General features: G+C 72.3%; 55 protein-coding genes, 1 tRNA gene, 1 pseudogene and 1 riboswitch (1 of these 58 running past the window's edge). Of the genes and pseudogenes, 30 read left to right on the forward strand and 27 right to left on the reverse strand.

Features of this window, described 5'->3' with window-relative positions:
• Nucleotides 1-238: 238 nt before the first annotated feature.
• The 3 genes from serS to Mam01_RS36465 all read right to left on the reverse strand — a co-directional run bounded on the left by serS (nt 239) and on the right by Mam01_RS36465 (nt 4,101).
• Nucleotides 239-1,504, reverse strand: coding sequence for a serine--tRNA ligase (gene serS, locus Mam01_RS08665; protein WP_150933758.1), 1,266 nt, complete (start codon nt 1,502-1,504; stop codon nt 239-241).
• Between the two features lie 38 nt (nt 1,505-1,542).
• On the reverse strand, nt 1,543-2,463 hold the full coding sequence (pheA, locus tag Mam01_RS08670) for a prephenate dehydratase (RefSeq protein ID WP_150933757.1): 921 nt from the start codon (nt 2,461-2,463) through the stop codon (nt 1,543-1,545).
• Between the two features lie 150 nt (nt 2,464-2,613).
• Complete coding sequence (locus tag Mam01_RS36465; RefSeq protein ID WP_239101148.1) at nt 2,614-4,101, reverse strand: glycosyltransferase 87 family protein; 1,488 nt, start codon at nt 4,099-4,101, stop codon at nt 2,614-2,616.
• A 404-nt stretch (nt 4,102-4,505) separates the two neighbouring features.
• On the opposite strand from Mam01_RS36465, the gene Mam01_RS36470 reads away from it, so the two are divergent.
• Entirely contained in the window at nt 4,506-6,830 is a 2,325-nt protein-coding gene (locus tag Mam01_RS36470) for a hypothetical protein (RefSeq protein WP_239101149.1), read from the forward strand.
• A gap of 520 nt (nt 6,831-7,350) precedes the next feature.
• Here the strand turns inward: Mam01_RS36470 and mptB are convergent.
• The 3 genes and pseudogenes from mptB to Mam01_RS08690 all read right to left on the reverse strand — a co-directional run.
• Nucleotides 7,351-8,082: pseudogene (gene mptB / locus Mam01_RS36475) on the reverse strand (polyprenol phosphomannose-dependent alpha 1,6 mannosyltransferase MptB); the annotation flags it as partial.
• Between the two features lie 147 nt (nt 8,083-8,229).
• The gene (locus Mam01_RS08685) at nt 8,230-8,967 is read right to left on the reverse strand and encodes a glycosyltransferase family 2 protein (RefSeq protein WP_204284873.1); all 738 of its coding nucleotides are present in this window, start codon (nt 8,965-8,967) and stop codon (nt 8,230-8,232) included.
• Nucleotides 8,968-8,980: 13 nt separating this feature from the next.
• Entirely contained in the window at nt 8,981-9,331 is a 351-nt protein-coding gene (locus tag Mam01_RS08690; RefSeq protein WP_117409882.1) for an STAS domain-containing protein, read from the reverse strand.
• A gap of 277 nt (nt 9,332-9,608) precedes the next feature.
• Here Mam01_RS08690 and Mam01_RS08695 point away from each other — a divergent pair, with 277 nt between their 5' ends.
• From Mam01_RS08695 to Mam01_RS08715, 5 genes are all read left to right on the forward strand, one after another.
• The gene (locus tag Mam01_RS08695) at nt 9,609-10,055 is read left to right on the forward strand and encodes a hypothetical protein (RefSeq protein ID WP_239101150.1); all 447 of its coding nucleotides are present in this window, start codon (nt 9,609-9,611) and stop codon (nt 10,053-10,055) included.
• Nucleotides 10,056-10,295: 240 nt separating this feature from the next.
• Complete coding sequence (locus Mam01_RS08700) at nt 10,296-10,454, forward strand: hypothetical protein (protein ID WP_204284874.1); 159 nt, start codon at nt 10,296-10,298, stop codon at nt 10,452-10,454.
• 123 nt (nt 10,455-10,577) lie between these two features.
• The gene (locus tag Mam01_RS08705; protein WP_204284875.1) at nt 10,578-11,141 is read left to right on the forward strand and encodes a MauE/DoxX family redox-associated membrane protein; all 564 of its coding nucleotides are present in this window, start codon (nt 10,578-10,580) and stop codon (nt 11,139-11,141) included.
• 28 nt (nt 11,142-11,169) lie between these two features.
• Nucleotides 11,170-11,649, forward strand: a complete 480-nt coding sequence (locus Mam01_RS08710) for a S26 family signal peptidase (RefSeq protein ID WP_204284876.1) — start codon at nt 11,170-11,172, stop codon at nt 11,647-11,649.
• Between the two features lie 68 nt (nt 11,650-11,717).
• A complete protein-coding gene (locus Mam01_RS08715) occupies nt 11,718-12,245 on the forward strand; it encodes a TlpA family protein disulfide reductase (protein WP_204284877.1) in 528 nt (175 codons plus the stop codon).
• Nucleotides 12,246-12,281: 36 nt separating this feature from the next.
• Here Mam01_RS08715 and Mam01_RS08720 read toward each other — a convergent pair whose 3' ends face one another.
• Both Mam01_RS08720 and Mam01_RS08725 read right to left on the reverse strand, forming a co-directional pair.
• The gene (locus Mam01_RS08720; RefSeq protein ID WP_204284878.1) at nt 12,282-13,403 is read right to left on the reverse strand and encodes a sensor histidine kinase; all 1,122 of its coding nucleotides are present in this window, start codon (nt 13,401-13,403) and stop codon (nt 12,282-12,284) included.
• Nucleotides 13,400-14,101, reverse strand: coding sequence for a response regulator transcription factor (locus Mam01_RS08725; RefSeq protein WP_150933751.1), 702 nt, complete (start codon nt 14,099-14,101; stop codon nt 13,400-13,402). The genes Mam01_RS08720 and Mam01_RS08725 overlap by 4 nt, the downstream gene beginning before the upstream one ends.
• Nucleotides 14,102-14,347: 246 nt before the next feature.
• On the opposite strand from Mam01_RS08725, the gene Mam01_RS08730 reads away from it, so the two are divergent.
• The 4 genes from Mam01_RS08730 to Mam01_RS08745 all read left to right on the forward strand — a co-directional run bounded on the left by Mam01_RS08730 (nt 14,348) and on the right by Mam01_RS08745 (nt 16,150).
• Nucleotides 14,348-14,515, forward strand: coding sequence for a hypothetical protein (locus tag Mam01_RS08730; RefSeq protein WP_204284879.1), 168 nt, complete (start codon nt 14,348-14,350; stop codon nt 14,513-14,515).
• Between the two features lies 1 nt (nt 14,516).
• Nucleotides 14,517-14,810, forward strand: a complete 294-nt coding sequence (locus Mam01_RS08735; protein ID WP_204284880.1) for a DUF6412 domain-containing protein — start codon at nt 14,517-14,519, stop codon at nt 14,808-14,810.
• A 60-nt stretch (nt 14,811-14,870) separates the two neighbouring features.
• Nucleotides 14,871-15,533 (forward strand): YidC/Oxa1 family membrane protein insertase, encoded by a 663-nt coding sequence (locus Mam01_RS08740; RefSeq protein ID WP_239101151.1) that lies wholly within the window; start codon nt 14,871-14,873, stop codon nt 15,531-15,533.
• Between the two features lie 125 nt (nt 15,534-15,658).
• On the forward strand, nt 15,659-16,150 hold the full coding sequence (locus Mam01_RS08745; RefSeq protein WP_204284882.1) for a GNAT family N-acetyltransferase: 492 nt from the start codon (nt 15,659-15,661) through the stop codon (nt 16,148-16,150).
• A gap of 234 nt (nt 16,151-16,384) precedes the next feature.
• Here Mam01_RS08745 and Mam01_RS08750 read toward each other — a convergent pair whose 3' ends face one another.
• Nucleotides 16,385-16,816, reverse strand: a complete 432-nt coding sequence (locus tag Mam01_RS08750) for an ATP-binding protein (RefSeq protein WP_204284883.1) — start codon at nt 16,814-16,816, stop codon at nt 16,385-16,387.
• A gap of 331 nt (nt 16,817-17,147) precedes the next feature.
• On the opposite strand from Mam01_RS08750, the gene Mam01_RS08755 reads away from it, so the two are divergent.
• Entirely contained in the window at nt 17,148-17,711 is a 564-nt protein-coding gene (locus Mam01_RS08755; protein WP_204284884.1) for a methylated-DNA--[protein]-cysteine S-methyltransferase, read from the forward strand.
• 44 nt (nt 17,712-17,755) lie between these two features.
• On the opposite strand, the gene Mam01_RS08760 is transcribed toward Mam01_RS08755, so the two are convergent.
• A complete protein-coding gene (locus tag Mam01_RS08760; protein ID WP_204284885.1) occupies nt 17,756-19,093 on the reverse strand; it encodes a purine-cytosine permease family protein in 1,338 nt (445 codons plus the stop codon).
• A riboswitch (TPP riboswitch) is annotated at nt 19,084-19,200 on the reverse strand. (Overlaps the previous gene by 10 nt.)
• A 38-nt stretch (nt 19,201-19,238) precedes the next feature.
• The gene (locus Mam01_RS08765; RefSeq protein ID WP_150933746.1) at nt 19,239-19,562 is read right to left on the reverse strand and encodes a rhodanese-like domain-containing protein; all 324 of its coding nucleotides are present in this window, start codon (nt 19,560-19,562) and stop codon (nt 19,239-19,241) included.
• Between the two features lie 141 nt (nt 19,563-19,703).
• Between Mam01_RS08765 and Mam01_RS08770 the strand changes: the two genes are divergently transcribed.
• Nucleotides 19,704-20,546, forward strand: coding sequence for an alpha/beta fold hydrolase (locus Mam01_RS08770; RefSeq protein WP_204284886.1), 843 nt, complete (start codon nt 19,704-19,706; stop codon nt 20,544-20,546).
• 26 nt (nt 20,547-20,572) lie between these two features.
• Here the strand turns inward: Mam01_RS08770 and Mam01_RS08775 are convergent, their stop codons facing one another.
• Nucleotides 20,573-21,451, reverse strand: coding sequence for an Fpg/Nei family DNA glycosylase (locus Mam01_RS08775; RefSeq protein ID WP_204284887.1), 879 nt, complete (start codon nt 21,449-21,451; stop codon nt 20,573-20,575).
• A gap of 22 nt (nt 21,452-21,473) precedes the next feature.
• Nucleotides 21,474-22,079, reverse strand: a complete 606-nt coding sequence (locus Mam01_RS08780; protein WP_204284888.1) for a TenA family protein — start codon at nt 22,077-22,079, stop codon at nt 21,474-21,476.
• 43 nt (nt 22,080-22,122) lie between these two features.
• Between Mam01_RS08780 and Mam01_RS08785 the strand changes: the two genes are divergently transcribed.
• Entirely contained in the window at nt 22,123-22,779 is a 657-nt protein-coding gene (locus Mam01_RS08785) for a GOLPH3/VPS74 family protein (RefSeq protein WP_204284889.1), read from the forward strand.
• A gap of 150 nt (nt 22,780-22,929) precedes the next feature.
• On the opposite strand, the gene Mam01_RS08790 is transcribed toward Mam01_RS08785, so the two are convergent.
• Entirely contained in the window at nt 22,930-24,225 is a 1,296-nt protein-coding gene (locus tag Mam01_RS08790) for an LCP family protein (RefSeq protein ID WP_239101152.1), read from the reverse strand.
• Between the two features lie 257 nt (nt 24,226-24,482).
• Between Mam01_RS08790 and Mam01_RS08795 the strand changes: the two genes are divergently transcribed.
• Nucleotides 24,483-25,928, forward strand: a complete 1,446-nt coding sequence (locus Mam01_RS08795) for a hemolysin family protein (RefSeq protein ID WP_204284890.1) — start codon at nt 24,483-24,485, stop codon at nt 25,926-25,928.
• Nucleotides 25,925-26,929, forward strand: coding sequence for a hemolysin family protein (locus Mam01_RS08800; protein WP_204284891.1), 1,005 nt, complete (start codon nt 25,925-25,927; stop codon nt 26,927-26,929). The genes Mam01_RS08795 and Mam01_RS08800 overlap by 4 nt, the downstream gene beginning before the upstream one ends.
• 361 nt (nt 26,930-27,290) lie before the next feature.
• On the opposite strand, the gene Mam01_RS08805 is transcribed toward Mam01_RS08800, so the two are convergent.
• Nucleotides 27,291-27,373 (reverse strand) — tRNA-Leu (locus Mam01_RS08805).
• Between the two features lie 158 nt (nt 27,374-27,531).
• On the opposite strand from Mam01_RS08805, the gene Mam01_RS08810 reads away from it, so the two are divergent.
• From Mam01_RS08810 to pknB, 7 genes are all read left to right on the forward strand, one after another.
• Nucleotides 27,532-28,272 carry an FHA domain-containing protein gene (locus tag Mam01_RS08810; RefSeq protein ID WP_204284892.1) on the forward strand — a complete coding sequence of 247 codons (741 nt, stop codon included), beginning with the start codon at nt 27,532-27,534 and terminating at the stop codon, nt 28,270-28,272.
• A gap of 16 nt (nt 28,273-28,288) precedes the next feature.
• Nucleotides 28,289-28,753: an FHA domain-containing protein FhaB/FipA gene (locus tag Mam01_RS08815; RefSeq protein ID WP_150933738.1), complete on the forward strand. Its 465-nt coding sequence runs from the start codon at nt 28,289-28,291 to the stop codon at nt 28,751-28,753.
• Nucleotides 28,750-30,030 (forward strand): Stp1/IreP family PP2C-type Ser/Thr phosphatase, encoded by a 1,281-nt coding sequence (locus tag Mam01_RS08820; protein ID WP_204284893.1) that lies wholly within the window; start codon nt 28,750-28,752, stop codon nt 30,028-30,030. The genes Mam01_RS08815 and Mam01_RS08820 overlap by 4 nt, the downstream gene beginning before the upstream one ends.
• Before the next feature lie 26 nt (nt 30,031-30,056).
• A complete protein-coding gene (locus tag Mam01_RS08825; protein ID WP_204285033.1) occupies nt 30,057-31,400 on the forward strand; it encodes an FtsW/RodA/SpoVE family cell cycle protein in 1,344 nt (447 codons plus the stop codon).
• Nucleotides 31,397-32,854, forward strand: a complete 1,458-nt coding sequence (locus Mam01_RS08830; protein ID WP_204284894.1) for a peptidoglycan D,D-transpeptidase FtsI family protein — start codon at nt 31,397-31,399, stop codon at nt 32,852-32,854. Before Mam01_RS08825 ends, Mam01_RS08830 begins: the two co-directional genes overlap by 4 nt.
• The gene (locus tag Mam01_RS08835) at nt 32,851-34,419 is read left to right on the forward strand and encodes a serine/threonine-protein kinase (protein ID WP_239101153.1); all 1,569 of its coding nucleotides are present in this window, start codon (nt 32,851-32,853) and stop codon (nt 34,417-34,419) included. Before Mam01_RS08830 ends, Mam01_RS08835 begins: the two co-directional genes overlap by 4 nt.
• A gap of 67 nt (nt 34,420-34,486) precedes the next feature.
• Nucleotides 34,487-36,346, forward strand: a complete 1,860-nt coding sequence (gene pknB / locus Mam01_RS08840; protein ID WP_204284895.1) for a Stk1 family PASTA domain-containing Ser/Thr kinase — start codon at nt 34,487-34,489, stop codon at nt 36,344-36,346.
• Between the two features lie 85 nt (nt 36,347-36,431).
• On the opposite strand, the gene Mam01_RS08845 is transcribed toward pknB, so the two are convergent.
• On the reverse strand, nt 36,432-37,034 hold the full coding sequence (locus Mam01_RS08845; RefSeq protein ID WP_204284896.1) for an anthranilate synthase component II: 603 nt from the start codon (nt 37,032-37,034) through the stop codon (nt 36,432-36,434).
• A 224-nt stretch (nt 37,035-37,258) separates the two neighbouring features.
• Here Mam01_RS08845 and Mam01_RS08850 point away from each other — a divergent pair, with 224 nt between their 5' ends.
• A complete protein-coding gene (locus Mam01_RS08850) occupies nt 37,259-37,504 on the forward strand; it encodes a cell division protein CrgA (RefSeq protein WP_150933733.1) in 246 nt (81 codons plus the stop codon).
• Between the two features lie 111 nt (nt 37,505-37,615).
• On the opposite strand, the gene Mam01_RS08855 is transcribed toward Mam01_RS08850, so the two are convergent.
• Complete coding sequence (locus Mam01_RS08855; protein WP_204284897.1) at nt 37,616-38,482, reverse strand: rhomboid family intramembrane serine protease; 867 nt, start codon at nt 38,480-38,482, stop codon at nt 37,616-37,618.
• A 214-nt stretch (nt 38,483-38,696) separates the two neighbouring features.
• Nucleotides 38,697-39,227 (reverse strand): peptidylprolyl isomerase, encoded by a 531-nt coding sequence (locus Mam01_RS08860; RefSeq protein WP_204284898.1) that lies wholly within the window; start codon nt 39,225-39,227, stop codon nt 38,697-38,699.
• Nucleotides 39,228-39,378: 151 nt separating this feature from the next.
• On the opposite strand from Mam01_RS08860, the gene Mam01_RS08865 reads away from it, so the two are divergent.
• Entirely contained in the window at nt 39,379-39,867 is a 489-nt protein-coding gene (locus Mam01_RS08865) for a hypothetical protein (protein WP_150933730.1), read from the forward strand.
• Nucleotides 39,868-40,210: 343 nt separating this feature from the next.
• On the opposite strand, the gene Mam01_RS08870 is transcribed toward Mam01_RS08865, so the two are convergent.
• The 5 genes from Mam01_RS08870 to Mam01_RS08885 all read right to left on the reverse strand — a co-directional run bounded on the left by Mam01_RS08870 (nt 40,211) and on the right by Mam01_RS08885 (nt 46,762).
• The gene (locus tag Mam01_RS08870) at nt 40,211-42,553 is read right to left on the reverse strand and encodes a HelD family protein (RefSeq protein WP_204284899.1); all 2,343 of its coding nucleotides are present in this window, start codon (nt 42,551-42,553) and stop codon (nt 40,211-40,213) included.
• Between the two features lie 473 nt (nt 42,554-43,026).
• Nucleotides 43,027-44,202: a zinc-dependent alcohol dehydrogenase gene (locus Mam01_RS08875; protein ID WP_150933728.1), complete on the reverse strand. Its 1,176-nt coding sequence runs from the start codon at nt 44,200-44,202 to the stop codon at nt 43,027-43,029.
• Entirely contained in the window at nt 44,199-44,675 is a 477-nt protein-coding gene (locus tag Mam01_RS36480) for a hypothetical protein (RefSeq protein ID WP_239101154.1), read from the reverse strand. Before Mam01_RS36480 ends, Mam01_RS08875 begins: the two co-directional genes overlap by 4 nt.
• A 117-nt stretch (nt 44,676-44,792) precedes the next feature.
• Nucleotides 44,793-45,182, reverse strand: coding sequence for an STAS domain-containing protein (locus tag Mam01_RS08880; protein ID WP_204284901.1), 390 nt, complete (start codon nt 45,180-45,182; stop codon nt 44,793-44,795).
• Nucleotides 45,182-46,762 (reverse strand): PP2C family protein-serine/threonine phosphatase, encoded by a 1,581-nt coding sequence (locus Mam01_RS08885; RefSeq protein WP_204284902.1) that lies wholly within the window; start codon nt 46,760-46,762, stop codon nt 45,182-45,184. The genes Mam01_RS08880 and Mam01_RS08885 overlap by 1 nt, the downstream gene beginning before the upstream one ends.
• A gap of 312 nt (nt 46,763-47,074) precedes the next feature.
• On the opposite strand from Mam01_RS08885, the gene Mam01_RS08890 reads away from it, so the two are divergent.
• Together Mam01_RS08890 and Mam01_RS08895 are read left to right on the forward strand one after the other, a co-directional pair.
• Nucleotides 47,075-48,331, forward strand: a complete 1,257-nt coding sequence (locus tag Mam01_RS08890; RefSeq protein ID WP_204284903.1) for an MFS transporter — start codon at nt 47,075-47,077, stop codon at nt 48,329-48,331.
• 92 nt (nt 48,332-48,423) lie between these two features.
• Nucleotides 48,424-48,960 (forward strand): SRPBCC family protein, encoded by a 537-nt coding sequence (locus Mam01_RS08895; protein ID WP_204284904.1) that lies wholly within the window; start codon nt 48,424-48,426, stop codon nt 48,958-48,960.
• A gap of 84 nt (nt 48,961-49,044) precedes the next feature.
• Here Mam01_RS08895 and Mam01_RS08900 read toward each other — a convergent pair whose 3' ends face one another.
• Nucleotides 49,045-49,713, reverse strand: coding sequence for a class I SAM-dependent methyltransferase (locus Mam01_RS08900; RefSeq protein ID WP_204284905.1), 669 nt, complete (start codon nt 49,711-49,713; stop codon nt 49,045-49,047).
• A gap of 168 nt (nt 49,714-49,881) precedes the next feature.
• A complete protein-coding gene (locus Mam01_RS08905) occupies nt 49,882-50,529 on the reverse strand; it encodes a PadR family transcriptional regulator (RefSeq protein ID WP_204284906.1) in 648 nt (215 codons plus the stop codon).
• 139 nt (nt 50,530-50,668) lie between these two features.
• On the opposite strand from Mam01_RS08905, the gene Mam01_RS08910 reads away from it, so the two are divergent.
• The 4 genes from Mam01_RS08910 (at nt 50,669) to Mam01_RS08925 (ending at nt 53,733) form a co-directional block, all read left to right on the forward strand.
• Complete coding sequence (locus tag Mam01_RS08910) at nt 50,669-51,403, forward strand: CPBP family intramembrane glutamic endopeptidase (RefSeq protein WP_204284907.1); 735 nt, start codon at nt 50,669-50,671, stop codon at nt 51,401-51,403.
• 26 nt (nt 51,404-51,429) lie between these two features.
• A complete protein-coding gene (locus Mam01_RS08915) occupies nt 51,430-51,768 on the forward strand; it encodes a PadR family transcriptional regulator (protein WP_150933719.1) in 339 nt (112 codons plus the stop codon).
• Nucleotides 51,765-52,475, forward strand: a complete 711-nt coding sequence (locus Mam01_RS08920; protein WP_204284908.1) for a DUF2812 domain-containing protein — start codon at nt 51,765-51,767, stop codon at nt 52,473-52,475. The genes Mam01_RS08915 and Mam01_RS08920 overlap by 4 nt, the downstream gene beginning before the upstream one ends.
• Nucleotides 52,476-52,578: 103 nt before the next feature.
• Nucleotides 52,579-53,733, forward strand: coding sequence for a methyltransferase (locus Mam01_RS08925; protein WP_204284909.1), 1,155 nt, complete (start codon nt 52,579-52,581; stop codon nt 53,731-53,733).
• Between the two features lie 22 nt (nt 53,734-53,755).
• On the opposite strand, the gene Mam01_RS08930 is transcribed toward Mam01_RS08925, so the two are convergent.
• A complete protein-coding gene (locus Mam01_RS08930) occupies nt 53,756-54,631 on the reverse strand; it encodes a DUF72 domain-containing protein (protein WP_239101155.1) in 876 nt (291 codons plus the stop codon).
• 33 nt (nt 54,632-54,664) lie between these two features.
• A protein-coding gene (locus tag Mam01_RS08935) for a nucleoside deaminase (RefSeq protein WP_204284910.1) crosses the window boundary here: on the reverse strand, nt 54,665-54,971 show its 3' portion. 119 nt of this gene lie beyond the right edge of the window; the window shows 307 of its 426 coding nt (coding positions 120-426); the start codon falls outside the window, past its right edge — the gene reads right to left on this strand; it ends in the stop codon at nt 54,665-54,667.

Here is a 54,971-nt window from a genome sequence, read left to right on the forward strand (position 1 = left end):
CTCGCGCAAGCGAGCCCCGCCTTTCGTATATCCGGCCGATGACAGGGGTCAATCGCCGGCTCTGTCGTCGGGTGTGATACCGCTCACATGAGGAGGCCTCCGTGCGTGAAAGTTTCACGCACGGAGGCCTCTTTCGGGTCTGATCGCCGATCCGGCGAAGAGATTTACATCACTCCTGACGCCCGCCCTCACTCGCCCAATCACCGGGCGCTGAGAAGGGCCGCCCGGCGGCGCGTCCCTAACGCGACACCGGCTCCAGGACGTCGAGTCCGACGTACGGTCGCAGCGCCTTCGGCACCACGACAGATCCGTCCGCCTGCTGGTGGTTCTCCAGGATCGCCACGATCCACCGGGTGGTGGCGAGCGTGCCGTTGAGTGTGGCCACGTGCTGCGGCCGGCCGTCCTCGTCGCGGTAGCGCACCTTCAGGCGGCGGGCCTGGAAGTCGGTGCAGTTCGAGGTCGAGGTCAGCTCGCGGTAGCGGCCCTGGGTGGGCACCCAGCCCTCGCAGTCGTACTTGCGGGCCGCCGACGAGCCGAGGTCGCCGCCCGCCACATCGATCACGCGGTAGGGGATCTCGACCTTCTCCAGCATCTCCTTCTCCCACGCGAGGAGCCGCAGGTGCTCCTCGTGCGCGTCCTCCGGACGGCAGTAGGAGAACATCTCCACCTTGTCGAACTGGTGGACGCGGATGATCCCCCGGGTGTCCTTGCCGTACGACCCCGCCTCGCGGCGGAAGCAGGACGACCACCCGGCGTAGCGCATCGGCAGCGCCGCCCGGTCGAGGATCTCGTCGGAGTGGTAGGCCGCCAGCGGCACCTCGCTGGTGCCGACCAGATAGAGGTCGTCGGCCTCAAGCCGGTAGACCTCGCTCGCGTGGGCGCCGAGGAAGCCGGTGCCCTGCATCGACTCCGGCTTCACGAGCACAGGAGTGATCATCGGCGTGAAGCCGGCCTCGACCGCCTGCTGGATCGCCATGTTGAGCAGCCCGAGCTGGAGCCGCGCGCCGGCGCCCTTCAGGAAGAAGAACCGGGCGCCGGACACCTTGGCCCCGCGCTCGGTGTCGATCGCGCCGAGCAGCTCGCCCAGCTCGACGTGGTCGCGCGGCTCGAAGTCGAAGGCCGGCTTCTCGCCGATCTCCTCGATGACGACGTAGTCGTCCTCGCCGCCGGGAGGCGCGCCCTCCTCGACGATGTTCGGCACGGTCATGAGCAGCTCGTCGAGCTCGCCCGCCAGCGCGGCGGCCTCGGCCTCGGCCGTCTTCACCTGCGCGGCCAGCTCCTTCGCGCGGTCGAGCAGCGCCTGGCGCTCGTCTCCGGACGCGCGGGACACCGACTTGCCGATGCTCTTCTGCTCGGCGCGCAGCGACTCGAAGTTGTTGAGCGCGGCACGGCGGCGCTCGTCGAGCGACAGCAGGGTCTCCACGACCGAGTCGTCCTCGCCGCGGACGCGCTGCGACGCCCGGAGCCGGTCCGGGTCCTCACGAAGGGTTCGCAGGTCAATCACGGCTCACAGGCTACCGGAGCCGGTGCGGCTCCCGCCCGTCAAGCGAGCCCGGCGCGGATCTTTCCGAGCCACTGCGCGGCCTCGTCGAAGTCACCGTCCGCCGTACCCGGCTTGACCTGCGTGGCGACCCGGTCGGCGCGGGGGTAGCTGCCGAGGAAGCGCAGGTCGCCGCAGAGCCGGTGGAGGCCGGAGACGGCCTCGCCGACCCTGGCGTCCGCGACGTGACCCTCAAGGTCGAAGTGGAAGAAGTAGCGCCCGATGCCGTCACCGGTGGGGCGCGACTCGATCCGGGTCAGGTTCACCCCGCGCACCGCGAACTCGCTCAGCATCTCCAGCAGGGCGCCCGGATGGTCGTCACGCAGGAAGGCGACGAGCGAGGTGCGGTCGGCACCGGTCGGCTCGGGCAGCGGCCCCGGCCGGCTCACCTGGATGAAGCGCGTCACGGTGTCGGAGCGGTCGCCGATGTCCGAGGCGATGGCGTCGAGCCCGTAGTACTCCCCGGCGATGGCCGGGCTGATGGCCGCGTCGTACGGCGAGCCGGGAACGGAGACCTCCTGCGCGGCGGCGGCCGTGGAGGATCCGGCGATCACCACGGCGCCGGGCAGCTCACGCTCGATGTACCCGCGGCACTGTGTGTGCGCGGCGGGGTGCGTGATGATCCGCTTGATCTGTCCCAGCTCGGTGCCGGGCCGGACCAGCAGGGAGAACTCGACCGGGAGCAGCACCTCGCCGGTGATGTGCAGCGACCTGCCCTTGGCCAGCTCGTCGAGGGTCTGGGTGATCGCCCCCTCCACCGAGTTCTCCAGCGGGACGACCGCGCCGTCGGCGTCGCCGTCGCGGGCGGCGTCGAGCGCGGCTCCGACGTTGGCGCAGGGCAGGCGCTCGACGTCGGGCGCCAGGAGTCGCAGTGCCGCTTCACAGAAGGTGCCCTGCGGTCCCAGGTACGCGAGCTTCGACATGTCGTCCAGAGTATCCGCAGGTATCGGCGGTGAGGATGCCGAATCACGTTCTGTGGAAAACCATGAGCCGATCACGCCGCTCGCCCGGCCGCCGCGCACGCCCTCCACGCACGTCCACCGCGCGTGCCCTCTGCGCACGCGTTCTCCGGGTCAGGCCTTCGCGGCGGGGACCGCGGCGGCGGTGGCGGCGGCCCGCCGTCGCGGCAGCCAGGACCCGAGCAACCAGACCAGGCCGATCGCCCCGATCCCGAAGGCGTTCTGCAGGATCTTCCCGGCGACCGGGCTGAGGATCGGGATTTCCAGCGCCTTGATCGACACTCCCCACCAGGGGATGGGCAACACGTAGTACAGCCACACGCCGGCCGCGACCAGCAGCCGGACCGGGTCGCGCCCCGACCCGGCGACGGCCGCGACCACCACCACGATCCAGGCGATGTGGTGGATCCACGCCACCGGCGACAGCAGCACCGCCATCAGCCCGGTGAGCGCCACCGCCGTCATCGTGTCGCCGTCCAGGTGGGCCCGCCGGGCCTGGCGGAAGCCGTACCAGCCGATGGCCGCGACGGCGGCGAGCCAGACGGCCGAGGTCAGCGCGTCGGGCAGATAGAGCCTCAGCAGCATGCCCCGCAGCGACTGGTTGGTGGTGGCGGCGTTCGCGCCCAACCGCTCGGAGTCGAGCAGCGCCCTGAACCAGAAGTCCCGCGCGTCGTCAGTGATCACCAGGAACGGCAACAGCGTGAGCACGGCCGCCGTGAACACCGCCATGAACAACGCCCGCCGCTGCCCCGCGTCCCCGTGGCACTGCCCTGCGCTTCCGTAGCGCTGCCCCATACTCCCGTGGCGCTGCCCCATACTCCCGTGGCGCTGCCCCATGCTCCCGTGGCGCTGCCCCCCGTCCCCTGCGTCTTCATGGGGCCGCCGCAGTGCGTCTCTGAGGCGCCGCACAGTGCTCCCGAAGCCGGTGTCGCCGTGGCGCTGCGCTGTGCTTCCGCGACTGGGGTCGCTGGGGCTTGGGGCGGTGTCGCGAGGGGCGAACGCGGTGACGGCCAGGTAGACGAGGAAGACGCCGGGGGTCAGCTTCACCGCCGTCGCCAGCCCGATGAGCATCCCGCGCGGCCACCAGGGGCGGCGTACCACGCAGTCGAGCAGGCACAGCGCGAGGAGGAACAGGTCCACCTGGCCGAACCGGACCTGGTCCCTGATCGGCATGAGGTACATGCACGCGGCGCACAGCACGGCGAACAGCGCGGGCGCGGCCAGGGCGCCGCGTACGCCGTCCAGGAAGGCCCGGAACGCATGCCGTACCGTCACCGCGAGGACGGCGACGATCGCGATCGTCCACACCCACTGCGCGACCGGCCAGGACATCGCGGCGAGCGGCACCGCCAGCATCGCTGCGACCGGCGGGTAGGTGAAGGGCAGCAACTGCGGTGCCGGCGTGATCACGTCGTAGACGGGCAGGCCCCGCAGGAGCGCCCAGCCGCCCGTACGGTAGACGTCGAGGTCGACGAGACGCTGGTCTTCGGGATTGGTGAGCCAGTAGGCGATCAGCGGGGACGCGGCGGCGGCCACCGCCACCAGGGCCAGCGCCCATGCCCAGGCGGGCCGGCGGGCCCCGGCGATGCGGCCAGTCGTCACAACCAGGCAGGTTACCGTGGACCGTGGCCGCACCATTGTCGATCATGAGGGAGCCTGGAACAGTGCCATCCGCACCAGCACCGGCGCCGGGCCGGGGACGTTTCGCCGCCCCGCCGGGCGGCGGCAGCGTGCCGGTGAGCCCAGGCCCCCGCTCGGCGCCGATGGGGTCATGCCCCCGTTGGGTGCCGGTGGCGGCCCATAGTGGTCCGGGTCTTCGCGGGGAGCACGCGGCGGCTCGCAGTGGCTCGGGTGCTCGCGGGGAGCACGCGGCAGCTCGCGGCGGCTCGGATGCCCGCGAGAAGCACACGGCAGCTCGCGGCGGCTCGGATGCCCGCGAGAAGCACGCGGCGGCTCGCGGCGGCTCGGGTGTTCGTGGGGTGCGGGTGCTCCTGGCGGTTCTCCTCATGCTCCTCGTTGCGGCCCTCATCGTGCCCTTCTCTACCGGCCCGGCCTCGGCCGAGACCAGGCCGGCCGGGGGAACCGTGCCAGCGGGCGGAACCCTGCCGACGGGCGCGACCGGGCCGGTGGGGCGGGTGGTGGTGATCGGGGTGCCCGGGCTGCGCTGGGCGGACCTCGATCCGGAGCGGACGCCCACGTTGTGGGCCCTGGCGGACCGCGGTTCCACCGCGTCGCTGTCCACGCGGGCGGTGCCCCCGGAAGGCCTGCCCGTCACCTGCCCGGCCGCCGGATGGCTGACGGTCTCGGCAGGTCAGCGGGCGGCCTCTCCCGGCTCGGGTTGCGGCGCGATCCCCGCGCCGATCGCCGCCGCTGACGGGACGGCGTCGGTGCCCGGCTGGCCCGCGCTGGTCGCCGCGCAGCAGTCCAGTCCGTTCAGGGCACGGCTCGGGCTCCTCGCGGGCGCCGTCACCGCCGCCGGGGGGAAGGTCGCGGCGATCGGCCCGGGCGCCGCCCTCGCCGCCGCCGACGGATCCGGCAGGGTCGCGGCGTACGCCGCCACGCCCGCCGCGCTGCCCGACCTCGCGCCGTACGCACTGGTCGTCGCCGAGGCCGGGGAGATCACTCGGGCCTGGACCGAAAGCCGGGAGGCGGGCCCCCCGGATGCGCAATCCACAACCCCCACGACCCAGGCCGCATCGCAGGCCACGCCGTCCACAACCCAACCGGTGCCGGGAGCATCGGCGGCGCAATCCACAGTGTCCACAACCCGGGCCGCGCCGTCCACGACCTCGGCCGGGGGCGAGCGGGAGCCGGCCGATCTGGACGGGGAGGCGCGGCGGGCGGCCGTGAGCGCGGCCGACCGGACTGTGGGCGAGGTGCTGGCCAAGGTCCCCCAGGGCGCCACCGTCCTGGTGGCCGGGATCTCCGACTCCGGCTCCGTCGCTCATCTCCACGTGGCGATCGCCTCGGGCGGGCCGTACGGGCGCGGATGGCTCACCGCCGCCTCGACCCGGCAGCGGGCACTGGTCACGATCACCGACATCACGGCCACGGTCACCCACCTGCTCGGCATCCCTGCGCCCGAGGGCGTGGTCGGCAGGGCGTGGTCGGCGGGCGGCGCGGCTCCGAACGCGGCCGGGGCGGTCCGCGGGCTGGCCGACGCCGACCTGGCGAGCCAGGTGCTCAGAGAGGTCAGGGAGCCGTTCTTCATCGCGCTGGTCAGCGCGCAACTGCCGTTCTACGGCCTCGCCGCGATCGTGGTCAGGCGTCATCGTCGCATGCTCACCGCGACCCGCGTGGTCGCCACGGTCAGCGCCGCCCTCCCGGTGTCGATCTTCCTGGCCCAGCTCGTGCCGTGGTGGAGCTTCCGGCACCCGATGCCCGCCCTGCTCGGCACGATCGTGGCCTTCGCCGCCCTCGTGGCGGGGCTCGCGTACGCGGGGCCGTGGCGCGGCCGGGTGCTGGGGCCGCCCGCCGTGGTCGCCGGGGTCAGCTCGCTCGCGCTCCTCGCCGACGTGGTCACCGGCTCGCGGCTGCAGGTGAACGCCGTGGCCGGGTACGAGCCCGTGACCGGCGGCCGGTTCTACGGCTTCGGCAACATGGCCTTCGCCGTCTACTCGACCGGCACCATCCTGCTGCTGGCCGCCGTCGCCCACGGGCTGCGCCGCCGGCCGAGGCTCGCCGTGACCGTCTGCGTCGCGTACGGCCTGCTCGCGATCGCCGGGGACGGCTGGCCGACCTGGGGCGCGGACTTCGGCGGCGTGCCGTCGTTCGTCCTGGGCGTTGCGGTGTGCGTGCTGATGGCCGCGGGCAGACGGGTGTCGGTCCTCCGGCTTGGGGTGATCGGCCTGGCGGGCGCGGTGCTCATCTCACTGATCGCGGTGGCCGACTGGCTGCGCCCCGCCGATCAGCGCACTCATCTCGGGGCGTTCGTCCAGCAGGTCGTCGGCGGCGACGGCGGCTCGGTCGTCGGCCGCAAGCTCGGGGCGATGCTCCACACTCTGGGCAACCTGCCGCTGACGCTGCTGTCGGTGGTCGCGCTGGCGTTCCTGTTCCTCGTGCTGGCCCGGCCGTCGCGGTGGGGCGCGGCGGCGCTCAGCCTGGCGTACGCCCGGGCCCCCGAACTGCGGGCGGGGCTGATCGGCGCGCTGACCGCGGCCTTCGCCGGGTTCCTGCTCAACGACTCGGGGATCGCGATTCCGGCGATGGCCCTGACGGTCGCGGTGCCGCTGACGCTGGCGGCCTCCGTACACGCCCTGCAGCTCGCGCCGCCCACCACAGCAGCGCGATCGTCAGCGCCAGCAGAAGCGACGGCGCCACCCACTGCCTGATCACCTCCACGCTCCACCACAGGTCGCCGGGCTGGTGCGCCTGGCGCGCGGGGAGATAGGCCAGCGAGAGCACGGTGAGCCGGGCGACCAGGAACGCCTCCATGCCCGGCCAGGCGACCAGCGCGAGCAGCGCGAAGCCCAGCCCGTCATACCACGGCAGCGCGTACGGCGTGGCGAACAGCCAGGCCACCGCGACCGCGAGGGCGACGACCAGGCCCTCGCGCTCCGTCGCCGGACGGCCGCGCAGCAGCAGGACGGCGAGGACGGCCAGCAGGAGCAGCGACCCCGCCTGGATCCACGCGTGGTACGCCCCCGGCCCGAACACCGCCTGCAGCGCCTTCTTCCCGAGGGCCCACGGGGTGGCGAGCGAGACCGATTTGCTGGCGTTCAGCAACTGGTCGAGCGAGTGGGGCCCGGCCAGCAGGTACGCCACGAGGACGGTGAGCGTGGCGAGCCCGGCGACCAAGGCGAGCCGCCGCGGGTTGCCGCGCAGCTCCCACGCCGTGCCCAGGGCCACAACGCCCACGGTGGCCTTGACCGCGGCGCCGAGGCCGAGCGGCACGCCCCGGCGGGCGACGAGCCCGGCCACGACGAGCGCGACCGCGAGGGTGTCGAGGTGCATCCCGGCCACAAGCTGGTAGACGACCAGCGGGTTCGCCGTCCAGAGCAGGGCCGCCCGGCGCTGCCGTACGGAGTCGCCGGCCGTGGCCCGAGCAGTGGCAGGAGTGGGGACGCGACCGGTGGCACGGTGCAGCAGCAGACCGGTGGCGGCGAAGGCGGCGGCGTTGACCAGGGCCATCACGAAGACCGTCAGGCGGACCGAGTCGCCGCCCACGTGGCTCGCCAGGGCCTGTACGGCCGTCGCGACCGGGCCGTACACGCTGGGGGTCCTCGTCCACTCCTCCACGCGGCCGATCACCGGGTCGCCGGGCAGGTCGGCCGGCACGGTCAGGTAGGGGTCGTATCCGAGGGCCGCCATCCGGCCGTACGCCGCGTAGTTGAGGTGGTCGGCCGACCCGGAGGGCGGCAGGAACGCGAGCACCCCGGCGGCGGCGCAACCGGCGAGGACGAGCGTGCGCGCCTTCGGCAGCCGGTCGACGGACATCAACCCGGCGGCCAGGCCGATCGCCCCGAGCACGACGGCCGCGGCGGCCATGGCGATGACGAGGTGTCCGTCAGGAGCGAGGTCAAGGGACCAGGGGGGCTGCCACGACCCGGCCTGCCCGGGCGGCCCGGGCAGCTCCGGCACCATCGCGGACGGCCCGAGGACGCCGATCGCGATCGTGAGAAGGATCGACAGGCCGCCCGCCGCCACGGCCGCGGCCGGCCCGGCGACGGTCCGCGCTTCCACCCGAGAATTCCACCACACGGCCGGGCCGGTCACGCCCGTACGGGCGGACTACCGGCGCGAGGGCCGGACCGTGGAGATGGTCTGCCGCACCACGGGCTCGCGGGCGGCGAGGGCCAGGCCGACGTCGCGAAGCTGCCGCGCCCGGTGCACCTGGGAACGCCAGTCGGTGCCGGTGGCCCGGTGCGACATCTCGACCTCGACCTCGACCACCCGGAAGCCCTTCCTGAGGAGGTCGACGGTCATCCCGGTCTCGACACCGAAGCCGTGCGCGAGCGGGCGGGCCGCCTCGAAGGCGTCCCGGGTGAGGCACCGCTGCCCGTTGAGCGGCTGGGTCGCCTCCCAGCCGGTCAGCCGTTTGATCCCGTCACGCGCCAGCCTCACGACCATGCCGTGGCCGCCGAGCTTGACCCTGGTCGCGAACGTCGCGATGGTCATGTCGGCCTCGCCCGCCCGCACGGGCGCGATCAGCGGGAGGGCCGCCGCCGCCGTCTCGCCCAGGTCGGCGTCGAGGAACAGCAGGTGACGCGCCTGGTCCGCGTCCAGGAGGCCCGCGGCCTCGGCCCCACTCTCCATCGCCGCGGCCTTGCCCCGGTTGCGGCTGTGCCGTACGACCCGGGCGCCGGCCGCCCTGGCCACCCGGCCGGTCTCGTCGGACGAGCCGTCATCGACCACGACCACGAGATCCACGCCGGGCAGCTTCAGGGCGGCGCTCACGGTGGCGCCGATCCGTTCGGCCTCGTCCTTCGCCGGGATCACCACCGCGGTGTCCGGCTCGGGCACTGCCATGTCCCTCATACGCCTAGCCCTGGTGTTCGGCGGTGAGCAGATCGGCGGGCACCGCGTCGTACACGGTGAACACCGAGTCCAGGCCGGTGACCTGGAGAATCTTCCGTACCGCCGGTCTCGGCGCGGCCACCTCCAGCGTGCCGCCGCGTTCCCGCAGCCGCTTGAGCGCGGAGAGCAGCACGTTCATGCCCGTGGAGTCGCAGAACTCCACTCCGGACATGTCGATGACCACCCGGTCCGGCCCGGTGTCCAGCAGGCGGGTGAACTCCGTCTGCAACCGGGGCGCGGTATAGAGGTCGATTTCGCCGAATACGGCCATGACGGCCTGACCGGCGTGGGATTGCGTCGCGACTTTCAGCTCCACGACGCGCACACTAGCGTCGTCCCGGCCCCGGGTCACGTTCCACGGGTTTCGTCGAAGAGTCGTCCGCCCTTTGTCCCCGATTCCGGCCGCATGTAAACGCGGAGTGCGCGAAACTTGACGCTCAGCGACACCGGCGTCGCCGGATGGAGGGCCCCGGAACCTCCGCGTCCTGGTCGTCACTTCGCGGAAGGAGGACGGGCGCCTGGGAATGCCACGTGGATCTTCACCACTTGGGAGATCCACGGCCAGAACCCGGAACAGTGGGCCCGACAGCATCATGAACAGTGAGATTCCCGAGGATTTCCAGCGCCGCGTGCTGCGGGAGCACCTGGAGACGATCCAGGCGCACACCGAGAAGGCCTCGTCGTGGCGCGCCTCCGCCGAGCCGCTGCGCGGCCTGCTGAACCGCGAGGGGTACGTCCGGGTCAGCGCTCGCCTGGTCGGCGAGGACCTCGACTTCCTCGCCGAGGCCCGCGAGGAGCTGCTGTGTTTCTCCGAGCTCGGCATCCGGCTGCTCGACCTGCACCAGCCCAGGGACGCGGGCGGCATCTCCAGCGACCCGGCGAACCCGATCCTGCGGTGCAGGAGCTGCATGTGGCGCTGGCCCTGCCCCACGTTCCGCGCGATGGCGGAGGCGTTCACGCCGCGCCGCCGGGAGGCCGCCCCGGGCCTGCCCTCCTGGCGGGGACAGCTCGAACCTCAGCGAGCCCCCGAGCTCGGTTAGAGCCCCTTCCGCCGGTACGCGGCCCGAGGCCGCGTACCGTACGTGAACTTTTCACACCGGCCGACGTCACGTCAGCCGGTTCCGAAGCCATGCCCGGCGACGGTGCGCATGTCAGCGCCGGGAACCCCGGTGGATCGAGGCGGCCGGACCCCACCGCGCGATTTTGCCCGTTGATGTCTGCCGCAGCGGTGGGAACGTGAAGGCGACCGCTCCCTCGATCAGCCGACGAAAGGGGTCCCGATGATCCACACGATCCAATCCTGGGGCGACCGCCTGCTCGCCCGCCTCGTACCGAAGACCGAGGCGTCGGCCTCGGTGCCGTGCTGGTGCATGCAGCAGCAGTGGTGCTGCTACGGCGGCAACTACGGCTACTACTGCGGGCAGGTCGGAACCTGCTGAGAACCTGCCACGGTGGGCCGCGTGCGGGCGACGCCCCGCGTGGCCCGCACCGAATCGCGAGGCGGAGCGCCGCCGGGACGGACGGGATCCGTCCGGGCCGCGGAGAACCTCAGGGGGAGAACCGTGAACTACGTGCTGCTCGCCTGCCGGATGGCCGTCGGGCTGACGTTCCTGGTCTCACTCGCGTCGAAGCTGCGGGGACGGGACTCGTGGCTGCGGTTCGCCGAGGCGGCCGCGCTACTGCTCCCCGGCCGTACGACTGCTCGGCCCGGGGAGCGGCGGCACCTGCTCGCGGCCGCGGTGGCCCTCGTGGAGGGGGCCGTCGTCGTGCTGACGGCGCTCCCCGCCACGACACGTGCCGCCTTCACGGTCGCGCTGGCGGCGCTGGCGGCCTTCTCCTTCGTCATCCACGCCGCGATCCGCGGCGGGCGCGCCGTCCCCTGCCACTGCTTCGGCGGCGGCAGGAGGTCGCCCGTCGGGTCCGCCGACCTCGTCCGCAACGCCGTTCTCGGGCTGATCGCCCTCACCGGGCTGGCGCTGACGGTCCTCGTCCCCGTACGCGGGCCGGACGAGGTCGCCGGAGCGGCGGTCGCCTTCCTGGCCGCACTGCTGGTCACGGTCCTGGTCGTGCTGACGGGGGAGATCGCCGGGCTGTTCGGGCTCACCCGGGAGAGCGGGTGGCGGTGAGCGGCGGCTTCGCGAGGCGGCGCGAGCGGTGCTGACGATCCTCCTCCTGGTCGCGGCCGTGGCGCTCCCCTGCGCGGCCGTGGTCGCCGTGCTGCGGCGGCGGTACGTCGTCGTCGAGGTGCACGGCACCAGCATGCGGCCGAGCCTCCACGCCGGAGACCGCGTCCTGGTGCGGCGCGTCCCGCCACGGCGCGTCCGGGTCGGCGAGGTCGTGGTGGTCGAGGCGCCGGGTCTCCGCGTGCGTCACCCCGGGCTGCCACGGGAGATGCCCGGGCCGGACCGGAGATGGCACATCAAGCGGGTGGCGGCGGTCGGGGGCGATCCGGTGCCCGCGCGGGTCGCGGACACGCCCGCGCTCCGCGACGCGGCCTGTGTCCCGGCCGGCCATCTCGTCGTCCTGGGCGACAACCCCGATCAGAGCCTGGACTCGCGTCAGCGCGGCTTCGTGCCCGACGACCGGGTCCTCGGCGTGGTCCTGCGCCGGCTGCCGCCGGAGCGCCGCAGGTGATCCCGGCGCCTTCCCGGCCGCCTTTTCACCCACCGCCTTTTCACCCCGACACCGATCAGGGAGACAGCATGCAGTTCCTCATCGCGTTCGTCGCGATCGTCGGCGTCCTGTGCGCCGTGGATCTCGTCCTGTCCGTCGGCGTCATCCGGAGGCTCCGCGAGCATTCGGAGGCACTGGAGGCACTGCGCCGCGGGCCCTCGGTCATGGCCCCGGCGGGGTCGGCCGTCGGCCCGTTCACCGCCGTGACGACGGACGGGGAGACGGTGTCCGACGCGACCCTCCCCGAGACACCGACGCTCGTGGGCGTGTTCTCACCGGGCTGCCCCGCCTGCGCCGAGCGCCTTCCCTCGTTCGTCGACGCGGCCAAGAACCACGGCGGCGGCAGGCCGGCGGTCCTCGCCGTACTGGCCGGCCGGGAGGAGGACGTCGCGGCGGAGCGCACCGCGCTCGAACCCGTCGCCCGCGTGGTGATCGAAAGCGGTGGCGGCGACCTCACGAGGGCGTTGTCGGTGTCCGGATTTCCGGCGTTCGCGCTGGTCGACGCGTCCCGCAGGGTCCTCGCGAGCGGCACCGCCATGGAGGGCCTGCGGACGTGAGAGCCGTCCGGGCGCCGCGACGCAGGGCTTGGCCTGTCAGGCGCGACCCAGCGGCAGCGTGATCGTGAAGCGGCAGCCGGGGCCTTCGTTGGCCACGCCGATCTCCCCGTCGTGGGCCTCGACGATGCCGCGGGCGATCGCGAGGCCGAGCCCGGCGCCGCCGTCGGGACCGGGCGTACGCGCGGCCTCGCCGCGGAACGCGACGTCGAAGACCCGGGGGAGATCCTCCTCCGGGATGCCGCCGCAGCCGTCGAGCACCGACAGCCGGGCGGCCGTCCCGTCCGACGCCGCGCGCACGAGGACCGTCCCCGCGGCGGGCGTGTGCCGGATCGCGTTCACGACCAGGTTGCGTACGGCCCGGCCCAGCTGTCCGGCATCGGCGTAGACGGGGACGTGCGGGTCGGCCTCGCCGGACAGGCGCACCCCTTCGGCGCGGGCCAGCGGCTCGACGGCGGCCAGTGTGTCCGCCACGAGGTCGCCGAGCCCGGTGCGGGCGAGCGACAGCCGCAGCGAGCCGGCGTGGATCCGCGACAGTTCGAAGAGGTCCTCCACCATCCCGGTGAGCCGGTCGACCTCCACCCTGATCTGCACGTGGTAGCGCTTGACCGTCTCGGGGTCGTCGGCCACCCCGTCCTCCAGCGCCTCGACCATCGCCCGCATCCCGGCGAGGGGCGTGCGCAGGTCGTGACTGACCCAGGCGACGAGCTCGCGCCGCGCGCTCTCCAGCGCCCGCTCCCGCTCGCGGCCCAGCCGCAGCCGCTCGTACGCCTGCTCCAGGGCGGCGCCGATGGTGCGCAACTCGGCCGGAAGCGGGTTGGGCGGCGGGGTGAAGCGGCCCGACGGCGGCACGTTCTCCACCGCGGTCACCAGGCTCCTGCTGGCGCGCACCACCGTACGCGCGTTCACCAGCGCCACGCCGAGCCCGACGAGGCCCCCGATGGCCACGACGGTGAGCACGATGTTCTTCGGCCGTCCCTCGATGACCATGGCGAGCGTGATGGCGACCACCCCGGCCAGCGTCGCGGAGACCGTGACGGCCGCCACCACCGCGAGCATCACGCCGATCGACCGCCGGCGCAGCACCCGCAGCAGCGCCAGGCCGAGGGCCGCGATGACCAGGCCGAGGCCGGCGGCGACCGCGACGATCTGGACGATCACGACAGCGGCTCGTAGCGGTAGCCGACGCCCCAGACGGTGACGATCCGCCGCGGGTCGGTCGGGTCCGGCTCGATCTTCTCTCTGAGCCTCCGTACGTGGACCGTCACGGTCGAGGAGTCGCCGAAGGACCAGCCCCACACCTGGTCGAGCAGCGCCGCCCGGCTGAACGCCTGGCGCGGGTTGCGCAGCAGGTAGACGAGCAGGTCGAACTCGCGGGCGGTCAGGGTGATCTCCTGCCCGCCGAGGCGCACCTCGTGGGCGCCGACGTCCACCACGAGGTCGCCGTCCCGCAGGACGCCGGTTCCCGTCGGCACCAGCGCGCCCCGGGCCCGCCGCAGCACCGACTGGACGCGCAGGGCGAGCTCGCGCGGGCTGAACGGCTTGGTCACGTAGTCGTCCGCGCCGGTCTCCAGGCCGACCACCCGGTCCATCTCCTCGCCCAGGGCGGTCAGCATGATCACCGGAACCGGCCAGCGCTCCCGCAGCTTCCGGCAGACCTGGAGACCGTCGATCTTCGGCAACATGAGGTCGAGCACCAGCAGGTCGGGCGGGTCGGCCAGGGCCCGCCGCAGCGCCTCGGCGCCGTCGCCCACGCACTCGACCTCGTGGCCGTCCCGCTCCAGGTAGCGGGCGACCACCTCGGCGACGGTCGGGTCGTCGTCGACCACCAGGACTCGGGCGGCGGGGTTCGCGGACATCGGACTCCTCGGGGAGGGCACGCCTCAACGGTAAAGCCGCGGGACGACCGCGCCGAGCCCCGTCACCGCCCCGTAAGAACAACCCGCCGGGGTCCGCGGGCGCCGGGCTTCCAGGGCGAGTTCGCACAGGCCGGTGGAAAACGGCGCCGATCACGATGATTCACGTGAAACCTCGGCGGCAGCGGGTAGGGAAACTAGGTTTGGATCAAGCTCGCGCTTGTCGGTCGCACCGCGTAGCTTGTGGCTATGGCCCGTACCGTACTGACCGTTCTGGGGATCCTGCTGGCCCTGTGGCTGGTGTTCGCCCTCATCATCCCCGCGATTTTCGCGACGCTGAAGTTCCTGCTCATCATCGGGATCATCGCCGCCGTCGCCGTGCTCGCGGTCACCGTCGTGGGGAAGCTGTCCCGCTGACGTGAACGCTCTCCAGGCCGCCGCCACCTCACTCGTCTGGCTGCTCGCCGAACTGGCCACCGGGCTGGTCGGCGGCTCCGGCGTGCCCTCGGTGACGGCCTTCGCCGGTGTGGCCGGGGTGGCCGTGCTGGTGTTCGCCTGGATGCTCTCCCGGCTGACCGGGGCCCCCGCCGTCGTGCGGGGCCCGGGCAGGCGTTCGTACGACGGTGAGACGGCGATGGTCAGGCTGCGCGATCCCGGCGCGCCCGGCCGCCCCCGTCCCCGCGCACCATCAGGAAGCCCCGCGCTCGCCTGACCATCGATCCGGTCGCGAGCGCTTTTCGTCATGCCCCGAACTCCGACGAAAGGCTTCCCCATGTTCGACTTCGTGCTCGACCCCGCCTACCGGCTCATCGACGCCCTCAGCCACGTCACCGGCGCCGGACTCGCGATCGTCCTGGTCACCCTCGCCGTACGGCTGTCGCTCCTGCCGCTGAGCATCCGCGTCGCCCGCGCTCAGCGCGTACGCCTCCGGCTCGCTCCCCAGGTGGAGAAGCTCCGCAAGCGGTGGCAGAAGGACCCGGAGCGGCTCATGCGGGAGGTGAACGCCCTGTACGCGGCCGAGGGCACCAGCCAGTTCGCCGGATTCCTCCCGGGCTTCGCGCAGACGCCGTTCTTCATGGTCACCTACCGGCTGTTCACCACCGCGACGATCGCGGGGCATCCGAACCTGCTGCTCGCGCAGGGCCTGCTGGGAGTGCCGCTGGGGGAGCACCTCGGGGCGGTGGTCGCCGGCGCGGGCCTGTTCAGCCCGCCCGTCGTGGTCTTCGCCGTGCTGCTGGCGCTGCTCACGGCCGTGGCCGTGATCGCCGCCCGGCGGGTCGAGCCCACGGCTCCGATGCAGCGCCTGCAGGTCCTGCTGCCGTTCTGGACCGTCCTCGCGGCGGCCTTCCTGCCCCTCGCGGCGGGCGTCTACCTGCTTGTGAGCACCGCTTGGACGACCGCCGAGCGCGCGGTGCTCTACCCCCGGCCCGCCTGATCCGCCGGGGCCTGCGCCCGGGCGGTCACACGACGGCCGCGCGCCCCGGCGGCACCGCCCGATCACGGAACTCGTCGCGGCCGCTGTGCGGCTCGTCCGGGGCGTGGGATGGAATCCTGGGCCCTGTGACCGATGCGTACTCGATCAGCACCTGGGCGGGCGGGGACGGCCGGGAGGGGCTGCGCGCGCTCCTCGCGGCCTATCACCTGCGCACCGAGGAGGAGAAGGGCGTCCCGGTGCCCGGCGTGGCCGATCTGCCCGAGCGATACCGGGCGGAGGTGGAGGACCCCGGAGCGGCCTTCGAGCGGGACATCGTGCTGGTCGCGTGCCGCGACGGAAGCGCCGTCGGCTGCGTGGTGCTGACGGAGGCGGCCGACGGGCGAGCGGAGATCAAGCGGCTCTGGGTGGACCCGGACGAGCGCGGCAGGGGCGTGGCCGGCGCACTCGTCCGGGCCGCGCTGGCCCGGGCGCGGGAGGCCGGCCTGCGGTCCGTACGGCTGTCGGTCTGGAGGTGGCGAACGACGGCGATCGCGCTCTACGAGCGGCTCGGCTTCACGGTCACCCGGTCGTGGGACACGCGCGACGATCTGCTCTGCCTGGAGCACCCTCTCCGCTGACCCGCGATCACCGGCTTCGGACGGCCTGCGCGGCCACGGCCCTGCGCACAGAACAGCGCGGGAGCACGGCGCGGAGCCAGGATGCGGAGGCACGGCGCGGAGGCACGGCGCGGAGCCAGGATGCGGAGGCACAGAAGCACGGCGCGGTGACAGGGCGCGTAGGCACGGTGGCGGCAGGTGGCGCCTCTCGTCTGATGCGGGCCCGCGCGGGCCCGCGCCCACCCGGGAGGGTGCTCAGCCGACCTCGCGCAGAATGCGGGTTTCGGACAGACCCTGATGTCCGTTACGGTCCGGGGCCGCGACCAGGACGACGGCCCACACGGTGGTGATCTCCGCCTCGTGCCGGACCCCCCAGCGCTCGGCGAGATACTCCACGATGCCCAGCCCCCGGCCGCCCAGCGACGACAGTGTGGGACGGCCCGCCCGCGGCTCGGTGTAGGCGCCGCCGTCGCTCACCGCCACCTCGACCTGCCTGTCGGAGCAGTACCACGCCACCTTGAGCTGTCCGGACGGGAGAGGGTGGGCATGCCGCAGAGCGTTGCTGAGCAGTTCACTCAGGATGAGCACCACGTCGTCGACGGCGGTCGCGAGCAGTCCCGCCCCCTGTAGTTCGGCGCTGAGGCGCTGACGTGCGACGGCGACGCTCGACGGTGCGTAGGGCAGCATCACAACGCTCGACGCACTCACCTCCCCGATCCCCCGGATCCCCTTGTACAGCGTTTCCCCTTGCACAGCCCAGTACGACCGAAATGCCCCGTCGCATCAGCCGGGAAACCGTGCCCCGGATCACAGCTTGTGCACATTGGACAATAGATCAGTCGCCAAATCGCGACGCCACGCTCCGGGCCGTCCCGCCGGGATGAAGATCCGCCGGCCGCGTCCCGCACCACCCGCCCTGGTCAGCCCGGTGAGCCCGGCCGGCCCGGCGGCGTTCTCGGAGGCCTCACGAGCGCTCCGATACGCTGCCTCCACGCGATGAACAGAAAGTTGGGCGCCCATGTCCACCGAGGACCTCGAAGCCCTGCTCCGCGTGACCACGCCGGGCTACGTCGGCCTGGCCCCGCCCGAAGTGGCGTTTGGCACCATGGACACGCCGGTCGGCCGCCTGGTCCTCGCGGTGACCGCGCGCGGCGTGCTGGCCTGCACCTACGAGGACGAGCACGCGGTCTTCGCCCGGGTGACCCGCTCCGTCGGCTCGTTCATCGGGCCCGACCCGCGCCGCCTCGATCCCCTGCGCCGCGAGCTCGACGCGTACTTCGCCGGCCGGCTGCGCACCTTCTCGCTCTCCGTGGACCCGCGCCTGGTCACCGGCTTCTCCCGCACCGTGGTCCAGCTGATGCCGGGCGTGCCGTACGGAGGCGTGACCACCTACCAGGAGATGGCCGAGCGGATCGGGCGGCCGCAGGCGCCGCGCGCGGTGGCGAACGCGCTGGCCGGCAACCCGCTCTGCCTGCTCCTGCCCTGCCATCGGGCCGTGGAGGGCCCGGACTCGCTCGGCGGGTACGCGGGCGGCAGGGCGGCGAAGGAACACCTCCTCCGCCTGGAGGGCGCGCTGCCCTGACCGGCCGTACGTCCAGGCCCCCGTACGGTCAGGCCCCCGTACGGTCAGGCCCGGCGCCGGGCGAGACGGCCGGGCACGGACAGCGCCGCCGTCGCCAGCGCGGCGACGCAGAACGCGGCGAGCGCGGCGTTCATCCACGGCTGGTGGACGAACCCGACAGCATCGCGCACGTCGGCCCAGAGGCCGTCCCACCAGGCAACGGTCGGGGTGACCGCCACGATCCAGTACGCCGCGAACCCGAGGACCCACGGCGCGACCATGAGCCACCGCGAGGGGGCGTCCTCGGCCGTGTTCCACCGGGAGGCTCCGCCGAGCAGGAAGTAGTCGACCACGAGGACCGCGAACATCGGCACGAAGACCGCCCCGATCACGGTGAGGAACGCGCCGTAGGAGTTCACGTCGGCCAGCAGCGCGATCAACGTGGTGAGCACGCCGATCACGACCGAGATCACCCGGCGGTCCCAGCGCGGCGCGAGGTTCTGGATCGACACGGTCGTCGAGTAGACGTTCGCGAACGACTGGTCGGCCTCCCGCAGCACCAGGACGCCGAAGAACAGGACCCCGAGCGGGGCGGCCACGAACGGGTCCCACACCTTGTCGGGGTCGTTGCCGACCAGCGCGAGCGCGGCGATGCCGAGGGCCAGGCAGGCGACCTGCGCGATCGTGTAACCCGCCACCACCCCGGTGAACGCCGCGCCGCTCGACCGCGAGTGCCGGGCGTAGTCGGCGGCCATCGGCACCCACGACACCGACAGCGCGATCACGTAGTCGACGGCCGGGGCGAAGGCGTCCCAGGAGCCGCCGCCCACGGAGGGCCCGCGGGTGAAGAGGGCGACCGACAGCCAGATCATCGCGACCACGACGCCCGCGGTGACGTAGCGGCGCAGCAGGCGCAGCGCGCCGAGCGGCCGGATCGTCAGCGCGATCGTCAGCGCCCCGGCCGCGACCGCCCACACCGCGTACGGCACCGCCGTCCCCGACAGCGCCTGCGCGCCCTGCGCGATCACCCACAGCTCGAACGCGCCCCAGCCGAGCATCTGCACGATGTTCAGCACGGTCGGGACGTACGACAGGCGGGCCCCGAACAGGCCGCGCAGCAGCACCATCGCGGGCCGCCCGGTCCGCGCGCCGGGAATCGCCGCGAGGCCGACCATCGCGGTGCCGACGAGGCTGCCGACCACGGCGGCCAGCACCGCGGCGGTGAACGTCAGGGGCCTGCCGCCCAGAGGGTCGAGCAGGAACAGCGCCCCCGAGAAGCCCAGGAGGCTGACGCCGAGATTGGCCCAGAACGCCCCCTGGTCGAGCAGGCCGAGGGTTTTCGGGACCTCCTCGTCCAGGGTGAGCGGAACCTCCGCATGCACGTCGTCGACGACGGCGGCCATCACACGCTCCCTACGCCGGCATTATCCGGACAGGTTCATGCGGTCGGCGGCACGAGTTCGATCCGCCCTCTCAGCCCGGTCACGCCCGAGCTCCCGCGGGTATTGACGATGTCTTTGGGATTATGACACTACTTTGACCGTTTTCCTACGCGACGTAGGGGTCTCCTCCGAGCTCGCTCACCATCGGACGCCCGGCGGCGGCCCAGGACCGCATCCCGCCGTCCACGTTGACGGCCTCCCGCCCGATGTGGTTGAGCCACATGGCGGCGTGCGCCGACCTCCCGCCGACGCGGCAGACGACGTAGACCGGCCGGTCCAGCGGCACCTCGTCCACCCGCGCCTGCAACTCGCCGAGCGGGATGTGCACGGCGTCCGGGGCGTGCCCCGCCCGCCACTCCTCGTCCTCGCGGACGTCCAGCAGGTACGCGCCCTCGGGCAGGGCGTCGGGGGCGATTTCCGGCAATGTCATGCGCCCATTCTGGCGGCACACCACCGATGCGCGGGCCCGTGCCGGGAGCTGTGACCCACGGTGATCTCCGGGCCGCATCCACGAGAGTACTCTCACTCCCCAAACTTCCCTATATGGCTCCATATGACGTACGTTTGAGGAGTGATTGTCTACAAATCAGAAGCCGGTCGACGTGAGATCCTCGACCACTACCGGCGGGTGCTGGACGCCTGGCCGGTTCCCGCCGAGCACGTACGGGTGCCGACCCGCGAGGGCGAGACGTTCGTCCTCGTCTCCGGCCCCCCGGACGCGCCGCCTCTCGTGCTGCTGCACGGCTCGGGCGCCAACGCGTCCATGTGGCGGGGCGACGTCTCCACCTGGTCCCGGCACTTCCGCACGTACGCCGTCGACCTCGTCGGCGAGCCGGGCCTGAGCGCGCCCTCGCGCCCCGCCCTGGGCTCCGGCGCCGTGGCGCTCTGGCTGGACGACGTGCTGGACGGGCTCGGCGTCACCCGGGCCGCGCTCGTCGGCACCTCGCTCGGCGGCTGGACGGCTCTCGACTACGCCGTACGCCGTCCGGAACGGGTGACTCGGCTTGCCCTGATCTGCCCCGGCGGCGTGGGACGGCAGAAGGTCGGCTGGATCCTCAAGGCCCTGCTGACCCGTCCGTTCCGGGGGCGAGATGGCGGGCTGCGCGAGTCGGCGATGACCGTCGCGGGCCTGGACGGGGAGCGGGACCGGCAGGCGCTCGACGCCGTCGTCCTGACGTTCACGCACTTCAACCCGCGCAGGGAGAAGCTCCCGGTGTTCTCCGACGACGCGTTGCGCGGCCTCACCATGCCGGTGCTCGTCATCGCCGGCGAATGCGACGCGATGATCGACTCCCACCAGACCGCGCGACGGGTCCGGAAGTGCGTCCCGCACGCGACCGTGCGCCTGCTCCCAGGGGTCGGTCACGCCGTCTTCGGCCAGGCCGGGCCGATCGACGAGTTCCTCCGGGCCTGACGTCCACCCCTGCCAGGGTCGCGGACCTACTTCAGCAGGCGCGACAGCCGCCGGTCGGCCAGCGGCTTGCCGCCCGTCTGGCAGGTCGGGCAGTACTGCAGCGACGAGTCGGCGAACGCCACCTCCCGGATCGTGTCGCCGCACACCTCACAGGGCTCGCCGGTGCGGCCGTGCACGCGCAGGCCCGACTTCTTCTCCGACTTGAGGTCCTTGGCCGCCAGTCCGCGCGCCCGCTCGACCGCGTCCCGGAGGGTGTTCACGATCGCGTCGTGCAGGTCGGCGATCTGGCCGTCGGTCAGCGTCCCGGCGACCTTGAACGGGGACATCCGCGCGACGTGCAGCACCTCGTCGGAGTAGGCGTTGCCGATGCCCGCGATCACCTTCTGGTCGCGCAGCAGACCCTTGATCTGGGTCCGGCTCTCGCCCACGATCGTCTTGAGCAGGTCGGGCGTGAAGACCTCGGCGAGCGGGTCGGGCCCGAGCCCGGCCACCCCGGGAACGTCGCGGGGGTCCCGCACCACGTACACGGCGAGGCGCTTCTGCGTGCCCGCCTCGGTCAGCTCGAACCCGGGGGCACGGCCGTCCTCGCCGGGCGACAGCCGTACGCGGACCGCGAGCGGGCCCTTCCCGGGCCGCACCGGCCGCGCGCCCGTGAGGTCGTCGCGCCAGCGCAGCCAGCCGCCGCGCGCCAGGTGCGTCACGAGGTGCAGGCCGTCACAGTCGAGGTCCAGGAACTTGCCGTGCCTGGCCACGGCGGTGATCGGCAGTCCGCCGAGCGAGGTGACGGGCGGGTCGACGGTCTTGAGCGCCTGGAAGGCGGTCACGTCGACCCCGATGATCGCGTGGCCGACGGCGTGCTCGCGGAGGAACCCGGCGAGCGCCTCGACCTCGGGCAGCTCCGGCATGCCCCCACACTAATCGCAGCCGTCAGGGCACGTCCCAGAACGCGAGCTCGTGCTCCATCCCGCGGACGAACAGCTCCCGGGCGCGCGCCGGGTCCGGGGCCGCCTCGTCGATCATCTCGCCGATCCGGGCGGCGAGCGCGGCGAAGCCGGGGTCGGCGTAGGTGTCCACCCACGCGCGGTAACGCGGCTCGGCGGGCGGGTTCGCCGCGAGCAGCCGCCCGAGCGTCGAGTAACCCCACATGCAGGGGTAGAGCGCCGCCAGCCCCTCGCCGTAGCCGGCCGCCGCCTCCAGCAGGAACGACGTGTACGCCGCGCAGGCCGGGCCCTTCACCGCGCCGTCCAGGTCGGCGCCGAAGCCCGCGGCGAGCGACCGGTGCAGGTCGAGCTCCTCGTGCCAGGTCGCGTGGGCCAGGTCGACCAGGTCGCCGAGATGGCCGTCAGGCGCCTGCCAGGCCAGCCGGGAGAACACCCTGACGTAGTCGAGCAGGAACAGGTAGTCCTGCTCCAGCCACGACCGGAAGACCGGCTCGGGCAGGTCTCCCGCCGCGATGCCGCGTACGGTCGGATGGGCGAGCTGGGCGTCGAGCATCGGCCGTCCGATGACGTGCAGGTCCGCTGATATCCCCATAAGTTCTCATTCTTGCGGTAAGGGACGAGTTAGGCTCGATGCCGTGACACTGACGATCGCCGAGGAAGTGCTGCTACTGGCTTACCGGGAGGACACCGGGAAGCCGGTCATCGGGTCCGTGGAGCTCGACGCCGCCCTGGCGGGAGCCGTGGTCGCCGAACTCGCCGTGAGCCGGCGCGTCGATTTCGACGACAAGAAGCTCGTGGTCACGGACAACGCGCCGCTGGGGGACGAGGAGCTGGACCAGGCGCTGGCCCGCATCTCGGGCGAGTCCCGGCGGCACAAGGCCGACTGGTGGGTGGGCAAGCTCCGCATGGGCGGGCTGCGCAAGCGGCTGCTGACCCGCCTCGCCGTACGCGGCGTGTTGAGCGAACAGACCGGCAAGATCCTCGGGATCTTCCCCACCACCCGCTATCCGGAGCTCGATCCGAGCCACGAGCAGGCGGTGCGGGACCGCGTCCGGGACGTGCTGGCCGGGGCCCAGCCCGACGAGCGGACGGCGGCGCTGATCGCGGTCGTCCACGCGGCGAAGCTCGACCGCGAGGCCTTCCCGGACGCGCCGAAGGGCCGCGTCAAGGAGATCGCCCAGGGCGAGTGGGCCGGCGAGGCCGTACGCAAGACGATCGCGTCCGTGCACGCGGCCGTCATCGCGGCCACGACCGCGGCGACCACCGCCGCCACCACCGCGACCATCAACTGACGCTCCGCCCGGGCCTTCGCCCGATCCGGCCGGGGCCGGCGGGTGAAGGCCGCACCTCGGCCGCACCTCGGCCGCGTCGGGCCGGTGTGACGAACGGGGCCGACGGCCCGTCGCCGGCGCCGTGGCACGACGCCGGGGACGGGGGCGGGGTCACTTCGTGATGACGTCCTTGGGGACCTGCTTGTCGGCGGCGAGCGCCTCGAACAGGCGCAGCGCCTTCTGCGTGTCCCACTTCACGACGGCCTGACCGCCGATGGTCGGCAGCGAGCCGATCGGCACGGCCGTCGTGACGGGCCCGCCGCGCATGGCGAGGCCCACCGACAGCAGGTCGAACAGGCCGGTGCCGGGGTCGACGGCGACCGAGTCGGCCGCGTTCAGCGCCAGCGGCACCGACGTGAAGGGGTTGAGCAGCGTGCCGGGGCTCGCCGCCTTCTGGACCACGGCGGAGAAGAACTCCCGCTGCCGCTGGGTGCGGTCGAAGTCGGGGATCGCGCCGGTCTTCCTGGTGCGCACGTAGCCGAGCGCGGTGCCGCCGTCCATGTCCTGGCAGCCCTTCTTGAGGTTGATCCCGGCCTTGTGGTCGTTGATGTCCTGCTTCACGCAGATGTTGACCCCGCCGATCGCGTCCACGATGCCCACGAAGCCGCCGAAGCCGATCTCCATGTAGTGGTCGATCCGGATGCCGGTCACCCGCTCGACCGTCTTGGTCAGCAGCTTCGGCCCGCCGAAGGCGTAGGCCGCGTTCAGCTTGCCGCTGCCGTGCCCCTCGATGGGGACGTACGAGTCGCGGGGCAGGCTGACCAGCGTCGGACGGCCGTCCGAGGGGATGTGGAGCAGCATCATCGTGTCGGTGCGCTTGCCGACCGCCTTGCCGGTGGCCAGCTTCCTGCGCTGCGCGGCGGTAAGGCCCGCCCGGCTGTCGGAGCCGACCAGCAGCCAGTCCTCGCCCGGCGTCTCGGCGGACCGCTTGTCGTAGTCGGTCATCGCCTCGACCGAGTGGAGCCGGGCGCTGATCAGGAAATATCCGGCGATGGCGGCGACGAGCAGGAGCACGACCAGCACCACGACGATCCGGACGACGGTCCTGCCGGTCACCCGGGGACCACGCCTGCCGCCCGAGCCGCCGCCGCGTCCGCCACCGAACCCGCCGCCGAAGCCGCTTCCGGACCCGCCGCCGCGCGCGGTCGCCGACCCGCCGGCGTCCCGGTGCGGGGCGTCCTCAGGGCTCCCGGGCGTCCGCCCGGTCCCCCCTATCGGGCGGATCGGGGTGTTGCCCGAGCGCGGCTTGCCGTACACCTTGGAGCGGGCGCGGGGGACCGTGTCGTCCCTGCCGGACCCCCTCCCGGGCTGCTCCGCCCGGTGCTCGGACCCAGGCGCCCCGAGCGGGGCAGCCTGGGGCTCCCCCGGGCGGCGGATCGCCCGGGTCGCCTCGTTCTCGTCGGCCACGTGAAATCCCCAGCCCCTCAGCGTCCTGACCACCGCTTTGACCTCACCGGCGGAACTCTTTGCCGACGGGCCCCCTCCTTCACGGTACTCAGAAGGCTTCTAAGCAGCCAGTAAACGCCGCCGGGAAACACAGGAGAGATTCCAGCCGTTACGGTGGTATACGAACCACGCGAAAGGATCGACGTGTCCGTTCCGGACCCCTGGAGTACCGGCCCGTGCCTCGGCACGGGCTCCCATGATCATACGGCGGGCGCCCGATGAGCGCCGCCCTCGGTCTTCTTGCCGTTCTCCTCCTGACTCTCGCCACCGGCTTCTTCGTCGCGCAGGAGTTCGCCTACGTCGCCGCCGACCGCGGCGCGCTGCGCGAACAGGCGGCGGCCGGTGACGACGCCGCCCGCCGCGCCCTCGACGTCACCGGACGGCTGTCGTTCATGCTCTCCGGCGCGCAGCTGGGGATCACCGTCACCACCCTGCTGGTGGGCTTCATCGCCCAGCCCGCGATTGCGGGCGTGCTGCGCGGCCCCCTGGAGGCGGCCGGGCTGCCCGGCGCGGCCGTGCCCGGCGTCTCCGTGGCGCTCGGCGTCGTGATCGCCACCGTCGTCCAGATGATCATCGGCGAGCTCGCCCCCAAGAACCTCGGCATCGCGCGGCCCGAGGAGGTCGCCAAGGCCCTCGGCCGTCCGACGGAGATCTACCTGGCGGTCGCCGGGCCCCTCATCCGCCTGTTCGACACGGCGGCGGCCAGGCTGGTCCGCCTGTTCGGCATCGAGCCGGTCGAGGAGCTCGAACACGGCGCGACCCCCGAGGAGCTGTCGCGCATCGTGTCGGAGTCCGCCGCCGCCGGAGAGCTGCCGCCCCGGCTGGCCGAGACGCTGGAGCGGGCGCTGGAGTTCGGCGACCGCACCGCGGAGGACGTCATGGTCCCCCGTCCGCGCGTCGTCTCGCTGCGGGCCGTGTGGCCGGTGTCCGACCTTCTCGACGCCCTGCGCGCCCAGGGTCACTCCCGCTACCCCGTGCTCGGCACCGACGCCGACGACGTCGTCGGCGTGACCGGGCTGCCCGAGTATCTGAAGGCCGGCTCCCCGGCCGACGGGCTCGTCGGCGGCATCACCCGCGCGCCGGTCCTCGTCCCCGCGACGCTGCCGCTGCCCGAGCTGCTGCGCCGGATGACCTCCGCCGGCGAGACGTTCGCCTGTGTGATCGACGAGTACGGCGGGCTCGCCGGCGTGGTCACACTGGAGGACCTCGCCGAGGAGCTGGTCGGCGAACTCGTGGACGAGAACGACCCCGAGCCCCTCGGCGTCGTACGGCACGGCGACCACGTCTGGGACGTGCCGGGCACGCTCCGCCTCGACGAGGTCGAGCGCGCCACCCACATCCGGCTGCCCGAGAGCGAGGACTACGAGACCGTCGCCGGGCTCGTCCTCGCCGCCCTCGGCCGCATGGCGGAGCCGGGCGACGAGGTCGTCTCCCCCCTCGTGCCCGAGCCGCACCTCTTCGAGGACGAGGAGGAGGACACGCGGCACGCCGTGCTCACGGTCCAGAGCGTGCGCCGGCGGGTCCCCGAGTGGATCCGGCTGTCGACGGAGGCGGGGGAGCGGCGGGAGGCCGAGGACGCCCACGCGGCGGCCCGTGAGCCCTCCGGCGGCGTCTACTACGCCCCCGAGCTGTTCTCCGCGTTGTTCCAGGGCAGGCCCGCATGAGTCCGCTGACCGGAGTCCTGCTCGGAATCGTCCTGCTCGCCGCCAACGGCGTCTTCGTGGCCGCCGAGTTCGCCCTGGTGTCCGCCCGCAGGCATCGGCTGGAGGAGATCGCCGCGGGCGGCGGCCGGCTGGCCAAGATCACTGCTCGGGCGGCGGTGCGCGGCGGGCGCGAGCTGTCGCTCATGCTCGCCGGGGCGCAGCTCGGCATCACGCTGAGCTCCCTGGGCCTCGGCATGGTCGCGGAGCCCTCCATCGAGCATCTGCTGGAGCCGGTCCTCGCGCTGCTGCCGGAGTCGCTGCGCACCCCGGCCGCGTACGTCGTGGCGCTCGCCCTGGTGACGTTCCTGCACATGGTCGTGGGCGAGATGGCGCCCAAGTCGCTCGCGCTCACCCACCCCGAGCGCGCCGCGATGGGGCTGGCGCTGCCGTTCCGCGGCTTCGCCTGGATCGTCCGCCCGGTCCTGGCCACGCTGAACGGGCTGACCAACGGCATCCTGCGGCTGCTCGGGGTGCACGCGCGCGACGAGCTCGCCACCACCCGCACGCCCGGCCAGCTCGCCATGCTGGTCGCCGAGTCGGGCCGGATGGGCATGCTCGACCGCGACGAGCACGACCTGCTCACCCGCGCGCTGCGGGTCCACGCCCAGCCGGTGGAGCGCCTCATGGTGCCCGTGGGCGAGGCGCCGTCGGTGCCCGCCGGGGCCGACGCCCTGCTCGTACGGCGGACGGCGGCGCGCGTCGGGAGCCTGCGCATGCTGGTGGTCACCCCCGACGACGTGGTCGGGGTGTGCCACGTGCGCGACGCGATCGTGCGGCCCGACCACAGGGCCGGCGAGCTGGCGACGCCGGTCCCCCGCATGGCGAAGGGCACCACGATCTCCGACGCCGTGACCCTGCTCCAGGAGGCCCGCGCCCAGCTCGGGCTCGTCACGGACGCGGGCGGCACGCCCGTCGGTGTGATCGATCTCACTACGCTGCTGGGCGAGCTGCTGGTGGCCTGATCCGGACGGAGCCCGCAAGCGCGCGGAAAGTGGTTTGAAAGCCGATCTCCGGAGAATGTGCAGTGCGCGATCGAGGGGCCCCGACCGTCGGGGCCCCCGGTGCGTCACGACCTGTGAACCGGGGCCCGACGCCGTACGGGCCGGAAGGAGAGGCCCGACGTGCGTTCACTCCCGACCACGCGGGGCCGCGGCTCGCACGACACAAAGAGAAAGCCTCGCGGGAGGGAAGCTTTGCTTCCGACCATGCGAGGCTGCCGCTTGTCCGGCCGGGGGTTCCAGGGGGTTGTCCCCCTGGGTGACACAAAGAGAAAGCCTCGCGGGAGGGAAGCTTTGCTTCCGACCGTGCGAGGCTGCTTTCTCGTGGGCAAGGGGGGAGTTGAACCCCCACGTCCTTTCGGACACACGGACCTGAACCGTGCGCGTCTGCCATTCCGCCACTTGCCCTTGCGGTTGACCCCCATCTCTGGGTGCCTGGAAAGGTTAGCACGTATCCGCCCGTGCTACCGAACCCGGATACGATCCTTCTCAACGACGATGCGATGGAGCTCAGCGAAGCACCGGAGCGGTCGCGACCATAGACGTAAGTGGAAGGGAGGTATCCGGTGGGAGTCCTTCAGCGCTTCGAGCGAAGGCTCGAAGGGATGGTTGAAGGGGCCTTCGCGCGGGCGTTCAAGTCTGAACTCCAGCCGGTCGAGGTTGCCAGCGCCGTGCAGAGGGAGATGGACGAGCGCGCCGCGATCGTCGCTCAGGGTCGCACGCTCGTGCCGAACGACTTCGTGGTGGAGCTGTCGACGACCGACAGCGAGCGCCTGGAGGTGTACGCCGACAGCATCAGCCACGAACTCGCCACGCTGGCCCGGGAGTACGCCAAGGAGCAGGGGTACTCGTTCGTCGGGCCGGTGCGCGTGCGCTTCGAGACCGCCGACGACCTCGCGGTCGGGCTGTTCCGCATCCGGTCGGGCGTGATCCGTGGCGCCACGGTCGAGCAGGACGAGATCCGGCAACCCCCGAGCGACCTGCCCGCCAGCCGGCCCAACGCGTTCCAGGGCCGCCCCAGGCTGCTCGTCTCGACCCAGGACGACCCCCAGGGGCAGCGCTCGTACGAGCTGACCACCCCGGTGACGTTGCTGGGGCGCGGAACCGATTGTGATCTACGACTGGTGGATCCCGGCGTATCGCGGCATCATGCCGAGCTACGGGTGGAAGGCCCACAGGTCGTGCTCGTGGACCTGGGGTCGACCAACGGCACCTTCGTCAACGGCCAGCCGGTCCGCAGGGTCGAGATGCAGGACGGGACGAGGGTGACCCTCGGCCGCACGACACTGGTGTTCCGGCGCGATTAGAGGTAACAGACGGTCCATGTCCGAGCTAACGCTGCTGCTGATCCGGCTCGCCTTCCTGGCGGTGCTGTGGTTCTTCGTGATCGCCGCGGTCGGCGTCATCCGGACAGACCTGTTCGGTTCGCGCACGGCTCCCGCACCTCCACGGAAACCGGCCAAGCAACCCCGGCCGGTGTCCAAGCCCAAGAAGGGCGAACCACGTCAGCTCATCGTCACCGGTGGCCCCCTGCAAGGGACCATCATCAACCTCACGGAGACGCCAATCACCATCGGCCGGGCGAACGACGCCACGCTGGTACTCAGCGACGACTACGCTTCGAGTCGGCACGCCCGGCTCTTTCCGCAGGACGGCCAGTGGATCGTGGAAGATCTCGGTTCCACCAACGGCACGTACCTCGAACGTTCGAAAGTCACCCGCCCGACGCCGGTGCCCCTCGGAGTTCCGATCCGCATCGGCAAGACCGTCATCGAATTGCGCAAATGACCATCGCACTCCGCTACGCCGCTCGCTCGGACGTCGGGCTCCTCCGTGAAGGCAACGAGGACTCGGCGTACGCCAGCGGCCGCCTGCTGGCCGTCGCCGACGGCATGGGCGGGCATGCCCATGGCGAGGTGGCCAGCTCGGTCGCCATCGCCGCAATGTCGTCCCTCGACCGGGACGCCGCCACCGGCGGTGACCTGCTCGGCGCCATCGAGGCCGCGGTCCGGGACGCCAACCACCAGCTGCACGCGATGGTGGCCCGTGACCCGAGCCTCAAGGGCATGGGCACCACCCTCACCGCGATGCTCTGGAGCGGCCCGCGCTTCGCCCTGGTCCATGTGGGCGACTCCCGGGCCTACCTGCTCAGGAACGGCGAGCTGTACCAGATCACGCATGATCACACGCTGGTGCAGTCGCTGGTGGACGACGGGCGGATCACCCAGGAGGAGGCCGCCAACCATCCCCAGCGCTCGATCCTGCTGCGGGCGCTCGACGGCAGCGGCGAGGTCGATCCCGACCTGCAGGACCGGGAGGCCCAGGTGGGCGACCGGTACCTGCTGTGCTCGGACGGCCTGTCCACCGTCGTCAGCGCCGAGACCCTGCATCTCACCCTGACCACCGTCGACGATCCCGAGGACGTCGTCCGGCAGCTCATCGACCTCGCCAACCGGGGCGGCGGGCCGGACAACATCACCTGCGTGGTCGCCGACGTGATCGAGGTGGACGACGTGCAGCCGCCGGTCCTGGCCGCGGCGGTCGTGGGCGCGGCCGGCTCCGGCCGGGGGCGTTCCCCCGCGCCACCCGACACGCCCGCGGGCCGGGCCGCCACGGTCACCGCGCCGCAGCCCGTGATCACGGACGACGACCTCGGCGACGAGCCCGTACGGGAGGTCCAGTCGTCGGGGCGGCGGGCCCGCAAACGCCGCTCGGGCCCGAAGGTCGCCGCCGGCGTGCTGGTCGTCGCCGTCGCGCTCGGGCTCGGCGGCTACTTCGGCTACGAGTGGACCCAGAGCCAGTTCTACATAGGCGCCAGCGGGGACAAGCTCGTCGTCTTCCAGGGCGTCGACGCGGAGGTCGGGCCGGTGTCCCTCAAGAAGGTCGCCTACACCGACGACATCCGCGTCTCGGCGCTGCCCGCGGTCCAGCAGGACCAGGTCCGCACCGGCATCCCGGTCGACGACCTTCAGGCCGGGATAACCAGGATCAAGAACTTCGGCGCCTCGGCGACGTCCAAGACGGACACCGGGGCGACACCGACCCCCACGAGGTCCGCTAAGTGACTGCTGTCGAAGCCACGCCCGTACCGATGACCGCGAAGCGGCGCGGCGCCCAGCTGGGCATGCTCGCCTTCGCCGTACTGATCGTGATGGGCGCGTACGCCGGCGTCGGGCTCGGGATCAACGGCAAGGTCCCGTCCGGCATGCTCGGCTACGGCCTCGGCCTCGGCGGTCTGATGCTCGCGGCCTACCTGGTGCTGGCCAAGTTCGCGCCGTGGGCCGACCCTCTCCTGCTTCCCCTCGTGACGCTGGTCAACGGCATCGGCCTGGTGATGATCTACCGGCTGGAGGAGGGCGGCATCAAGGACGCCTCGGCCTCCAACCAGCTCATGTGGACGGCGCTCGGTGTGGTGATGTTCTCCGCGACGCTGATCGTGTTGAGGGACCACCGCGCCTTGCAGCGCTTCACCTACACCGCCGGCTTCGTCGGGATCGTGCTGCTCGTCCTGCCCGTGCTCCCGGTGGTCGGCTCCGAGCACTACGGCGCCCGGATCTGGATGAACCTCGGGCCGTTCTCCCTGCAGCCGGGCGAGTTCGCCAAGCTGGCCCTGGTCGTCTTCTTCGCCGGCTATCTCGTCGCCAAGCGCGACGTGCTGGCCCTGGCCGGCCGCCGGCTGCTGTTCATCGACCTGCCGCGCGCCCGCGACCTCGGCCCGGTGCTGATCACCTGGGGCGTCAGCATCGCGGTCCTGGTCGCCGAGAAGGACCTCGGCACCTCGTTGCTGCTGTTCGGCGCGTTCATCGCGATGCTCTACATCGCCACCCAGCGCACCTCCTGGGTGCTCATCGGCCTGCTGCTCTTCGTGGGCGGCGCCGTCCTCGCCGGGCAGGTCTTCAGCCACGTCCAGGCCCGCTTCGAGGGGTGGTTGCACGCCAGCTCCACGGCGGTCTACGACTCGGGCACGAGCTACCAGCTGATGCAGGGCCTGTTCTCGCTCGGCTCGGGCGGCATCCTCGGCACCGGGCTCGGCCAGGGCTATCCCGGCCTCACCCCGTTCTCGTTCTCCGACTTCATCTTCGACGCCGTGGGCGAGGAGCTGGGCCTCACCGGCCTGATGGCCATCCTCATGGTGTACGCGCTGATCGTCGAGCGTGGCCTGCGGATGTCCCTGGCGTCCCGCGACCCCTTCTCGAAGCTGCTCGGGGGCGGGCTGTCGTTCATCCTCGCCTGGCAGGTGTTCATCATCGTCGGCGGGGTGACCCGGCTGATCCCGCTGACCGGTCTCGTGACGCCGTTCATGTCCGCGGGAGGCTCGGCCCTGCTCGCCAACTGGATGCTCATCGCCCTGCTCGTACGCATGTCAGACGCGGCCCGCCGGCCGCCGCCACAGGCGATCCAGGACGAGGGGATGACCCAGGTGATGCAGCGATGAACAGCACGCTCAAGCGCGTCGCCGTGGCCTGTCTGATCATGTTCGGCCTGCTCATGGCCAACGTGACCTATCTGGGCACGGTGAAGGCGGAGAGCCTGCGCAACGACTCGCGCAACGTCCGGATGCTGTACGCCAGGTACAAGATCGACCGGGGATGGATCACCGCGGACAACACGAAGACCACCCTGGCCAAGACCGTCGACACCGGCGACCCGAAGTTCCGGTTCGAGCGGGAGTATCCGCTGGGCAAGCCGTTCACGCACGTGGTCGGCTGGTTCGCGCCGGAGAGCGCCGCGGGCATCGAGAGCGCGATGGGCCGCTACCTCGACGGCTCGCACCCCGACATGGTGGTCCGCCGGGCCATCGACATGATCAGCGGCAAGCCCGCCAAGGGCGCGAGCGTCGACCTCACGCTGAACACCAAGGCCCAGGAGATCGCGTACAAGGACCTGGCGAGCACCGGCAAGCGCGGCGCGGTCGTGGCGATCGAGCCCAAGACCGGCAAGATCCTGACGATGGTGTCGGTGCCGTCGTACGACCCGAACCCGCTGGCCACGGCCAGTAAGGACAAGGTCAACAAGGCGTACAACAAGCTCGACAAGGACGGCGACAAGCCGCTGCTGAACCGGGCGATCGACCTGACGTACGCCCCGGGGTCCACGTTCAAGACGGTCACCTCGGCGGCCTACCTCAGCGACGACTCCTCCCGCGACGAGAACACGCAGGTCGACGCGCCCGACTCGCTGCCGCTGCCGGGCACGAGCATCTCGCTGCCGAACTACCACGGTGAGTCCTGCGGCGGCCGGGCGACGCTGGTCGAGGCGCTGACCATCTCCTGCAACACGCCGTTCGCGAAGATGGGCATGGAGCTCGGCTGGGACAAGCTCAAGGAGCAGGCCGAGAAGTTCGGCGTCGGCAAGCCGCTGGCGATCCCAATGTCGGTCGCGGGCAGCAGCATCGGCAAGGAGGAGGGCAAGGCCGAGCTCGCCAAGACCGCGATCGGCCAGCAGAGCAACCAGATGACCCCGCTGCAGATGGCGATGGTCGCGGCCGGCATCGCCAACCAGGGCACGGTGATGAAGCCGTACCTGGTCAACAAGGTCCTCGGGCCCGACGGCGCGGAGATCGACGGAACCGACCCGGAGGCGCTGAGCGAGGCCGTCACCCCCGAGGTCGCCGGAGAGCTGACCAAGATGATGATCAGCGTGGTCGAGAACGGCACGGGTGGCGCGGCCAAGCTCCCCGGCATAACCGTGGCGGGCAAGACGGGCACGGCGGAGACCGCGCCGGGCAAGCCGTCGCACGCGTGGTTCATCTCCTTCGCCCCGGTCGACGACCCGCAGGTCGCCGTGGCGGTCTTCGTGGAGTCGGGCAGCGCGGGCAACGACGCCACCGGCGGCGCGGTGGCCGCGCCGATCGCGCACGACGTCATGCAGGCGGTGCTCGGACAGTGACCGAGACGGTGCTCGGCGGCCGGTACCGGCTGACCTCCCCCATCGCCGCGGGCGGGATGGGCGAGGTCTGGCGGGCCGATGACGAGTTGCTGGGCCGGAAGGTGGCGATCAAGCTCCTCGGCCGCCACGTGGCGGGCGACTCGACCTTCCGCGACCGGTTCCGCTCCGAGGCCCGGATCACCGCCGCCCTGACCGATCACGGCATCGCCCAGGTCTTCGACTACGGCGAGACCGACGACGTGGCCTACCTGGTGATGGAGCTGGTGAAGGGTGAGCCGCTGTCGGCGGTCATCGCCCGCAACGGCGCGCTCGGGCCCGAGGTCACGCTCGACGTCGTGGAGCAGACGGCCCGGGGCCTGCACGCGGCCCACCGGGCCGGGGTGATCCACCGCGACGTCAAGCCCGGGAACCTGCTCGTCACCGAGACCGGCCAAATCAAGATCACCGACTTCGGCATCGCCCGCGCGCTGGAGGCCGCGCCGCTGACCGCGACCGGCCTCGTGCTCGGCACCGCCCAGTACGTGAGCCCGGAGCAGGCGTCCGGCGACACGCTCACGCCCGCGAGCGACATCTACTCCCTCGGCGTGGTGGCGTACGAGTGCCTGGCGGGCCGTCCGCCGTTCACGGCGGAGACCCCGGTGGCGCTCGCGCTGCGGCACCTCAACGACACGCCCCCGCCGCTGCCCGGCAACGTGCCCGCACCGGTGGCGGCGCTGGTGATGTCCATGCTGGCCAAGGATCCGGCCGCGCGGCCGGAGACCGGCCAGCCGCTGGTCGACCTGGTGCGCGGCCTGCGTGGCACCCTCGCGGGCACGGCCGCCTCGACGGCGGTGCTCGGCTCGCTCACCGATCCCCAGGGGTTCCCCGCTGCCGGAGGCCACACTCTCGGAGGCGGAATCGGAGGCGGAATCGGCGGAGACGCCGGCGGGACCAGGCCGCTGGGCGCGGCGCCGAATCCCGGTTCTCCGCACCTCGCACCGGGAGCCGGGTATCCCGGCGTCACCTCCCCGTTCGGCCAGGCGGGCCCGGAGTCCGCGCTGCCCACACGTCCGGGCGGGGCGCCCGCGGGCGTCCCCGGAGCCGGAGCCGGAGCCGGGGTCCGGCGGCCGGGCGGCGCCGGCGGGCACGCGGCGGGCGGGCGCAGGCGACGGCCGGCGGCCCTGATCCTCGCCACGGCCGGCTGCGCGGCCGCGGTCGGCATCGGGGTGCTGGCGTTCACCGCCGCGCGCACCGGCGACACACCGCCCGACACGGGGGAGACCACCGCGCCCGCGACCTCGCCGTCCGCCTCGCCGACGCCGTCCGAGGCGCCGGCGCGGGAGTCCAGGCCGGCGGCGCCGCCGTCGCACCGGCCCACGGCCCGCAGGACGTCGGCTGAGCCGACCGCCGTTCCGTCGGCTACCGTAAGCAGGTCGGCACCATCCACCCGGACGCCCGAACCGGAACCGTCCCCGACCTCTTCCTCGACCTCGGAACCGACGTCCACCCCGGCCAAGGACACCACCGAGACTCCGCGCCCCACGGAACCCCCGCCCGACACGAACCCTCCGGCTGAGGGGGAGTGATGAGGAAAAAGGTCGATGATGGACACCGGCGGCACCCCACGATGAACGGCAAGGGACTGTGCAGGAAATGACTCAGCCACGACTACTCGGCGGACGCTACGAGCTCGACGGCGTCGTGGGGCGTGGCGGCATGGCCGAGGTCTACCGCGCCCGGGACATCCGGCTGGACCGTGTCGTCGCCATCAAGACGCTCCGCTCCGATCTCGCCAGGGACCACACGTTCCAGGCGCGCTTCCGGCGCGAGGCGCAGTCGGCCGCCTCGCTGAACCACCCGTCGATCATCGCCGTGTACGACACCGGCGAGGACATGATGGACAACACGCCCGTGCCGTACATCGTCATGGAGTTCGTCGACGGGCGGACGCTGCGTGACGTGCTGCGCGCCGACCGGCGGCTGATGCCCGAGCGGGCCGCGGAGCTCGTCGACGGCATCCTGCGGGCACTCGACTACAGCCACCGGGGCGGCATCGTCCACCGGGACATCAAACCGGCCAACATCATGTTGACGCTCAACGGCGAGGTCAAGGTCATGGACTTCGGCATCGCCCGGGCCATGGCCGACTCCGCGGCCACGATGACCCAGACCGCGCAGGTGATCGGCACCGCGCAGTACCTCTCCCCCGAGCAGGCCCGCGGCGAGCGCGTCGACGCCCGCAGCGACATCTACTCGACCGGCTGCGTGCTGTACGAGCTGCTCACCGGCCAGCCGCCCTTCACCGGCGACTCCCCCGTCGCCATCGCCTACCAGCACGTGCGGGAGGACCCGATCCCGCCGTCGCGGATCGACCCCGAGATCCCGCAGTGGGCCGACGCGATCGTGCTGAAGGCCATGGCCAAGGACCCGGTCCACCGCTACCAGAGCGCCACCGAGATGCGCGGCGACATCCAGCGGGCCCTCTCCGGCATGCCCGTCGACCCGCAGACCATGGCGATGGCCAACCAGCAGTACAACTCGTACGGCGCGCCGGACCGCACCCGGACCATGACCACGGCGGGCGCCGCCGCCCAGGGCACCCGCGCGATCCCCCAGTACGACTACGGCCCCGAGGAACGCGGCGGACGGTACGACGGACGGCGGCGCGGGGGCGGCGGCAACACCGCGCTGAAGACGGCCGCGTGGATCCTGATCCCCCTCCTGGTCATCGGCGCGATGATCGCGGTCGGCTACACCTTCCTGGGCGGCGGCGGCTCGTCCACGGCCGACAAGGTCGCCATCCCGCAGGTGACCAACCAGACGAAGGCCGCGGCCAAGCAGGCGCTGGAGGCGAAGGGCTTCAAGGTCCAGTTCGCGCCCGAGGAGTTCAACGCCGACGTGCCCAAGGGCTCCGTCATCAGCACCGAGCCCGCCGAGGGCGAGGAGGCCGACCCCGGCTCCACGGTCACCGTCGTCGTGTCGAAGGGCGAGGAGAAGATCTCCATCCCCGACGTGACCGGCCTGGCGCCGGACGAGGCCCGGGCGAAGCTCGTGGAGATGGGCCTCAAGGCCAGCGTCGTGGCGAAGGTCTCCAGGCAGCCGCAGGGCAAGGTGTTCGAGACCGACCCGAAGGCGGGCGAGGAGGTCGAGAAGGGCTCCCTCGTCAAGCTGTACGTGCCCAAGGAGATGACGGAGGTGCCGAGCGTCGTCGGCCTCACGCTGGCGGACGCCACGAAGGCGATCAAGGGCGCCGGCTTCAGGGTCAAGACGACGGAGCGGCCGAGCGACGTGGTGCCGCAGGGCAACGTGATCGACCAGTCGCCGCAGGCGGGCACCAAGCTGAACCCCGACACCACGATCACGCTGACGGTCTCCAGCGGGCCGGAGCAGACGCAGGAGCCGCCCCCGCCGCCCGTGGACGACACACCGACGGGCGATCCGACCGGCGGCGGTGACGGCGGCGACGGCGGCGTCGACCTCGGGGACGGCGGCGACCCCTTCGGCAACGGCTGAGCCCGGAGACGCGAGAAGGGCTTCCGCCACTCGGGGGCAATGGCGGAAGCCCTCACTTTGGTAGTCGTAACAAGAGCGGAAAGCGTTACACGATCCGCGCGAGCCAGTTTCCGAGCAGCCGGTGGCCGTGTTCGGACACGACCGACTCGGGATGGAACTGGACGCCCTCGACGGGGGCGGCACGGTGGCGCAGGCCCATGATGACGCCGTCGGGGGTGGTGGCGGTGACCTCCAGCACGTCCGGCACGGTCCCCGGGACCACGGCGAGCGAGTGATAACGCGTCATCGTCACCGGTGAGGGGATCTCCGCGAAGACCCCCCGCCCGTCGTGCCGGACCGGGCTGGTCCTGCCGTGCATCAACTCGGGTGCGCGGCTGACCACCGCGCCGTACGCGACGGCGATGGCCTGGTGGCCGAGGCAGACGCCCAGCAGCGGCAGGCCGCGTCCGGCGCAGTGCCGTACGAGGGGGACGGACACGCCGGCCTCCTCGGGCGTGCCGGGGCCCGGCGACACGAGCACCCCGTCGAAGCCGTCGGCGTCGCCCACCACGACCCGGTCGCGCGGCCGCACGTCGCAGTCCGCGCCGAGACCGCGCAGGTACTGCACGATCGTGTGGACGAAGCTGTCGTGGTTGTCGACGACCAGCACCCGCGGCGGCGCCCTGTGCTGTGTTTCCCTCTGCACCATGTTTCCCGCTGCGCCATGTTCCCCGCTGTTTCCGGCCGCGCCATCGGCTCGTTCGGCGTTCCCGGGTGTGGAGAAATCGGACTTTCAGCGTAAGGCAATACCGTACGGGGATCGCCCCGGCGGGCCCGCGCCGACTATCCTTGCTCGGGACTTCGCCGCCACGGCGGCTACGCTATTGACACCAGCCCGCACGACCGCGCGGGTACCCACCAGGAGACGCTCCCGTGCCCAAGTCGAAGATTCGCAAGAAGCCCGTCTACACGCCGCCGCAGAAGACGCAGACGGTGAAGGTCAGCCCCCGCTGGCTCGCCCCTCTGATGGTGGCCTGCTGGATCGTCGGCATCGTCTGGATCGCGGTCTACTACATCGCGCCGACCGTTCCCGGTATCTCCGCGCTGGCCAACTGGAACCTGCTGATCGGGTTCGGGCTCATCATCCTGGGTGTCGTGCTGTCCACCAAGTGGCGTTAGCCGTTTGAGATTTTTTCCACAGTCTTTGTCCACAGGCTGTGGGTAAAGTGCGACGCGCGGTCGATCCGCCGGGCCCGCCTCCGTACGGCGAGGCCCGGCCGGCCGCTTGAATCAGGTGCGGATGCCTACGGGAGGAAACCCGTACGGCGGAAGCGTCGTGACCAGCAGGACCAGCGCCACCAGCACGACGGCGGCGACGCCGACCTGGACGAGGACACGGTTGCCGCGGGGCGCGTAGACGAAGCCCGCCGCGACCAGGGCGCCGATCACCAGCCCGCCGAGGTGCCCCTGCCAGCTGATGCCGGGCACGACGAACGTGAGCACCACGTTGATCCCGATCAGCCACAGGACGCCCCGGGCGTCGTACCCGAGCTTGCGGGAGACCACGAACAGCGCGGCGAACAGGCCGTAGATGGCTCCGGACGCGCCGACCGCCACGGTGCCGAAGAGATAGATGGCGACCGAGCCGCCGAGCGCCGACAGCAGGTAGAGCGCCGCGAAGCGGGCCGAGCCGAGCCTGCGCTCCAGTTCGGGGCCGATGACGTACAGCGCCCACATGTTGAACAGGATGTGCCAGAAGGACGGCGGCGGCGAGTGCAGGAAGGCGCCGGTGATCAGGCGCCACCAGTCGCCCCGGTAGACGCCCAGCGAGTACATGGCGAACCGCTGGAGGACCTCGTCCTGGTTCACGACCTCGGCCGCGTACGCGAGCACGTTGAGGGCGAGCAGCGCCCAGGTGACGCGGGGCGCGGCGACGACGGCACCGCCGAAGGTCGTGCGGGCCTGCCGCACCTCGCGGTTGCCCTCCTGGACGCATTCGGGGCACTGGTGGCCGACCGCCGCCTCACGCATGCAGTCGGGGCAGATCGGGCGCGCGCAGCGCTGGCAGCGGACGTAGGTCTCGCGCTCGGGGTGCCGGTAGCAGGTGGGTACGGCTTGCGCCCCCGGCTGCGGGGGCGGCGGAGGCTGGGAGGTCATGGAATCCTTCCTGGGCGGGGCCCGGTGCGGGCACATCCACGACAGCCAGCCTATAAGCCGGAAACGCCCCGGCCGCGCGCGTTCGCGCGGCCGGGGCGCCGTGATCGCCGGGCGCTGTGATCACCAAGCTTGATCACCAGCTGCGGTCACCAGTTGTGGTCACCAGTTGTGGTCACCAGTTGTGGTCACCAAGCGCCGTACGCGCCGGAGGGCGTCAGGACCGCTCGATGGTGACCTCTTCGAGGACCACGTCGTTGACGGGCCGGTCGCCCCGGGCGGTGGGGGTCTTGGCGATCGCGTCGACCACCTCGGTGCCCTCGATCACCTCGCCGAAGATCGTGTGCCCCTGGTTGAGGTGCGGCGTCGGCGAGACGGTGATGAAGAACTGCGACCCGTTGGTGCCCTTGCCGAACCGCTTGCCGGCGTTCGCCATGGCGAGCAGGTAGGGCCGGTTGAACTGGTTCTCCGGGTGGATCTCGTCGTCGAAGCTGTATCCCGGGCCGCCGACGCCCTGCCCGAGCGGGTCGCCGCCCTGGATCATGAAGCCGTTGATCACCCGGTGGAAGATGGTGCCGTCGTACAGCTTGGCGGTCGTCTTCTCGCCGGTCTCGGGGTGGGTCCACTCACGGGAGCCCTCGGCGAGTTCGACGAAGTTGCGCACCGTCTTCGGCGCCTTGTTGGGGAAGAGCCGGACCCGGATCGTGCCGTGGTTCGTGCGCAGGTTCGCGATGAGGTTGTCAGCCACGAGGGCCGCCCCCTTTGGTTGCTCGTGTTAGTTGTCCGGATCACAGGGTATCGAGCATGCCTTCAAGCACCGCCCGTGATTGAGCCCCGGCCATCCGGGAAGGGGACGTTCCGGGGCCCTGTCGATTGGGGAGGTTGATGTGTCCCTGTCAATGAGAAAGCGCCGTGCCGAAGTGGTCATCCCGCAGACGTGGCTGAACAGGGTGAGAGAGCAGGCCATGAAAGCCGGTGGCCGGGTGAGCCCGATGGCGGAGAACGCCAGGGATCTCGCCACGCACCGGATCGAGGACGCCAGAGTCTGGGCGGCGCCGAAGCTCGACCAGGCCGCGCAGTCGGTCGAGGAGCAGATCGCTCCGATCGTCAGCGCGTTCCTGAGCGAGTTGGCCCGCCGGATCGAGGTGTCGACCGGCACCCGGCGCACCCGGCGGCGCTGGCCCGTCGTCGCGCTGCTCAGCGGTGTCGCGATCGGCGCGGCCGGTGTGGCGATGTACCGCAACAACGCCCAGAAGTGGGCCGAGACGATGCGGGACAGTGTGCGGCACACGGGTGCCGACGCCGGCAGGTGGGTCGGGGACAAGGCCGAGGAGGTCGGGGAGAAGGCCGACAAGGCCGCCGACGAGATCTCGGGAAAGATGTCCTGAATCCACCAGGCATCGCGCGGCCTCGGCGCCGCGCACGGCCCGCCCGGGTACGCGTCGAGCGACGGGTCGGGCCAGGCCACTCGATACGGCCGGCGTCCTCCACGCCGGCCGTTCGCGTGTCCGGGCCACTGTCCGAAGCCCCGCCGGGCCGCTTCCGTCGCCGGTGGCGGCCCGACGGGCTGTCCATCAACGTCCACCGGGGTGGAGGGAGCGGAGCGGAAGGGAGCGAGGACCGCAGCGAAGGCCCAGCGAAGCGGGCTTCGCGAGGACCGGAGGTTCCTTCCGGCGCAGTGACCGACTAGGCCAAAGAAGGACCGGAGGTTCCTTCCGGCGCAGTGACCGACTAGGCCAAAGAAGGACCGGGGGTTCCTTCCGGCGCAGTGACCGGCCCGGCCAAGGTTCGTGGACATTCCATTAGCAGGCGGTGCAGCATGGCGGGCAGTGTGTCCTCGTGGACCACGGTCAGCCGCCGCGTCGCCCGCGTGGTCGCGACGTACAGATCCTGGCCCCCCTTCGGTGACTGACGCAGGATGGCCTCGGGGTCGACCACGACCACGGCGTCGAACTCCAGGCCCTTGGAGCCGCGCACGGTCAGGACGGCCACCCGGCTGTCCAGCGGATCGACGGCCTCGGGAAACAACGCGGCGATCTCGGCGTGCCGGGCGTCCGGTGTGACGACGCCCACCCGTCCCTCACCGATCTCCCCCTCCCCGATCTCACGCAGCTCCGCCTCCACCAGCCGCCGCAGGTCGGTCCCGGCGGCCGGCACGGCGCGGGGGCGGGCGCCGCCCTGCCTGACCGACTCGGGCGGCTCCTGCCCGGGCTCCACCGCCCGCAGCACGTCCGCCGCCACCTCCATGATCTCCGCTGGGGTCCGGTAGTTGACCAGCAGGCGCTCCTCCCGCCAGCGCCCCTTCACGTACGGGTCGAGCATCTCGCCCCAGGACCGGGCGCCGGCGGCCGCGCCGGTCTGCGCGATGTCGCCCACGACCGTCAGGGAGCGGGCCGGGACCCGCCGCATCACCGTCCGCCACGCCATCGCCGACAGCTCCTGCGCCTCGTCCACGATCACGTGCCCGTACGCCCAGGTGCGGTCGTGCGCGGCGCGGTCGGCGGTCGTGACGTACGGCCCGTCGTCGCGGTTCCGGCCGGCCAGCGATGCGGCGTCCAGCGCAGAGGCGGCATCGGTGATGGTCAGGACCTCCCTGGCGTACAGCTCCTCCTCGCGCCGTTCCTCCTCCGCGCGGCGGCGTCTCGCCCCCGCCCCGTGGTCGTACGCACCGAGCAGTTCGGCGGCCTCGTCGAGCAGCGGCACGTCGCCGATGGTCCAGGGCGCCTCCCGTGGCCGCAGCAGCGCCGCGCGCTCGTCCTCCGTCAGGTGCGGCCCGGCGGCGGCGCGCAGCCGCTCCTCGTCGGACAGCAGCTCGCGGACGAGCCGCTCCGGGGTGATCTCGGGCCACAGGGCGTCGAGCGCGTCGCGCACCGGCCGGTGCTCCCACAGGGCCGTGGCGGCGTACCGCAGGTCTCCGTCCTCCAGCGGCCGGTCGAGCTGTCCGGCCTCGTCGCGCGCCAGCGCCGGCAGGATCCGGCGCACGAAGGCCCAGCGGGCGATGTTGTGCTGCCGCCGCAGGCCGCGGGCGTGGTCCCGGGCCCGCAGGCAGGTGGCGTGGTCCACCCGCAGCGTCACCTCCTCGACCACCACCTCCACGCCGCCGCGCAGGGACGTGCGGACGGGGATCCGCACCTCCAGGTCGCCCTCCGGCACGCGCTCGCGGTCCCGTACGGCTTCCTCGATCACGCGGGCCATGCGCGGGTCGCCCTTCACGACGGCGGTGGCCGGCTCGTCCTCGGCCTCGGCCCGCACCCCCGGGTGGAGCCCGCCCAGGCTGGTGAGCACCACCTGGGTCTCGCCCAGCGCCGGGAGCACCTGGCCGATGTAGCGCGAGAAGGTCGCGTTGGGCGCGACGACGAGGATGCCGCGCCGTTCCAGCGTGTCGCGGTGCGTGTAGAGCAGGTACGCCGCGCGGTGCAGCGCGGCGACGGTCTTGCCGGTGCCCGGCCCGCCCTGCACGACCAGCGCCCCCGCCAGGCCCGAACGGATCACCCGGTCCTGCTCCCGCTGGATCGTCGCGACGACCTCGCCCATGCGGCCGGTGCGCCCCCGCCGCAGCGCCGCGAGCAGGGCGGCCTCGCCGACGAGCGTACGGCGGTCGGCGTCGGCCATCCGGTCGAGGTCGAAGACCTCGTCGTCGATCCCCACGACCCTGCGGTCCCGGGTGTGCAGGTGACGGCGGCGTACGAGACCCTCGGGGTCGCCGGGGGTCGCGACGTAGAAGGGGCGTGCGGCCGGGGCCCGCCAGTCCACGAGCACGGACGTGTGGTCGTCGTCGCGGAGGCCGACGCGCCCGATGTAGAGGGTCTGGCCCTTCCCGTCGTCGACGCGGCCGAAGCAGAGGCCGCGTTCGACGGCCGACAACCGCGCGTGGTGGCGGGCGTGCTCGGCCGCCGCCACCTCCCGCTCCACGAGCGCCTGCCGGGTTCCCGAGGCGCCCCGGGCGAGTACGGCGCGCATTCCGCGGCCCGCCCGGTCGCGGGCGATGTCGAGGCGTTCGTACAGCATGGAGACGTACTCCTGCTCACGCCGCAGTGCTTCGGCGCGAGCGGCGTCTGTTTGACGGTCACCCATTCTTGTGATAAACTCCTATCGAGGAGATCTGTTTTGCAGATGACTTCGAACCTCTCACTATAGGCCACAGTCGGCCGTTTCCCGTATGCCTTGCGGCTCTTCTCCGCCTCTTCTTCGCGGCCGTCCCTGGGACCTCAGTCAATTCGTGTGACGGATGTGAGTGAGGACGGGTCTGTCCTGGGTAGCCGTCCTCCAGCGGAGGAGTCGCCTGCGTCCCGTCCCGGATTCGTTCGGGCACCCGGTGAACCACCGCGCGCCGCGGGACGTCTTGGAAACAAGGAGGCCCGGATGGACGTCCTCGACAGCCTCGTGGACGAGGAGCTCCGGCTGGAGTTCGTCCTCATCGAGGCGCTGCACCAGGAGGCGGAACGGCTGGCCGCCCCAGCCGTACGCTGAGATCGCGCGCCCGCCGTCCCCTCGCGGGGCGGCGGGCCGCTTTCACGCCCGCTCGCGCCCGCCTCAGGTCGGGAGTCTCAGATCCAGGGGCGGAACACGGCCCGTACGCAGCCGTCCTTCTTGTTCCTGAACAGGTCGTAGCCCCTGGGCCCCTCGTCGAGCGTCATCGTGTGCGTCGCGAGGTGGGACGGTCTGAGCTCTCCCCGGCCGATCAGTTCGAGCAGCTTCGGGATGTACCGCTGGCCGTGCTGCTGCGCGCCCCGCAGCGTGAGGCCCTTGTTCATCAGCGCGCCGAGCGGGAACTTGTCCACGAACCCGGCGAAGACGCCGAGCACGAACACCGAGCCGCCCGTGCGGCAGGCGTGGATCGCCTCCCGTACGGCGGCCGGGCGGTCCTGCTCCAGGCGGAGCCGCTGCTTGACCCCGTCGTACACGCGCTGCAGGCCGGTGCTGTCCGCCTCCATGCCGACGGCCTCTATGCAGACGTCCGGGCCCCGCCCGCCGGTGCGCTCGCGCAGTTCGGAGACGACGTCGGTGGTCGTGTAGTCGACCACCTCGCAGCCGACGTGGCGGCTGGTCATGGCCAGCCGTTCGGGGTAGCGGTCGATCGCGACGACCCGTTCGGCGCCGAGGAGCATCGCGGCTTTGGCGGCCATCTGGCCGACACCGCCGCAGCCCCACACCGCGACCACGTCGCCCGGCCGTACGCCGCCGAGGTCGGCGCCCATCCATCCCGTCGGGACGGCGTCGGAGGCGAACACGGCGTCCATGTCGGAGACGCCCTCGGGCACGGCGAACGCGTTGTGGTCGACGAAGGGCACCCGGACGTACTCGGCGTGGCTGCCCCGGAAGCCCCCCATGGCGTGGGAGTAGCCGAAGATCCCGGCCGTCGACCCGCCCCACATCAGGTCCGTGATGCCCGGGTTGGGGTTGCTGTTCTCGCACAGGGACCAGTCGCCGTGCCGGCACGACCAGCAGCGGCCGCAGCCGATGATCGAGCAGACCACCACCCGGTCGCCCGGCCGGTGCCGGGTCACCTCCGGGCCGGTCTCCACGATCTCGCCGAGGAACTCGTGCCCGATGACGTCGCCCGCCCGCATCGCCGGAATGTGGCCGCCGAGCAGGTGCAGGTCGGAGCCGCAGGTGGTGCTGGCCGTCACCTTCACGATCGCGTCCTGGGCGTTGAGGATCGCCGGGTCGGGCACCCGCTCGACCGACAGCTCGTTCACACCCTGCCAGCACACCGCCTTCACAGCCGTCCCCCTTCCGAGGCCCGGCCGAGCGCCAGGTCGAGGACCTTTCCCGGCAGGGTGGGCCGGGTGGTGGCGACCTCCTCGTCCGACCGCAGCACGTCGCCCGTCTCCAGCAGCGACTTCGCCTCGCGCAGCGCCGTGCGGACCGCCGTACGCGAGTCCTCGCCGCGCAGCCGGGTCAGGGCGCCTTCGGAGCGCGCCGTGCGCTCCAGTGGGCGGGCGTAGAGCTCCGTGCCCCGGCCGCCCGGCGCCGGGTTCATCCGCACCTCCGCGTCCACGCGGGTCAGCGGCTCGGGCAGCCTCTCGCCGGGAGCGACCTCCTCGGGCGGCCGGTTGATCGTGACGCCGAGCCAGCGGCCGGCCGCGAGAGGGTCCTTCGCCGGGACGGGCGTCCGGCCGCGCGCCGCGGCCCATCGCGCCACTCCGAGGCCCGCGGCCGCGAGCGCCGCCGCGCCTGCGATGAGACGTTTCATGGCCTCACCCCCTCCAGGCCCCCGGCCCGGCCGTCCTGTCGGGGTGCTACCCGTGCCCTGCGGCTCTATCCCGCCCGTGGCGGCACGTGAGGAGGAGTTGGGGCTATCGGGGGGCGGCTATTGGGGGGCGCGCGGCGGAGCGGCGGCGAGGGCGGCCTCGACGGTGGGGAAGACCGGGACGTGGGACGCCAGGCCCGTGATCCACAGGGCGCGTGCCGCGCCCTTCTCCAGCGCGACGAGAGCCAGCCAGCCCCCTTCGTCGAGTGCGCGCTTCCAGCAGCTCACCAGCAGGCCGGTCGCCCTGGAGTCCAGGAAGTCGAGCCCCAGGAGGTCCATCACCAGGTGCGGCCCGTACTGCGCGAAGGCCTTGTCGAAGAGCTCGGAGGCCGCCTCGTGGGTGATGAAGTCGAGCGTGCCCCGCACCGTCACCACTCCGAGGCTTCCGCTGCTCCCGCCGTCTCCGGCGTCGGGGGTGATCGGCTCTGTCGAGATATGGAGTTCGGACATCAGGACACTTCCAAAGCGTTCGGCATGATGCGCGCGACGAGGATGCAGGTGTCGTCGCCGGTGTTGCTCGGGGCGAGGACCTCCATGACGGCCGACACCCTCTCGTCCGGAGGCACTTTCGGCACGACCTCCGATATGGCCGCGCTGAGGATGTCCAAACCCTCGAACAGGTCCCGGCCCGGTCGTTCGATGAGGCCGTCGGTGAACATCAGGAGCAGGTCGTCCGGCTCCAGCCGGACCTGCGCGCACGTGTAGGTCACGCTCTCGAAGACTCCGAGGAGGACGCCGGGATGCAGCAGCCGGTGCACCTTGTCACCCCGCACCAGCAGCATCGGGGGGTGGCCCGCGTGGGTCCACGTGAGCGTGCGGTCCTCGACCCGGTAGCGCGCGAGCACCGCCGTGGCGAGCACGTCGGGCCGCATCCGCCGCAGCAGCCGGTTCAGCGCGACGAGGATCTGCGCCGGGTCGTGGTCGGCGAAGGCCAGCCCGGTGATCGCGTGCCGCAGCTTCGCCATGGCGGAGGCCGCGGCGAGGCCGTGCCCGGCGACGTCGCCGACGGCCAGCAGCGCCTCCTCGTTGTCGAGGTGGATGGCCTGGTACCAGTCGCCGCCCAGCGGGGCCGTCTCGGCGGGGAAGTACCGCACGCCGAGCTGCAGCCCGGGCACGGCGTCCTGCACCGGCAGGATGATGCTCTGCAGGCGCGCGGTGAGCTGCGACTCCTCCTCCAGCCGCTGGCTGACCTCCGCCAGTTCGTCGGCGGTCCTGCGCCAGTCGGTGACGTCCTGGACCACGCCGTGGATCTCGACGGGCCGCCCCGCGGCGTCCCTGGTGACCTCGGCCGTGGTCCTGATGTGCCGGTACTCCCGGCCGACGCGGATGCGCAGCTCGAACTCGTGCGGCCCGCCGCTCTCGACGAGCGTGGAGAGCGCGTGGTCGACGACGGGCACGTCGTCGGGGTGGGCGATCTCGCGGTAGTGCTCCAGAGGGAACGGGCCGTCGGCCACGTCACGCCCGTGGATCACGTAGAGCTGGTCGGACCACTCGACCTCGCCGGTCACCAGGCTCCAGTGACCCCATCCCAGGTGACCGAGGCGCTCGGTGTGCAGCAGCCGGGTGGACAGCCGCTCCTCCCTGTCGTGGCGCACCCAGGACAGGAAGACGCCGCCCTGCAACGCGGCCACGCGGACGCTGTAGGTGGAGAGGTAGGGGACGCCGTCGTCGTCCTCCGTGTGGACGTAGGGAGAGACGTCCTCGGCCTCCCCGGTCGTCAGGACCCGCAGGCAGGCCTCCCACAGCGGCGAGCCGGCGACGCTCGGGTATCCCTCCAGCATGCGCAGGCCGACGAGTTCCTTGCCGACGCGGTCCTTGATGTCGCGGGCCTCCGGGCTCGCCGCGAGCACCTCGAAGTCGACGACGGCGCCGGCCGGGTCGCGGATCGGCAGCTGCCAGACACCCTGGGTCGGCATCGCGTCGAGCGTGGCCTGCAGGAGGGAGACGACGGCTTCCCGCGCGAGTTCGCCGGAACCCTCGGGCGAACTGTTCACAGGGGTCAGCCGCAGGATGCGATCACCTCCACCCATGAACCCGCCGTCCACCTTCCTCGGAACGCTCAAGAGCGGACTGCCGGAAGGATCGCTCTTGTCTTCCCGCCGAGACTACCCGTCCCTCCCAAGGATAGGCGCTGGACCCCACTTGGTCTCCCTGGGAAGTGCTCCGCAGATCAACCGAGGTGGACAGGGCGAATCCCCGGCGGCCTCCGGCGGCGCCGCGGCGATAAATGAAGTGACGGACGGGTGCCGGAGCGGCACGATGGACTGTCGCCTCTTCTCCTCGTTCGCCCTTCTCCATGTTCCCCCTTCTCCACGTCCACCCCCGTCTCCCGGAGTTCTCACATGGCCGGTGTGCGCCGCGATCTCGGCCTGCTCGGGGATCGGCGGTTCGCCCTGCTGCTGGCGGCCCGGACGATCTCCGTACTCGGCACCGCCTTCGCGCCGGTGGCCCTCGCCTTCGGCGTGCTCGGCCTTCCCGGTGCGACCGCCACGACGCTGTCGGCCGTGCTCACCGCCGAGGCGCTGCCGATGGTGCTGTTCATCCTCGTCGGCGGCGTGATCGCCGACCGGCTGCCGCGCCACCGGGTCATGATGGTGGGCGAGTCGCTCAACGCGGCGGCGTACTTCTGCCTGGCGGCGATGATGCTCACCGGCTGGACGCCGCTGCCCGCCCTCGTGATCGCGAGCGCGGTGAGCGGCGTCGCCGCCGCGGTCCTGTTCCCCGCCCTGACCGGCATCATCCCGGACGTGGTGCCCGCCGACCGGCTGCAGACCGCGAACGCGCTGCTGGGGCTGGGCCAGAACGTCTCCCGTGTCGCCGGCCTGGTGCTGAGCGGCGCCGCCGTGGTCCTGCTGGGGAGCGGCTGGGCGCTGATCGTCAGCGGGGCGATGTTCGCCGTGGCCGCCGTGCTGATCGTGCTGCTGCGGCTCACCCCCGCCGAGCGCGCGGCGGGCGGCGGGCACTCGGTGCTGGCCGAACTGCGGGATGGCTGGCGCGAGTTCGTCTCCCGCCAGTGGCTGTGGGTGGTCGTCGCCCAGTTCTCGATCCTGGTCATGGCGCTGCAGGCTTCCCACGGCGTGCTCGGGCCGCTCGTCGCCAAGGAGTCGCTGGGCGGGGCGCCCGCCTGGTCGGCCGTCCTCGCGGGCGAGGCCGTCGGCATGATCGTGGGGGTGGTCGTCACGCTGCGCCTGCGCCCCCGGCGGCCCATCCTGGTCGCCACGCTGCTCACGCTGCCGACCGCCGCGCCGTACGTGCTGCTCGGCCTGGACGCGCCGCTGTGGACGGTCGTGGGCGGGGCGTTCGTGATGGGCGTGTGCTTCGACATCTTCGGCGTGCTGTGGCAGACCACGATGCAGCGCGAGATCCCGGCCGAGTCGCTGTCGCGGGTGAGCTCCTACGACGCGCTCGGGTCCCTGATGTTCGGGCCGCTCGGCCTGCTGCTGGCCGGGCCGGTGGCCATCGCGGTGGGGCCGCGGCCGGCGCTGGTCGCCTGCGGCGCGATCATCGTCCTGGTCACGCTGGCCGCGCTGCTGGCCCCCGGCGTACGCGGGCTGCGGGTCGCCGACGAGGAGGCCCCGGCCGTACCCGCCCCGTCCTGACTGCGCGCGTCACGAGCGCGTAACCGCTCTGTTCACCGGCGCGGCTTTCGTCCATGGTGTGAGGGGACAGGACGCCCCACACGGAGGTCAGCATGGACGACTACGGCATCACCGGCGCGCGGGTGGACCTGGAGGTCGTCGTCGACCTGCCGCCCGAGCGGCTGTGGGACCTCGTCACCGCCGTCCACCGGGTGAGCGAGTGGAGCCCGGAGTGCGAGCACACCGCCCTGTTGAACAACACTGTGGACCGTACTGTGGACGGCGGCGGGAGACGGGTCGCGGTGGGCACCCGCTTCGAGGGACGCAACCGCCGCGAGAACCTGGTCTGGACGGTGAACTGCCTGGTCACCGAGGTGACGCCACCGCACGCGTTCGCCTGGGTGGTGCTCGACGACGCCCACGACCCCGAACGCCCCTCGTCGTTCTGGCGCTACGACCTGGAGCCCGGCGACGTCCCCGGGCGGACCCGGGTGCGGCACACCTTCGAGCACGGCCCCGGGAACAGCGAACTGCGCAGGATCATGGCCGCCAACCCGGAGATGGCGCCGGTCATCCTCGACGTACGGCTGGGCGAGCTGCGCAGGCACATGACCGAGACGCTGAAGGCGATAACGGCCGCGTACGCCTGACCTCGGCGCACAGGGCAGGCCCGAAACAGGCCCGGAACAGCCCCGGGGCGGGGCCGGGAGCGCCCGCCCCGGGGCCGGCCGGCCTTACGGGGCCGGTCTGGTCAGCCGGACCTCGACGCTGATGCCCTCCGTACGGATCTCGCAGGTCCCGAACGCGCTCTCGGCGGCGAGGCGGGCGAACAGGTCGCGCGAGTAGGCGCGGCGGCGCAGCGCGAGCAGCGGCACCTTCGTCATGAGGGCGTTCAGCGGCGTGAGCCCCATGCCCCTGATCTCCTCGTCGACGGCGGCCCGGGTCGCCTCCCGGCTCATGTCGTGGATCACCGCCCGGCCGCCGGGGCGCAGCACCCGGTGCATCTCGTCGAGGGCGCGCACGGGCCGTCCGAAGTTCTTGAAGGCGGCCTGGCAGACGACCAGGTCGAAGGAGCGATCGGGGAACGGGAGGCCGGCGGCGTCGCCGTGCAGCACGTCGACGCGCACCCCCGCCCGGCGGGCGTTGCCGGTCGCGATCTCCACGAACGTGCGGCTGAGGTCGAGCCCGGTCACCGCGAACCCGAGCCGGGCCATCTCGACGGCCAGATGACCCGGGCCGGGGGCCACCTCCAGGACGGCCGCCCCCGCGGGCAGCCCCGTCGTGACCTCCGCCGCGAACCGCCGTACGGCGGCCAGCTGGGGCGCGGAGGCGCGCTGGCGCGCGTACCACCGGGCCATCGCGCCCTCCATTCCGGGCGCCTGCTTCTGCGTGATCTTCTCCATCGTCTCCTCCGGTGTCGGTTCGTACGGGTGTCCGAACCGGCCCGTGGAGGGAGCCCGGCTATCCTTGCGGTTGCCAACCTTGCGACCGGATCCGTCCGCGGGTTTCGGTTCGAGGGTCGCGACCCCGGCGAGGTGTTCCCGCACCACGCCGGGGTTCGCTCATGGGGTTCAGTCCGAGGTGAGGCCCCTCTCGGCGAGTTCGGCCATCTCGGGCGGCATCCGCCCCGACTCGTGCCAGGCCCGCCACATGGGCAGGTCGGGGAAGGCCCCGCTGGTCAGCTCCTCGACGAAGGACCGGATCCACGCGGCCTCCGCCTCACGGACGGCCAGGTCATACTCCGCCTCGACGAGGAACAGCCGCGGCGTCTCCCGGCGCCACTCGGCGAGGGCCTCCCGCTGCGCGGCGACGTCCTCCTCCAGCAGGGCCAGCCGGCGCCGCAGCAGGCCGGTCAGCTCGTCCGGCGGAAGCACTCCGCACACCGACAGGGCGGCCTCGAACCTCGGCCGTTCGGGCTCGGGATCCGCGATCAGGTCACGTACCCAGTCGGCCAGCTCGGCCCGCCCGGCGTCGGTGATGCGGTAGATCGTGCGCTCGGGGTGCGCCCCCTCGCGCACGGTCCCCTCCACCTCCAGGAACCCGTGTTTCTCCAGGTTGCGCACCACCGTGTAGAGCGACCCCCACTTGACGCCCATGTCGCGGTCCTTGCCGCGGGCGCGCATCAGGGTGGCCATCTCGTACGGATGCATGGGGCGCTGGACGACCGTCGAGAGCACCGCCAGACCCAGCAGGTTGTTCACCTTCCGCCGTCCGGCCATCGCCCCCACCTCACCTTGATTACTCGTTCGCGAGTATACGCATACGAGTAGTTCTCCGTCGAGGGGGTCATAGGTTGCATTCCTAACTAGCTCGCTCTATCGTCTAGATCGTCACCTGACGTAGAAAGGGCGGCTGGTCATGACCGTTCCGAGCTTCACGGTCCCGAGCCTGTTCCTGGCGGCGCCACTGACGGCCTACCTGGCCTTCGTCTCCCCCTGGCTCGGCAGACGCCAGTACGACCGGCTGGCACGGCGCCGCGCCGGCGACCCCCGAGCGCTCGTCCGGGCCTACCGGCTGTGGATCGGCGAGGAGTGGGCCTGGATCGCCGTGACGGCGCTGATCCTGGCGCTGTCACCGGGCGCCGGCCCCCATGACCTGGGCCTCACCCGGCCCGACGACCTCGGGAAGGTCGCGGCGATGGCGGGCGGCCTCAGCTGCGCCCTGCTGGCCGGCTCGCTGGTGCTCCGCCACGCCGCCCGGTCCGGCCGCGCCGTACGCGGTCAGGAAGCCGTGGCGGCGCTGCTGCCGCGCACCTCCACCGAGCGGCGGCACGCCGTCGCCATGGCGGTCACCGCGGGCGTCTGCGAGGAGGTCGTCTACCGCGGCCTGCTCATCGCGCTCGGCGTCGGCGTCCTGGGCCTGAACCAGGCCGTGGCCGCGTTCCTCGCCCTCGCGGTGTTCGTGGCGGGCCACTTCTACCAGGGCTGGAAGGGCATGGCCGCGGTGACCCTCCTCGGGTTCTGGTTCACCGCCATGTACCTGGCCACCGACAGCCTGCTGCTGCCGATCGTGGCGCACGTCCTGATCGACCTCCGGGGCCTGGTGCTCACGCCCCCGCCGGTGCAGGAGAAGGTCGGCGAGCCGTCTATGTAGCGCCGCTACCGTGCGAGGATGGGCGCATGGCGACCGACCGCCGGGCGAGCTGGCTCAAGGGAGTCCTCGATCTGCTGGTGCTGGCCAGCCTGACCGAGGGCGAGAACTACGGCTACGAGATCGCCAAGACGCTCGCCGCCTCGGGACTCGGCCAGATCAGGGGCGGCACGCTGTATCCGGTGCTCAACCGGCTGGAGGAGGCGGGCCTGGTGTCGGCCGAGTTCCGGGTGACCGAGCGGGGCCCCGGGCGGCGTTACTACCGGCTGACGGAGCAGGGCCGGCAGACGCTCGCCGAGCAGGGCCGCCTGTGGCTGGCGTTCGACGAGTCCGTACGCACCATGCTGGCCTCGGGAGGGCTGAAGTGACCGGCTACCTCGACGAGCTCGCCGCGCTGCTGCGCGCGGGCGGCGTGCCGGACGAGCAGGCCGGGGCCATCGTCGCCGACCTCGCGTCGTACGCCGACGAGACCGGCGCGGACCCGGAGGAGGAGTTCGGGCCGGTCGACCGGTTCGCGAAGCAGCTGCTGGCGGCGCGCTCGCCCGAGGCGGACGCGGCGGACGCGACCGAGTGGCGGTGGACCGCCGACGTCTTCGCCGACCGGCAGATGCTGGCCCGGCTCGGCGACCAGGGCTGGGAGGTCGACCGGGTCGACGCCCTCGGCAGGTTCGTCAGCCACCGCGACCCGGAGCGCCCGCAACGGTGGGAGTACCGCAGAGAACGGGTGACACCGGGCGGTGCCCGGACGCGGGCCGCGCGCCTCGCGCCCGAGGGCTGGGAGCCCTGCGGCACCTGGGTCTGCTTCGAATACTTCAAACGGCCCAAGGCCGCCAGCGTGGGACCGGCCGCGCAGATCGACTCCCCGCCCGCGGCCCCGGCGCGGAGCATCTTCTTCAGCCGTCAGTTCTACGTCGTGACGGCCGCGCTCCTGATCGGCCTCGTCGCGCTGTGGCTTGTGGTGGGGCGGTCCGACGGCGAGGGGGCGGACTTCTTCGCGGGGCTGGCCGCCGGAGGCTGCACCACGATCGCGATCCTGGCGCTGGTGCTGTGGTGGAGCGCCCGCCGCCGCGGTTGAGCGGCCCGCCGTACGGACACTGCGGCGACGAGCATCCGGAGGGGCATCAGTGCCGTGACCGCCCAGGCAAACCTCGGCGGGAGGGGCACTAGCCTGGGGCGCGATGGAGCGCCTGACGACAGCGCGCGGGGACTTCGCCCTCGCCCGCTTCCCCGAGGATCCCCGCGACCCGCTGCGCGCGTGGGACGCCGCCGACGAATACCTGCTGCGTCACCTCGACGAGCGCGAGGACGGGCCGGTTGACCTGTCGGGGAGCGTGGTCGTGCTGGGCGACCGGTGGGGCGCCCTGGTCACCGCGCTCGCCGGGCACGATCCCGTCCAGATCAGCGACTCCTTCCTCGGCCGGCGGGCGACCCTCGCCAACCTGGAGCGGAACGGCCTGCCCGCCGACGCCGTACGGCTGCGCACGACCAGGGAGGCGCCGCCGGAGCGGATCGACGTGCTGCTGGTCCGGGTGCCGAAGAGCCTCGCGCTCCTGGAGGACCAGCTGCACCGCCTCGCCCCGGCTGTGCATCCCGGCACCGTGGTCGTCGGCGCGGGGATGGTCACCGAGATCCACACCTCGACGCTGCGCCTGTTCGAACGCATCCTCGGGCCGACCAGGACCTCCCTGGCCGTGAAGAAGGCCCGGCTGATCTTCTGCGCACCGGAGCCCGGGCCGCTCCGGAAGGACGATCCGTGGCCGCGGAGCCTCCGCCTGCCCGCCGACGCCGGGGTGGTCTCCGGCCTGACCGTCGTCAGCCACGCCGGGGTCTTCAGCGCCGACCGGCTCGACGCGGGCACCCGTCTGCTCCTCCGCAACCTGCCCGCGCGTACGGGGGCGGAGCACGTCGTCGACCTCGGCTGCGGCAACGGGGTGATCGGGCTCGCCGCGGCGTTGTCCAATCCGGACGCCGAGGTGACGTTCGTCGACGAGTCGTACCAGGCGCTGGCCTCGGCGGAGGCGACGTTCCTGGCGAACGCCCCGGCGGGCGCGGTCGCGCGGTTCACGGCGGCCGACGGCATGGCGGGCTTCCCGCCGGGCACGGCGGACCTGGTGCTCAACAACCCGCCGTTCCACAGCCACCGCGGCCGGACCGACGCGACCGCCTGGCGGATGTTCAACGGCGCCCGCGCGGGGTTGCGGCGGGGCGGCGAGCTGTGGGTGGTGGGCAACCGCCACCTCGGCTACCACGTCAAGCTGCGCCGGCTCTTCGGCAACTGCGAGGTCGTCGCGAGCGACCCGAAGTTCGTCCTGCTGCGGGCCGTGAAGAAGTGATGCACAGCCTGTGGAGAAGTGATCAGAACAGGGTGAGCGGCTCGTCCTGAGCCTGCTCGCCGAGTCGCCCGGACAGCGGTTCCGGCAGTGGCTCGACGCCGGGCACCTCGGCCCGCACCTCGTCGTGGAACAGGCGGGCGAGCGCCGGCGCGTCGGCGTTGTCAGGGGTGTGCACGAACACCGTCGGCGAGCGGCCCTCGCGCAGCCACCCGGCCACGGTGTCCACCCAGTGGCGCCAGCCCTCGACCGTACGCGCCTGGTCGTCGCGGCCGAGGTAGCGGACCACCGGCCGGTCGGTGAGTGCCGCGGCGCGCAGGGGCACGCGCGGCTTCTTCGTCCAGGCGTCGCGCTCGGCATCGCTGGTCGGCGGGCTCCTGAACAGCACGGTCGTGTCGAACGGGATCCACTCCGCGCCGGCGCCCGCCAGGACGGCCTCCAGGTGCCGTACGGCCCGCGGGTCGGCGAAGAACGCGCGGTGCCGCACCTCCACGCCGTACCGGTGGGACCGGGGAAGCCGGGCGAGGAAGGTCCCGAGGACCCCGGCGTCGGCGGGCCCGAACGAGCCGGGAAGCTGTATCCACAGGGTGTGGGCGCGCGGACCCAGCGGCTCGATCGCGTCGAAGAACGCGCGCACCTCGTCCTCGGCGCCGGTGAGGCGGCGTTCGTGAGTGATCACCTTGGGCAGCTTGACCACGAAGCGGAAGTCCGGGCCGGTCTGCCCGGCCCAGGTCTCCACCGTGGCCCGCGCGGGCGTCGCGTAGAAGGTGGTGTTGCCCTCGACCGCGTTGCACCAGGTCGCGTAGGCCCGCAGGCGCTCTGCGGGCGGGAGCGGATGCGGCAGGAGGCGCCCCTGCCACGGCTTGTGCGTCCACATCGCGCATCCCACATGAAGCCACATGCCCCGACGCTATCGAAGCGTCACCGGAAATCGTCAGGTGTAGTAGCCCTCGACGGGGACCCGCGCCTCGTCGAACAACGCCGGCCCCTCCTGACGGAAGGACGACGGGCCGGTCGGCGGCTTCAGCGTGCCGAGTTGCTCGGTGGAGAGCGCGAAGACGACACGGCCGAGCCCGGAGCGCTCGATGGCCCCCGCGCACATGCCACACGGCTGGCAGCTCGTGAACATGGTCGTGCCGGCCGCGGTGGCGGGGTCGAGCTCGCGGGCGGCCCAGCGCGCGAGCTTCAACTCCGGATGGGCGGTGATGTCCGAATCCGTGAGCGAGGTGTTGCGCTCCTCG

The sequence above is a fragment of the Microbispora amethystogenes genome (assembly GCF_016863015.1).
Lineage (GTDB): Bacteria > Actinomycetota > Actinomycetes > Streptosporangiales > Streptosporangiaceae > Microbispora > Microbispora amethystogenes.

What these genes read in the sequence shown, in the direction of transcription:
- Mam01_RS08725 (WP_150933751.1), bottom strand. Translation starts at nt 14,101, where the DNA reads ATGTCCGCGAACCCCGCCGCCCGAGTCCTGGTGGTCGACGACGACCCG.
- Mam01_RS08700 (WP_204284874.1), top strand. Translation starts at nt 10,296, where the DNA reads ATGATCCACACGATCCAATCCTGGGGCGACCGCCTGCTCGCCCGCCTC.
- Mam01_RS08760 (WP_204284885.1), bottom strand. Translation starts at nt 19,093, where the DNA reads ATGGCCGCCGTCGTCGACGACGTGCATGCGGAGGTTCCGCTCACCCTG.
- Mam01_RS08845 (WP_204284896.1), bottom strand. Translation starts at nt 37,034, where the DNA reads ATGGTGCAGAGGGAAACACAGCACAGGGCGCCGCCGCGGGTGCTGGTC.
- Mam01_RS08915 (WP_150933719.1), top strand. Translation starts at nt 51,430, where the DNA reads ATGGCGACCGACCGCCGGGCGAGCTGGCTCAAGGGAGTCCTCGATCTG.
- Mam01_RS08800 (WP_204284891.1), top strand. Translation starts at nt 25,925, where the DNA reads ATGAGTCCGCTGACCGGAGTCCTGCTCGGAATCGTCCTGCTCGCCGCC.
- Mam01_RS08890 (WP_204284903.1), top strand. Translation starts at nt 47,075, where the DNA reads ATGGCCGGTGTGCGCCGCGATCTCGGCCTGCTCGGGGATCGGCGGTTC.
- Mam01_RS08775 (WP_204284887.1), bottom strand. Translation starts at nt 21,451, where the DNA reads ATGCCGGAGCTGCCCGAGGTCGAGGCGCTCGCCGGGTTCCTCCGCGAG.
- Mam01_RS36470 (WP_239101149.1), top strand. Translation starts at nt 4,506, where the DNA reads ATGCTCCTCGTTGCGGCCCTCATCGTGCCCTTCTCTACCGGCCCGGCC.
- Mam01_RS08815 (WP_150933738.1), top strand. Translation starts at nt 28,289, where the DNA reads ATGTCCGAGCTAACGCTGCTGCTGATCCGGCTCGCCTTCCTGGCGGTG.
- Mam01_RS08900 (WP_204284905.1), bottom strand. Translation starts at nt 49,713, where the DNA reads ATGGAGAAGATCACGCAGAAGCAGGCGCCCGGAATGGAGGGCGCGATG.
- Mam01_RS08905 (WP_204284906.1), bottom strand. Translation starts at nt 50,529, where the DNA reads ATGGCCGGACGGCGGAAGGTGAACAACCTGCTGGGTCTGGCGGTGCTC.
- Mam01_RS08730 (WP_204284879.1), top strand. Translation starts at nt 14,348, where the DNA reads ATGGCCCGTACCGTACTGACCGTTCTGGGGATCCTGCTGGCCCTGTGG.
- pknB (WP_204284895.1), top strand. Translation starts at nt 34,487, where the DNA reads ATGACTCAGCCACGACTACTCGGCGGACGCTACGAGCTCGACGGCGTC.
- Mam01_RS08930 (WP_239101155.1), bottom strand. Translation starts at nt 54,631, where the DNA reads ATGTGGCTTCATGTGGGATGCGCGATGTGGACGCACAAGCCGTGGCAG.
- Mam01_RS08695 (WP_239101150.1), top strand. Translation starts at nt 9,609, where the DNA reads ATGAACAGTGAGATTCCCGAGGATTTCCAGCGCCGCGTGCTGCGGGAG.
- Mam01_RS08855 (WP_204284897.1), bottom strand. Translation starts at nt 38,482, where the DNA reads ATGACCTCCCAGCCTCCGCCGCCCCCGCAGCCGGGGGCGCAAGCCGTA.
- Mam01_RS08885 (WP_204284902.1), bottom strand. Translation starts at nt 46,762, where the DNA reads ATGGGTGGAGGTGATCGCATCCTGCGGCTGACCCCTGTGAACAGTTCG.
- Mam01_RS08880 (WP_204284901.1), bottom strand. Translation starts at nt 45,182, where the DNA reads ATGTCCGAACTCCATATCTCGACAGAGCCGATCACCCCCGACGCCGGA.
- Mam01_RS08910 (WP_204284907.1), top strand. Translation starts at nt 50,669, where the DNA reads ATGACCGTTCCGAGCTTCACGGTCCCGAGCCTGTTCCTGGCGGCGCCA.
- Mam01_RS08820 (WP_204284893.1), top strand. Translation starts at nt 28,750, where the DNA reads ATGACCATCGCACTCCGCTACGCCGCTCGCTCGGACGTCGGGCTCCTC.
- Mam01_RS08750 (WP_204284883.1), bottom strand. Translation starts at nt 16,816, where the DNA reads ATGCTGCCCTACGCACCGTCGAGCGTCGCCGTCGCACGTCAGCGCCTC.
- Mam01_RS08870 (WP_204284899.1), bottom strand. Translation starts at nt 42,553, where the DNA reads ATGGGTGACCGTCAAACAGACGCCGCTCGCGCCGAAGCACTGCGGCGT.
- Mam01_RS08685 (WP_204284873.1), bottom strand. Translation starts at nt 8,967, where the DNA reads ATGGCAGTGCCCGAGCCGGACACCGCGGTGGTGATCCCGGCGAAGGAC.
- Mam01_RS08830 (WP_204284894.1), top strand. Translation starts at nt 31,397, where the DNA reads ATGAACAGCACGCTCAAGCGCGTCGCCGTGGCCTGTCTGATCATGTTC.
- pheA (WP_150933757.1), bottom strand. Translation starts at nt 2,463, where the DNA reads ATGTCGAAGCTCGCGTACCTGGGACCGCAGGGCACCTTCTGTGAAGCG.
- Mam01_RS08755 (WP_204284884.1), top strand. Translation starts at nt 17,148, where the DNA reads ATGTCCACCGAGGACCTCGAAGCCCTGCTCCGCGTGACCACGCCGGGC.
- Mam01_RS36480 (WP_239101154.1), bottom strand. Translation starts at nt 44,675, where the DNA reads ATGAAACGTCTCATCGCAGGCGCGGCGGCGCTCGCGGCCGCGGGCCTC.
- Mam01_RS08925 (WP_204284909.1), top strand. Translation starts at nt 52,579, where the DNA reads ATGGAGCGCCTGACGACAGCGCGCGGGGACTTCGCCCTCGCCCGCTTC.
- Mam01_RS08780 (WP_204284888.1), bottom strand. Translation starts at nt 22,079, where the DNA reads ATGGGGATATCAGCGGACCTGCACGTCATCGGACGGCCGATGCTCGAC.
- Mam01_RS08825 (WP_204285033.1), top strand. Translation starts at nt 30,057, where the DNA reads ATGACCGCGAAGCGGCGCGGCGCCCAGCTGGGCATGCTCGCCTTCGCC.
- Mam01_RS08765 (WP_150933746.1), bottom strand. Translation starts at nt 19,562, where the DNA reads ATGACATTGCCGGAAATCGCCCCCGACGCCCTGCCCGAGGGCGCGTAC.
- Mam01_RS08795 (WP_204284890.1), top strand. Translation starts at nt 24,483, where the DNA reads ATGAGCGCCGCCCTCGGTCTTCTTGCCGTTCTCCTCCTGACTCTCGCC.
- Mam01_RS08740 (WP_239101151.1), top strand. Translation starts at nt 14,871, where the DNA reads ATGTTCGACTTCGTGCTCGACCCCGCCTACCGGCTCATCGACGCCCTC.
- Mam01_RS08865 (WP_150933730.1), top strand. Translation starts at nt 39,379, where the DNA reads ATGAGAAAGCGCCGTGCCGAAGTGGTCATCCCGCAGACGTGGCTGAAC.
- Mam01_RS08715 (WP_204284877.1), top strand. Translation starts at nt 11,718, where the DNA reads ATGCAGTTCCTCATCGCGTTCGTCGCGATCGTCGGCGTCCTGTGCGCC.
- Mam01_RS08895 (WP_204284904.1), top strand. Translation starts at nt 48,424, where the DNA reads ATGGACGACTACGGCATCACCGGCGCGCGGGTGGACCTGGAGGTCGTC.